This window comes from Aliivibrio sp. S3MY1, assembly GCF_028765575.1.
In the GTDB taxonomy this organism is placed as follows: domain Bacteria; phylum Pseudomonadota; class Gammaproteobacteria; order Enterobacterales; family Vibrionaceae; genus Aliivibrio.
In genome coordinates, this window is sequence record NZ_JARACO010000005.1 from 57,672 (window position 1) to 115,342 (window position 57,671).

At 40.5% G+C, this 57,671-nt stretch carries 47 protein-coding genes, 1 tRNA gene and 1 pseudogene (2 of these 49 cut by a window edge); 26 read left to right on the forward strand and 23 right to left on the reverse strand.

What is annotated here, in order from left to right:
• From hslV to priA, 4 genes are all read right to left on the reverse strand, one after another.
• Positions 1 to 501: the 5' portion of an ATP-dependent protease subunit HslV gene (gene hslV, locus PVK62_RS04980; protein ID WP_122033733.1), read on the reverse strand. The gene continues 24 nt to the left of window position 1, outside the view; the window shows 501 of its 525 coding nt (coding positions 1–501); its start codon is at positions 499 to 501; its stop codon lies beyond the left edge, outside the window.
• 189 nt (positions 502 to 690) lie between these two features.
• Positions 691 to 1,266 (reverse strand): SPOR domain-containing protein, encoded by a 576-nt coding sequence (locus PVK62_RS04985; protein ID WP_274442414.1) that lies wholly within the window; start codon positions 1,264 to 1,266, stop codon positions 691 to 693.
• 174 nt (positions 1,267 to 1,440) lie between these two features.
• A complete protein-coding gene (gene cytR, locus PVK62_RS04990) occupies positions 1,441 to 2,448 on the reverse strand; it encodes a DNA-binding transcriptional regulator CytR (protein WP_274442415.1) in 1,008 nt (335 codons plus the stop codon).
• A gap of 193 nt (positions 2,449 to 2,641) precedes the next feature.
• Positions 2,642 to 4,843 (reverse strand): primosomal protein N', encoded by a 2,202-nt coding sequence (priA, locus tag PVK62_RS04995; protein WP_274442416.1) that lies wholly within the window; start codon positions 4,841 to 4,843, stop codon positions 2,642 to 2,644.
• A 238-nt stretch (positions 4,844 to 5,081) separates the two neighbouring features.
• Here priA and rpmE point away from each other — a divergent pair, with 238 nt between their 5' ends.
• Positions 5,082 to 5,300, forward strand: a complete 219-nt coding sequence (rpmE, locus tag PVK62_RS05000; RefSeq protein WP_122033730.1) for a 50S ribosomal protein L31 — start codon at positions 5,082 to 5,084, stop codon at positions 5,298 to 5,300.
• Positions 5,301 to 5,498: 198 nt separating this feature from the next.
• Positions 5,499 to 6,747: pseudogene (locus PVK62_RS05005) on the forward strand (malic enzyme-like NAD(P)-binding protein).
• A 90-nt stretch (positions 6,748 to 6,837) separates the two neighbouring features.
• Here PVK62_RS05005 and lamB read toward each other — a convergent pair.
• On the reverse strand, positions 6,838 to 8,091 hold the full coding sequence (lamB, locus tag PVK62_RS05010) for a maltoporin LamB (protein ID WP_274442529.1): 1,254 nt from the start codon (positions 8,089 to 8,091) through the stop codon (positions 6,838 to 6,840).
• A 383-nt stretch (positions 8,092 to 8,474) separates the two neighbouring features.
• Complete coding sequence (gene metJ, locus PVK62_RS05015) at positions 8,475 to 8,795, reverse strand: met regulon transcriptional regulator MetJ (protein ID WP_045101132.1); 321 nt, start codon at positions 8,793 to 8,795, stop codon at positions 8,475 to 8,477.
• A gap of 253 nt (positions 8,796 to 9,048) precedes the next feature.
• On the opposite strand from metJ, the gene PVK62_RS05020 reads away from it, so the two are divergent.
• The 6 genes from PVK62_RS05020 to ilvN all read left to right on the forward strand — a co-directional run bounded on the left by PVK62_RS05020 (position 9,049) and on the right by ilvN (position 18,684).
• Positions 9,049 to 10,215 carry an O-succinylhomoserine (thiol)-lyase gene (locus PVK62_RS05020; protein WP_274442421.1) on the forward strand — a complete coding sequence of 389 codons (1,167 nt, stop codon included), beginning with the start codon at positions 9,049 to 9,051 and terminating at the stop codon, positions 10,213 to 10,215.
• Entirely contained in the window at positions 10,215 to 12,632 is a 2,418-nt protein-coding gene (locus PVK62_RS05025; protein WP_274442422.1) for a bifunctional aspartate kinase/homoserine dehydrogenase II, read from the forward strand. The genes PVK62_RS05020 and PVK62_RS05025 overlap by 1 nt, the downstream gene beginning before the upstream one ends.
• A 339-nt stretch (positions 12,633 to 12,971) precedes the next feature.
• Positions 12,972 to 13,952 (forward strand): transcriptional regulator LeuO, encoded by a 981-nt coding sequence (gene leuO / locus PVK62_RS05030; RefSeq protein ID WP_443111760.1) that lies wholly within the window; start codon positions 12,972 to 12,974, stop codon positions 13,950 to 13,952.
• Between the two features lie 240 nt (positions 13,953 to 14,192).
• Positions 14,193 to 16,040, forward strand: coding sequence for an AMP-dependent synthetase/ligase (locus PVK62_RS05035; protein ID WP_274442423.1), 1,848 nt, complete (start codon positions 14,193 to 14,195; stop codon positions 16,038 to 16,040).
• A gap of 428 nt (positions 16,041 to 16,468) precedes the next feature.
• Positions 16,469 to 18,190 carry an acetolactate synthase 3 large subunit gene (locus PVK62_RS05040; RefSeq protein ID WP_274442425.1) on the forward strand — a complete coding sequence of 574 codons (1,722 nt, stop codon included), beginning with the start codon at positions 16,469 to 16,471 and terminating at the stop codon, positions 18,188 to 18,190.
• Complete coding sequence (gene ilvN / locus PVK62_RS05045) at positions 18,190 to 18,684, forward strand: acetolactate synthase small subunit (protein ID WP_274442426.1); 495 nt, start codon at positions 18,190 to 18,192, stop codon at positions 18,682 to 18,684. Before PVK62_RS05040 ends, ilvN begins: the two co-directional genes overlap by 1 nt.
• A 387-nt stretch (positions 18,685 to 19,071) precedes the next feature.
• Here ilvN and pykF read toward each other — a convergent pair whose 3' ends face one another.
• The 3 genes from pykF to PVK62_RS05060 all read right to left on the reverse strand — a co-directional run bounded on the left by pykF (position 19,072) and on the right by PVK62_RS05060 (position 22,909).
• Positions 19,072 to 20,484, reverse strand: a complete 1,413-nt coding sequence (gene pykF / locus PVK62_RS05050) for a pyruvate kinase PykF (protein ID WP_274442427.1) — start codon at positions 20,482 to 20,484, stop codon at positions 19,072 to 19,074.
• Positions 20,485 to 20,870: 386 nt separating this feature from the next.
• A complete protein-coding gene (locus tag PVK62_RS05055; protein WP_274442428.1) occupies positions 20,871 to 21,272 on the reverse strand; it encodes a hypothetical protein in 402 nt (133 codons plus the stop codon).
• 89 nt (positions 21,273 to 21,361) lie between these two features.
• On the reverse strand, positions 21,362 to 22,909 hold the full coding sequence (locus PVK62_RS05060; protein ID WP_274449349.1) for a long-chain-fatty-acid--CoA ligase: 1,548 nt from the start codon (positions 22,907 to 22,909) through the stop codon (positions 21,362 to 21,364).
• Between the two features lie 276 nt (positions 22,910 to 23,185).
• Here PVK62_RS05060 and PVK62_RS05065 point away from each other — a divergent pair, with 276 nt between their 5' ends.
• Complete coding sequence (locus tag PVK62_RS05065; RefSeq protein WP_274442432.1) at positions 23,186 to 23,335, forward strand: hypothetical protein; 150 nt, start codon at positions 23,186 to 23,188, stop codon at positions 23,333 to 23,335.
• Positions 23,336 to 23,382: 47 nt separating this feature from the next.
• Here PVK62_RS05065 and PVK62_RS05070 read toward each other — a convergent pair.
• The 5 genes from PVK62_RS05070 to rpsU form a co-directional block, all read right to left on the reverse strand.
• Positions 23,383 to 23,458 (reverse strand) — tRNA-Ile (locus PVK62_RS05070).
• Between the two features lie 152 nt (positions 23,459 to 23,610).
• Entirely contained in the window at positions 23,611 to 25,452 is a 1,842-nt protein-coding gene (rpoD, locus tag PVK62_RS05075; RefSeq protein ID WP_443111761.1) for an RNA polymerase sigma factor RpoD, read from the reverse strand.
• 98 nt (positions 25,453 to 25,550) lie between these two features.
• On the reverse strand, positions 25,551 to 27,311 hold the full coding sequence (gene dnaG, locus PVK62_RS05080; protein WP_274442434.1) for a DNA primase: 1,761 nt from the start codon (positions 27,309 to 27,311) through the stop codon (positions 25,551 to 25,553).
• A 77-nt stretch (positions 27,312 to 27,388) separates the two neighbouring features.
• The gene (locus PVK62_RS05085; RefSeq protein ID WP_274442436.1) at positions 27,389 to 27,832 is read right to left on the reverse strand and encodes a GatB/YqeY domain-containing protein; all 444 of its coding nucleotides are present in this window, start codon (positions 27,830 to 27,832) and stop codon (positions 27,389 to 27,391) included.
• A gap of 26 nt (positions 27,833 to 27,858) precedes the next feature.
• Complete coding sequence (gene rpsU / locus PVK62_RS05090) at positions 27,859 to 28,074, reverse strand: 30S ribosomal protein S21 (protein ID WP_005421025.1); 216 nt, start codon at positions 28,072 to 28,074, stop codon at positions 27,859 to 27,861.
• Between the two features lie 227 nt (positions 28,075 to 28,301).
• Here rpsU and tsaD point away from each other — a divergent pair, with 227 nt between their 5' ends.
• Entirely contained in the window at positions 28,302 to 29,321 is a 1,020-nt protein-coding gene (gene tsaD / locus PVK62_RS05095; RefSeq protein WP_274442442.1) for a tRNA (adenosine(37)-N6)-threonylcarbamoyltransferase complex transferase subunit TsaD, read from the forward strand.
• Between the two features lie 59 nt (positions 29,322 to 29,380).
• On the opposite strand, the gene plsY is transcribed toward tsaD, so the two are convergent.
• Positions 29,381 to 29,977: a glycerol-3-phosphate 1-O-acyltransferase PlsY gene (gene plsY / locus PVK62_RS05100; RefSeq protein WP_274442443.1), complete on the reverse strand. Its 597-nt coding sequence runs from the start codon at positions 29,975 to 29,977 to the stop codon at positions 29,381 to 29,383.
• Positions 29,978 to 30,122: 145 nt separating this feature from the next.
• Between plsY and folB the strand changes: the two genes are divergently transcribed.
• From folB to PVK62_RS05115, 3 genes are read left to right on the forward strand one after another with little or no spacing between them, the layout of a single operon-like run.
• Positions 30,123 to 30,476 carry a bifunctional dihydroneopterin aldolase/7,8-dihydroneopterin epimerase gene (gene folB, locus PVK62_RS05105; RefSeq protein ID WP_274442444.1) on the forward strand — a complete coding sequence of 118 codons (354 nt, stop codon included), beginning with the start codon at positions 30,123 to 30,125 and terminating at the stop codon, positions 30,474 to 30,476.
• Positions 30,473 to 30,961, forward strand: a complete 489-nt coding sequence (gene folK / locus PVK62_RS05110; protein WP_274442445.1) for a 2-amino-4-hydroxy-6-hydroxymethyldihydropteridine diphosphokinase — start codon at positions 30,473 to 30,475, stop codon at positions 30,959 to 30,961. Before folB ends, folK begins: the two co-directional genes overlap by 4 nt.
• A 9-nt stretch (positions 30,962 to 30,970) precedes the next feature.
• Entirely contained in the window at positions 30,971 to 31,774 is an 804-nt protein-coding gene (locus tag PVK62_RS05115) for an undecaprenyl-diphosphate phosphatase (protein WP_274442447.1), read from the forward strand.
• Between the two features lie 187 nt (positions 31,775 to 31,961).
• Here PVK62_RS05115 and PVK62_RS05120 read toward each other — a convergent pair whose 3' ends face one another.
• Positions 31,962 to 33,185: a multifunctional CCA addition/repair protein gene (locus tag PVK62_RS05120; protein ID WP_274442449.1), complete on the reverse strand. Its 1,224-nt coding sequence runs from the start codon at positions 33,183 to 33,185 to the stop codon at positions 31,962 to 31,964.
• Between the two features lie 139 nt (positions 33,186 to 33,324).
• Here PVK62_RS05120 and PVK62_RS05125 point away from each other — a divergent pair, with 139 nt between their 5' ends.
• Both PVK62_RS05125 and PVK62_RS05130 read left to right on the forward strand, forming a co-directional pair.
• Entirely contained in the window at positions 33,325 to 34,875 is a 1,551-nt protein-coding gene (locus PVK62_RS05125) for an AAA family ATPase (protein WP_274442451.1), read from the forward strand.
• A complete protein-coding gene (locus PVK62_RS05130) occupies positions 34,876 to 35,568 on the forward strand; it encodes a general secretion pathway protein GspB (RefSeq protein ID WP_274442452.1) in 693 nt (230 codons plus the stop codon).
• A gap of 86 nt (positions 35,569 to 35,654) precedes the next feature.
• Here PVK62_RS05130 and PVK62_RS05135 read toward each other — a convergent pair whose 3' ends face one another.
• The 3 genes from PVK62_RS05135 to PVK62_RS05145 form a co-directional block, all read right to left on the reverse strand.
• Positions 35,655 to 36,266: a TIGR04211 family SH3 domain-containing protein gene (locus PVK62_RS05135; RefSeq protein ID WP_274442453.1), complete on the reverse strand. Its 612-nt coding sequence runs from the start codon at positions 36,264 to 36,266 to the stop codon at positions 35,655 to 35,657.
• A gap of 164 nt (positions 36,267 to 36,430) precedes the next feature.
• Positions 36,431 to 37,717 (reverse strand): inorganic phosphate transporter, encoded by a 1,287-nt coding sequence (locus tag PVK62_RS05140; RefSeq protein ID WP_274442454.1) that lies wholly within the window; start codon positions 37,715 to 37,717, stop codon positions 36,431 to 36,433.
• 27 nt (positions 37,718 to 37,744) lie between these two features.
• A complete protein-coding gene (locus PVK62_RS05145) occupies positions 37,745 to 38,425 on the reverse strand; it encodes a TIGR00153 family protein (protein WP_130043936.1) in 681 nt (226 codons plus the stop codon).
• A gap of 186 nt (positions 38,426 to 38,611) precedes the next feature.
• On the opposite strand from PVK62_RS05145, the gene PVK62_RS05150 reads away from it, so the two are divergent.
• Entirely contained in the window at positions 38,612 to 40,129 is a 1,518-nt protein-coding gene (locus tag PVK62_RS05150) for a CYTH and CHAD domain-containing protein (RefSeq protein ID WP_274442455.1), read from the forward strand.
• A gap of 64 nt (positions 40,130 to 40,193) precedes the next feature.
• Here PVK62_RS05150 and PVK62_RS05155 read toward each other — a convergent pair whose 3' ends face one another.
• Positions 40,194 to 40,955 carry a potassium channel family protein gene (locus tag PVK62_RS05155; protein WP_274442456.1) on the reverse strand — a complete coding sequence of 254 codons (762 nt, stop codon included), beginning with the start codon at positions 40,953 to 40,955 and terminating at the stop codon, positions 40,194 to 40,196.
• Positions 40,956 to 41,075: 120 nt separating this feature from the next.
• Here PVK62_RS05155 and PVK62_RS05160 point away from each other — a divergent pair, with 120 nt between their 5' ends.
• The 3 genes from PVK62_RS05160 to hldE all read left to right on the forward strand — a co-directional run bounded on the left by PVK62_RS05160 (position 41,076) and on the right by hldE (position 47,245).
• Positions 41,076 to 42,677, forward strand: coding sequence for a methyl-accepting chemotaxis protein (locus PVK62_RS05160; protein WP_274442458.1), 1,602 nt, complete (start codon positions 41,076 to 41,078; stop codon positions 42,675 to 42,677).
• Between the two features lie 136 nt (positions 42,678 to 42,813).
• Entirely contained in the window at positions 42,814 to 45,675 is a 2,862-nt protein-coding gene (glnE, locus tag PVK62_RS05165; RefSeq protein ID WP_274442459.1) for a bifunctional [glutamate--ammonia ligase]-adenylyl-L-tyrosine phosphorylase/[glutamate--ammonia-ligase] adenylyltransferase, read from the forward strand.
• Between the two features lie 139 nt (positions 45,676 to 45,814).
• Positions 45,815 to 47,245 carry a bifunctional D-glycero-beta-D-manno-heptose-7-phosphate kinase/D-glycero-beta-D-manno-heptose 1-phosphate adenylyltransferase HldE gene (hldE, locus tag PVK62_RS05170; RefSeq protein WP_274442460.1) on the forward strand — a complete coding sequence of 477 codons (1,431 nt, stop codon included), beginning with the start codon at positions 45,815 to 45,817 and terminating at the stop codon, positions 47,243 to 47,245.
• Positions 47,246 to 47,344: 99 nt separating this feature from the next.
• On the opposite strand, the gene tolC is transcribed toward hldE, so the two are convergent.
• Positions 47,345 to 48,670: an outer membrane channel protein TolC gene (tolC, locus tag PVK62_RS05175; protein WP_274442461.1), complete on the reverse strand. Its 1,326-nt coding sequence runs from the start codon at positions 48,668 to 48,670 to the stop codon at positions 47,345 to 47,347.
• 231 nt (positions 48,671 to 48,901) lie between these two features.
• Between tolC and nudF the strand changes: the two genes are divergently transcribed.
• The 6 genes from nudF (at position 48,902) to parC (ending at position 55,705) form a co-directional block, all read left to right on the forward strand.
• Positions 48,902 to 49,540, forward strand: a complete 639-nt coding sequence (gene nudF, locus PVK62_RS05180) for an ADP-ribose diphosphatase (RefSeq protein WP_274442462.1) — start codon at positions 48,902 to 48,904, stop codon at positions 49,538 to 49,540.
• Between the two features lies 1 nt (position 49,541).
• The gene (locus PVK62_RS05185; protein WP_274442464.1) at positions 49,542 to 49,973 is read left to right on the forward strand and encodes a DUF1249 family protein; all 432 of its coding nucleotides are present in this window, start codon (positions 49,542 to 49,544) and stop codon (positions 49,971 to 49,973) included.
• 15 nt (positions 49,974 to 49,988) lie between these two features.
• Positions 49,989 to 50,813 carry a 3',5'-cyclic-AMP phosphodiesterase gene (cpdA, locus tag PVK62_RS05190; RefSeq protein WP_274442465.1) on the forward strand — a complete coding sequence of 275 codons (825 nt, stop codon included), beginning with the start codon at positions 49,989 to 49,991 and terminating at the stop codon, positions 50,811 to 50,813.
• Complete coding sequence (gene yqiA / locus PVK62_RS05195) at positions 50,814 to 51,398, forward strand: esterase YqiA (protein WP_274442467.1); 585 nt, start codon at positions 50,814 to 50,816, stop codon at positions 51,396 to 51,398.
• Positions 51,399 to 51,541: 143 nt separating this feature from the next.
• Positions 51,542 to 53,422: a DNA topoisomerase IV subunit B gene (parE, locus tag PVK62_RS05200; protein WP_274442468.1), complete on the forward strand. Its 1,881-nt coding sequence runs from the start codon at positions 51,542 to 51,544 to the stop codon at positions 53,420 to 53,422.
• A gap of 3 nt (positions 53,423 to 53,425) precedes the next feature.
• Positions 53,426 to 55,705 (forward strand): DNA topoisomerase IV subunit A, encoded by a 2,280-nt coding sequence (gene parC / locus PVK62_RS05205; RefSeq protein WP_274442469.1) that lies wholly within the window; start codon positions 53,426 to 53,428, stop codon positions 55,703 to 55,705.
• Positions 55,706 to 55,805: 100 nt separating this feature from the next.
• Here parC and degS read toward each other — a convergent pair whose 3' ends face one another.
• Positions 55,806 to 56,873: an outer membrane-stress sensor serine endopeptidase DegS gene (gene degS, locus PVK62_RS05210; RefSeq protein ID WP_274442470.1), complete on the reverse strand. Its 1,068-nt coding sequence runs from the start codon at positions 56,871 to 56,873 to the stop codon at positions 55,806 to 55,808.
• A gap of 125 nt (positions 56,874 to 56,998) precedes the next feature.
• Positions 56,999 to 57,454: a Z-ring associated protein ZapG gene (gene zapG / locus PVK62_RS05215; protein ID WP_274442471.1), complete on the reverse strand. Its 456-nt coding sequence runs from the start codon at positions 57,452 to 57,454 to the stop codon at positions 56,999 to 57,001.
• Positions 57,455 to 57,577: 123 nt separating this feature from the next.
• On the opposite strand from zapG, the gene zapE reads away from it, so the two are divergent.
• Positions 57,578 to 57,671 carry the beginning of a cell division protein ZapE gene (gene zapE / locus PVK62_RS05220; protein ID WP_274442472.1) on the forward strand. Its footprint extends 1,013 nt past the window's final position, so only the first 94 of its 1,107 coding nucleotides appear in the window; the start codon lies at positions 57,578 to 57,580; the stop codon falls past the right edge of the window.

Here is a 57,671-nt window from a genome sequence, read left to right on the forward strand (position 1 = left end):
ATGATTATGGTTAGTGTAGACGTCAATATCGCCCGCAATCGTTAGTGCTTTTGTCGCAATTTCACGTGCATCTAAATCAGTATTTTCGAGTAATGCCGTCGCTGCAGAGCGAGCAAAGTAACCACCAGAACCAATGGTTAATAGATCATTATCGGCATTGATTAAATCACCCGTACCGCTGATGATTAAAGAGGTCGTTTTATCAGCAACGATTAACATTGCTTCAAGACGACGTAGAGTGCGGTCACTGCGCCACTCTTTTGCTAACTCAACCGCAGCTTTAGTTAGGTTGCCTTGATGCATTTCTAGTTTTCGTTCACACAGGTCGAACAGAATAAAGGCATCGGCAGTGCTGCCGGCAAAGCCAACAAGTACTGAATCATTGTATAGGCGACGTACTTTTTTAACGTTACCTTTCGCGATCATATCACCTTGAGATGCTTGGCCATCGCCAGCAACCACGACTTTGCCTTCACGGCGTACAGAAACAATTGTAGTCACGAGTAAAACCTCTTATTCGATGATGTCATTAATTAAAGCATGGCATCATCTTCATGATTATTACTATTGTAATGGGGGGAAGGAGAAGGGTTTTCAAGTTGAATAGATAGAAAAAAGGAGCACTCAATGCGCTCCTTTTTAAATGTGTGGTGCTATGGGCGATTTTAATCGCGTTCTTATGCTGCGTGATTACTGATCTTTCCAAATTGCACAAGGCTCAATTTTAGCGCGTTGTAATTTATGGCGATCTTTTTCGGCATCACGTTTAAATTTGTATGGACCAAGAACGACACGATACCAGCTGCTCCCTGATTTTTTTCGTACTGTTGAGCTTAAGCCTTGAAAAGCGATGTTCATTTTACGTTCTTCAGCTTGTGCGTTAGATTTATAGGCTCCACATTGCATAATGTAAGGGACCTCTGATACTTTCAGATCTTTTTGTACGACTTCAATTTCTTTATTTGGCAGCTCATCCATATAGCTCCATTGCTCTTCTGGCATAGGAGGGATATCTTCGCTATTGGTTTTCTTTTCTGTTTTAACTGGGGTGACTTCCGTTACCGTTGTTTTTTTCTCTGGTGTTGGGGCGTCGTTTAAAAAGTAAAGGGCATAGCCAAAAACAGCAACTAAGAGCCCAGCCACAGCCGCAGCTTTCCATGGCGTTGAACCTGTAGATTCAGGTAGCTTAGCGCCTTTTTTCTTGGTTGTTTTTTTTGTCGCTTTCTTAGGAGAGCGTCCACGTTTTACGTAATCTTTATTAGCCACAGTTCTTTACTTTACTAGATTTTAAAGAGAGTCGTTCATGGTAATCAGTTGTATGAATTCATACCAGTACTTGTGTAAAAAAGTACGCAAAAAGTCACTATTTAGACAAATAGATTACTTTAAAGAGCAATTTCTAATGAATTATTCTCATTATTTATCGTTTTAATATTAAGTTTAACGATTTTTTGGTGGTGCGGTACTCTCTCTGATAACTAAAGATGATTCTAATAATCGTGATCCTGAGCGAACATCATTGCCTTTTAATAGCTCTAGTAGCATGAGCATGGATTGACGACCAATTTCATAGCGAGGCTGCGAAATAGTGGTTAATGGTGGGTCGCAGTATTGTGAGAATTCAATATCATCAAAACCCATAATTGAAATATCTTGTGGAACACGAAAACCCATCTGTTTTGCTTTTTGAATTGCGCCAATGGCCATGATGTCATTGTGACAAAAAACAGCTGTTGGTGGTGAAGAGAGAGAGAGGAGTTGAGTTATTGCTGCTGCGCCTGCTTCAAAAGTAAAGTTACCATAATGAATATAGGCATTATTCATTGCGATACCAGCGCGGCGTAAGGCTTGTTGGTAGCCTTGATGTCTAAACTGACATAGTGAAGAACTTTCTGGTCCTGATAATTCAGCCACCCGTTTGTGACCTAATTTGGTTAGGTAGTTTACCGCTTCAAATGCAGCTGTTAGGTTGTCAATATGTACGGTTGGCAGTTCAAGTTCTGGCGCATATTCACATGCCATTACAAGAGGAGGTAAGTTCTTTTGTTCTTGACGACTGGCATTAAAAGGAAGATCTGATCCTAGCAATACCATTCCATCCACTTGTTTAGTGTAAACAAGATTTACAAAAGACTGCTCACGTTTTTGTTGTTGGCTGCTATCACCAACTAAAATGACATAACCATTCTCTACTGCTGCGTCTTCAATACCTCGTAGGATTTCACTGAAGTAAGGGTCACAAATATCAGGGACAATGGTGACAATCGTTTTTGATTCATTACGGCGCAACGTACGTGTTAATGTCGTTGGAGAATAACCTGTTTCTGATATTGCATCATTAACACGCTTACGAGTCGATAGTGAAACCTTCTCTGGAGTCATTAATGCTCGTGATACGGTAGCTGTTGATACTCCTGCCGATAAAGCAACGTCCTTCATTGTCGCCATAATATTCCTCTCCCAACCAAAATCAAATCTAAAGTAAACGATTGCTTAATTATTTTAAGAGATATTTTATGTGCAAAATAAAGATTTAAATACGGGTTATTTAACAAAAATTACATCTATATTGTGACTTGACTCACATGGAGGTCGATTGTTTTCTTTTTGTGCAAAAACAATCGCCATATAAACCCTTACCTTAACTAAGGTCTTGTGGTTCTATATCTAACGTCCAACGAATTTTCTTGGCGAGTGGAAGCAATTCAATCGCTGTTTTTGCACCACGTAACATGGATTGCATCACGGTTCTATTCGGAGCCTGAAAAAGCAGTTGCCAGCGGTATTTTCCTGCGCGTCGTGCTAATGGTGCAGGGATTGGGCCGAGTACCGGAGTTGCATCATGAAATTGTGGGTGACTTTCTAAAATATCACGTACTTGGCGTAGAAACTGCTCAACATTTTCATTGTTATTTGATTCTGCTCTAAACAGAGATAAGTGGCTGTAAGGTGGTAATTGTGCAAATTTACGCTCTTGTAAAGCATACTCAGCAAAGTGCCCATAGCCTTGATGTAATAAGCTCTGTAATAGGGAATGTTCAGGGTGGTGGGTTTGTAAAATCACTTCCCCCGGCTTACTCGCGCGTCCTGCACGTCCTGCCACTTGAATAAATAACTGAGCTAGGCGCTCTGGTGCTCGAAAATCACTACTAAATAGCGAGCTATCGACATCAATTAATCCGACTAAGGTAACATTGGGAAAGTGGTGGCCTTTTGCTAACATTTGAGTACCAATTAGAATTTGATATTCATTATTTTTGATCGCGTCTAAATAATTCTCTAGGCTGCCTTTTCGACGAGTACTGTCCCTATCAATACGTACAGTCTTGTATTCAGGAAATAAGTTCATTAACTGAGTTTCAAGTTGTTCTGTACCTACTCCAACCGAGATCAGCTGAGTTGAGCCACATCCACCACATTGATGCATGATCGGTTGTTGTGAGCCGCAATGGTGACAACGGATCTCGCTACTGTGTTGGTGGAATGTGTAGAAAGCATCGCAACGTTTACATTCCGCCATCCAACCACATTCGTGGCACATTAAGGCTGGAGAGAAGCCTCGACGGTTTAAAAATAACATTACCTGATTGCCTTCAGATAAGTGCTTTCTCATTTGAGCAATTAAAGGTGCAGATAAACCGCTGTTTAAATATAGACCTTTTACATCTAATACCCCATGCCGAGCTGGAATCGCTGTACCTGCACGTTTCGTTAGCGTTAAGTGATGATATTTTCCAACCTTAGCGTTGTGTAGTGTCTCTAGTGCGGGTGTTGCTGAGCCTAAAATAATAGGGATGTTATCTAAATTGGCACGCATCACGGCAAGATCACGAGCGTGATATCTCATGCTGTCTTGCTGTTTATAAGAGACGTCATGCTCTTCATCAACAATGATGATGCCAAGATCATTAAATGGGGTGAAAAGGGCTGAGCGAGTACCTATGATAATACCTGCGTGATTGTCTCGTGCTGCTAACCATGAATTTAAACGTTCGGTGTCATTTAGACCTGAGTGAATAACATCGACAGGAACATTGAAGCGACGCTTAAAGCGATTAATCGTTTGTGGGGTTAAGCCAATTTCAGGAACCAAAACCAGAGCTTGGCGGCCTGCTTTCAGAATGGGCTCTAATAATTGCAAATACACTTCGGTTTTTCCTGAGCCTGTTACGCCATCTAGCAAATAACAGCCGAAGCCAGGACTTGCATTGACGGTTGCAATCGCAATGGCTTGTTCTTCATTGAGTTGTGGTTTCTCTTGAGTTACCTCAACATTGCGTTGCCAATAGCTCGGTTTTGGAGCAAGAGATATCTCTTCTATCCAACCTTTATCTGCGACTGCTTTTAACGTGGCAGGGTTTATATCTTCTTCAAGCATTTGCTCATGGCTGCATTGCTGATGGCGTACTAAATTGAGAGCTTTCGCTTGCTTAGGAGCACGAGTTAATTTATTGAGATCTTGATTTTTTCCTAGTTCAGTCACTTGCCATGCTTTTAATGCAGAAAAACTGGCTTCTCGGCCTTTACGTAGCCACGCAGGCATTGCATTAGCCAAGGTTTCACCTAAAGGATACTGATAATAGGTACTACTCCAATTAAGCAGCTTATAAAGATGAGGAGGCCACAATGAGCTGTTATCAAGTACGGCATCAATGCCTTTTAACTTTTCACGAGAAAATTCAGATTCATTACTGAGGTTTACAACGATGCCAATTAAACGTTGACGACCAAAAGGCACCTTTACACGACCACCAATGACAGGTGTTTGACCCGGTTTGATTAAATAATCAAAGGTGCGGTCAAGAGGAACAGGCAGTGCAATGTGGGCGATTGAATACAGCATGGATAACATCAGTAAGGAATAAGATGAGGAATAGTCTACTCTTAGATAAGAATATCGCAACGGAGTAAAATAATCGGTGAAAAAAGTAACAGATTAGTTGATTGATCGCTCCGGATTCATTATTATACGCGACCTTAAGTAGGTGTAATCTGTTTACGCCTACTATTTTTGTTAAACTACGTGTGGTGTTCGGCTTAGATTCGGATGGCGACACGGCCTAAACTATAAGGTTTTCCCCATGAAAGTAGGTATCCACCCAGAATACAAAGCTGTTCAAGCTACTTGTTCTTGCGGCAACGAATTTGAATTCAAATCTGCGCTAGGCAAAGACACAATCCACCTAGACGTATGTGGCGAATGTCACCCGTTCTACACTGGTAAGCAACGTATCGTAGATACTGGCGGCCGTGTTGATCGTTTCAACAAACGTTTCGGTGCAATTGGTTCTAAGAAATAATTACCAATTTCCGATAAAAGAGGAGTCCTATAGGGCTCCTTTTTTTATGCCTAAAAAACAGATTTTGACCATTTTATCCCTCATTATTGTTGGTACGATGTGTATACCAAGGCTATGAAGTTTGAGATAGATCAACTATTATACAATTCATTGTTTTAAAACAATCCTCTTATAATTATTAGCATTCAGGAAAACACCATGTCTGACGATTTTCGCGAACAAGCTCTCCATTATCACGCTTACCCAACGCCGGGTAAAATTGAAATAGCACTGACTAAGCCTGCAAATACAGCAGAAGACTTAGCGCTAGCCTACAGCCCTGGTGTTGCTGAGCCAGTACGTGAAATCGCAAAGAACCCAGATGATGTTTATAAGTACACATCAAAAGGCAACATGGTTGCAGTTATTTCAAACGGCACCGCTATTCTTGGTTTAGGTAACTTAGGCCCTTTGGCTTCAAAGCCTGTTATGGAAGGTAAATCATTACTTTTCAAACGCTTTGCTGGTTTGGATTCTATTGATATTGAAGTAAAACACCGCACTATCGATGAGTTTGTTGATACGGTTGCGAACATTGCAGATACTTTTGGTGGTATCAACCTAGAAGATATCAAAGCCCCTGACTGTTTTGAGATTGAACGTCGCCTGATTAGAACGTTGTGATGTACCTGTATTCCATGATGATCAACATGGCACTGCGATTGTAACCGCTGCGGGCATGTTGAATGCGATTGAGCTGCAAGGTAAAAAGCTAGAAGATGCAATCATTGTTTGTCTTGGTGCTGGTGCTGCTGCCGTTGCGTGTATGGAGCAACTGATCAAGTGTGGCGCAGTGCGTGAGAAGATCTACATGTTGGATCGTAAAGGTGTAATTCACACTCGTCGTGATGATATTAATGAATACAAACAACGTTTTGCTAATAACACTGATAAGCGCACGCTTGAAGATGTTATTGAAGGTGCAGATTTATTCTTAGGGGTATCAGGTCCAAACCTATTACCACCTGAAGCCTTAAAATTAATGGCTGACAAGCCAGTTGTCTTTGCATGTTCAAACCCTGATCCAGAAATTAAACCTGAACTTGCTCATGAGGTTCGCGATGATTTAATCATGGGCACGGGGCGTTCAGATTATCCAAACCAAGTAAACAATGTGCTGTGTTTCCCATTCATTTTCCGTGGCGCACTAGATGTTCGTGCAAGCGTGATTAACGATGAGATGAAGTTAGCAGCAGTTGAAGCGATTCGTCAGTTAACAAAAGAGCCAGTACCTGCTGAAGTATTAAAAGCCGCAGGGGTTGATGCTCTAGAGTTTGGTAAAGGCTACATCATTCCTAAGCCAATGGATCCTCGTTTGCTTCCTCGTGTTGCTAAAGCGGTAGCACAAGCAGCGGTTGATTCAGGTGTGGCACGTATTGAAATGCCAGAAGGTTACATGGAAGCGTAATTCGTTTTCCTATCTCTTTAACGCATAAAAAGGCTCCCTACATCATTGATGAGGAAGCCTTTTTGTTTAGGGTTTAGTTATAAGGTGTCATTACCACCAAGCTTCAACTTGGATACCAGCAACATATTCACCATCGCCCTTTTCACCAAAGGTTGTACCTTCGTCATCTGTAATGTATGAGCCGTAAACACGGATTTCAGGACGAGCCCAGAAGCTATCTCCCATTGCCCAAGCTTGTGCTACCGTTAATTTACTACCCGCTTTATCTGTATCATCAGTGAGTGTTTCTGTGAAGTAACCGGCTTCAAAAATAGTGCGCATTGTGTCGTTCCATTTGTACATAGGACGAACAACAACAGAGGCTAATGAGTGAGTACCTTGATCATAATCAGAACTTGCATATAGCGCTTGGTGTCCCATTTCCCACGATTGACCAACGTTCATTACACCCCAGTTAATTAAGCGGTAACCTGTGACATGATTATTATCACCAGAACGGTCAAAATATCCACCAGCACCTAGGCTGGCCATTTGAGCGCCGTAAGAGCTGGTACCAAATTGAACAACCGTTTGGTTAAAGCCATTGCTTAACCCTTGTTGTAAGATTGCAGATAGCAAAACGCCATCATCGGCTTTTAGGTTTTGGTTATCACCAGCGGTTGCAAAATTATATGCGGCAGCCACTTCTAAAGAAGCGTCAGCCCAAAGGTTTATATTGGCTAAGCGCATATCAAGAATGTAGGCATTTACGTCTTCTGATTTATATTTTTCTTCATAATCAGCTTGATTTCCAGGGTTACCTCCTGGTTTTAGTACCCATTCTTTATTGGTGTCACTTTTTTGAGAACCATTATCTTGCATTAATGCAATCGAGAATTTTTGATCACCTACAGAGATGTTTTCAACACCGCCACCAGTGCCTGATGTGTTTAAGAAGTAGAAATCGGTGATATGAATATCTTTACGTTGATAGTAAGTTTTACCAGCCCAAAGCGTAGCCTCTTTATCAAATTCTAAAACGCCTTTCGCTTTTATTGCAAACTGAGCAACATTGAAATCGCCATCTTCCCAGCCATTAGAGCCATCAACGCCAGATGCAATCATTGATTCTAAGCGCCACGTTTGCTCACCAGTTTCTAGATCTTGTGCAAAACCAAATTCAGAGTAGTTATCATTTTCATTACCTAAACGACCGACTTTATTTTTTTCAAATGACAGATCACCATCACCATTACCACTGATGCCCGTACCAGCACGCATGTAACCATTAAAATCAACAGCAGAAACGGTTGGAGCAAGTAGGGCAGCAGAGATTGTTGCAGCAAGCAAAGTGTATTTGTTCATTTTCATCTTAAATCCCTCTTCCTTTAACAGGATATTTTTATTTAAGAATGTTTACTTAACCAAGGCAGTGTAGGGCGGTTTAATAAGCATTCAATTCAGTTGACGAGAAATAGATTAAAAATAAATCACAATATTGAACTCATCCTTCTTTTATAAAGAATAGGGCGTAGAGCTAGGGAGGAGAAAATTTGGGTACAGGTCGTCTATTGACGATAATCACATTTAGTAGGAGTGATTGAATAGATTTATGAGATAAGGCTCACGTAGGAAGATATTTTGAAATTGAAATTAATGCAAAAATGGAGAAGATAAAGAAAATAAGGAATAATCAGAAGTGTGAGCTAACCAACAGTAGAGTCTGTTGGTTAGAAAAAAGTCAATATTTACTCGTCATCAAATGCTTCGAACTCAATACCCATTGCAGTCATTAAGGCTTTAGCTTCTGCTGGAATATCATCTGGGCGATCTTTACGTAAGTCTTCATCTGTTGGTAAAGGTTGGCCTGTGTAAGCATGAAGAAATGCTTCACATAATAATTCGCTGTTCGTTGCGTGACGTAGGTTACTTACTTGGCGACGCGTACGTTCATCAGTAAGGATTTGTAGTACCTTTGTTGGAATAGAAACAGTAATTTTTTTTACTTGTTCGCTTTTCTTACCGTGTTCGGCATAAGGACTTAAATAGTCACCATTCCAATCAGCCATTGTTCACCTTCGTTCTGGGTTATTGTTGTTTAAAATACGATAGGCTAATTCTAGCGATATTTACTTCCATAAGCAAAGATATATAGACGTCTGGAAGTATTGACGTCTCATTTTGTAATGGTAAAGTAGAAGAATATAACTTATGGATTAGATTATATCAGTCATCTGAGATAGATGAGTAGAAAATTACCGCTTTATATCTCATTAAGGTGATTGCTATTAGACCACTGCCTAGCAGTTTGGAAGGGAAATTATGAGCGAGAGAAAACCTGCAACTATTGCTGTTCGTACCGGTATTGAGACTGACTCACAACACAATGCGGTTGTACCTCCTATCTACTTATCAACTAACTACAGCTTCCCTGAATTTGGTGATGTACCAAAATACGATTATGCTCGCTCAGGTAACCCAACTCGAACTCAACTCGAAACCACGTTATCTGATTTAGAGTGTGGCGCTGGTGCCGTTGTTACTAACTGCGGAACTTCTGCACTTAACTTAATGGTTTCAGCTCTGCTTGGTCCTGATGATCTTATTATTGCACCTCATGACTGTTATGGCGGTACGTATCGTTTATTTAATACTCGTGCCAATAAAGGTGACTTCCAAACTTTATTTGTCGACCAATCTGATAGCGACGCACTTGATGCTGCGATTGCTAAAAAGCCAAAACTTATTTTATTAGAGACGCCATCTAATCCATTAGTTAGAGTGGTTGATATTGCTGAGATTTGTCAAAAAGCCGCAAAAGTCGGCGCTTTAGTCGCTGTCGACAACACCTTCCTTTCTCCTGTATTACAGCAACCTCTAACATTGGGTGCTGATTTTGTTTTGCACTCTACAACCAAATACATTAACGGTCATTCAGATGTCGTCGGCGGTGTATTAATCTCAAAAACGCAAGAACACGCAAATGAACTAGCATGGTGGGGAAACTGTATTGGTGCGACAGGAACGGCTTTTGATAGCTATTTAACCCTACGTGGAATTCGTACTCTTAGTGCTCGTATGCGAGTGCATGAAGAGAATGCAATGGAGGTGCTTAAGTACCTTCAAGAAGAAGCTTTAGTTGGAACGATTTATCATCCAAGCTTACCTGATCATCCAGGTCATGAGATTGCAAAGCGCCAGCAAGCAGGGTTTGGTGCGATGTTAAGTTTTGAGCTAAATGGCTCACTAGAACAGCTGAAAGTGTTTGTGAAAGAGCTAAAATATTTCTCTTTAGCAGAATCTCTTGGTGGTGTAGAAAGTTTGATTGCTCACCCTGGCACAATGACTCATCGAGCAATGTCAGATCAAGCACAAGCCGAAGCGGGTTTAGTTCCAACGCTGCTACGCATTTCGGTTGGATTAGAAGACAGTCGTGATCTTATCGCGGATCTGAAACAAGCCTTCGTTATCGCAGCAGAGGTGAAGTAATGACAGGATTAGTACCACGTCAGTTACATAAGTTCGGTGGTAGTAGCCTTGCCGATCCAGAATGCTATCGACGTGTCGCGACTATTTTAAAAGAGTATTCAAGTGAGCATGATCTAGTTGTCGTGTCTGCTGCGGGCAACACCACAAACCGAATTTTAGAATGGTTTGATGGTTTATTAAAAGATGGCCGATTAGCACATGAAGTCTTGGAGTCTTTACGCAAGTACCAACAAGAGCTGATTTCAGAATTACTTAGTGCTGAAAATGCGGAACCATTACTTGAGCTACTGCATAAAGAACTGATTGCTATTGGTCAATTGCACGCGCCCTTAACAGAAGTTCAACAGGCTGATGTGCTTGGGCATGGTGAAGTATGGTCATCTCGACTGCTTTCTGCGTATTTAAATCAAATTGACTTACAGGCAGCGCCACTCGACTCTCGAACTTTTTTACGTGCGGAGAGAGCTGCTCAACCTGAAGTAGACCGTTCACTGTCGTGGCCACTATTTAAAGAGCAAATTGCTCAGCATCCTCATGGGCGCATCGTGATCACCGGCTTTATGGCTCGTGATAAAAAAGGAGAAACCGTATTACTGGGTCGTAATGGCTCTGACTATTCAGCGACTATGATCGGAGCATTAGCTGAGGTCTCTCGCGTTACTATTTGGAGTGATGTCGCAGGGGTATTTAGTGCCGATCCTCGAAAAGTGGAAGATGCTTGTTTATTGCCTTTGCTTCGCTTAGATGAAGCGAGTGAGTTGGCTCGATTAGCGGCGCCAGTATTACACAGCCGAACCTTACAACCTGTCGCTCAAAGTGCATTGGATTTAAGTTTACGTTGTAGTTATCAGCCAGAATCTGGCTCGACTCGCATTGAACGTGTATTGGCTTCTGGACGTGGTGCGAAAATTGTCACCTCATTAGAAGATGTGTATTTGATCCAATTAGGCTTTGGCCGAGGACAAGATTTTGAACGTGCGAAACAAGAGGTTCTTTCTCTTCTTACTCGCTCTCAACTTCAACCTTTGGCATTAGAAGCACAGGCTGATCAGTTTACGCTATTACTTGCTTATACTTCAGAAGTCGTCCATGAAGCCTTAGAACGGTTACAGAACTCAGCGGTTCATGCTGAAATTAAGCTTAAAGAGGGTTACTCGATGATTGCGGCGGTTGGTGCTGGCGTGACGAGTAATGCGATTCATAGCCATGGTTTTTATCATCAATTAAAGAACTGTCCATTAGAGTTTGTGTGTGAATCAGAATCTGGTTTAAGCTTAGTTGCAATATTACGTAAAGTGGATACAACGCCAGTAATTAATAGTATTCATACTCACTTATTCCAAGCTCAAAAACGTGTTGCGCTTGTGCTATGTGGGCATGGCAATATTGGCTCTCAATGGTTGTCTCTTTTTACTGAGCAAAAACGTAATCTTGAAAAACGTCATGGTATGCAGTTTTCACTTGTCGGAATCATTGGCCGCCATCGTCATTGGCTAGATTTCGATGGATTAGATCCCACGTCTGTCATTGGAAAGTTTGATGATGAAGCGATCTCATATCAGAATTTTGATTGGATAGAAAAGCTTGGATTAGTTCAAGGCTACGATGATGTTGTCGTACTTGATGTAACTGCAAGTGCCGAGCTGTCACAGCAATATACGAAAATTGCAGAGCAGGGGATTCATCTTATTTCTGCAAACAAGGTAGCGGGTTCGGCTCCGAGTGAAGAATATCAAGCGGTGGTTGATGCGTTTGCAAAGACAGGGCGCCACTGGTTATATAATGCAACCGTTGGCGCTGGTCTCCCTATCAATCACACCGTCAGAGATTTACGAGAAAGTGGTGATGAAATTGTTGCACTATCAGGCATTTTCTCTGGAACCTTATCATGGTTATTCCAACAGTATACTGGTGATGTCCCTTTTACTGAATTAGTCGATCTTGCTTGGCAACAAGGTCTCACCGAACCGGATCCTCGTAATGATTTAGATGGCTCAGATGTCATGAGGAAATTAGTAATTTTAGCGCGCGAAGCAGGGTTGAAGATAGAACCAACGCAAGTCAAAGTTGAGTCTTTAGTTCCTGCTGAGCTAAAAGACATTAGCTTGGATGACTTTCTTGCAAAGGGTGAACTAATTAATCTCGCATTGCTTGAGCGCTTAGAGAAAGCACAAAAAGAGCAAAAAGTGTTACGTTATGTTGCACGGTTAAACAAAGATGGAAGTGCCACTGTGAGTATCGAAGCACTTGCTGAGCACCATGCATTAGCCAATTTACTTCCTTGTGATAATATCTTTGCCATTGAAAGTAAATGGTATAAAGATAACCCATTAGTTATTCGAGGGCCGGGAGCAGGAAGAGAAGTAACCGCAGGGGCAATCCAATCTGACTTGAATCGAATTTCGTCACTTTTCTAACATAATCGATTGATATTTCTTATTATTAAACCATGCCATATTGCATGGTTTTTTTTGGTTTGTAGGAAAAAATGGATTAAATATAGCTTTAGATAAATTTACATTTATTGCTAATTAGTTGATCTATAAGTTTTATTTTATTATTTAATTTGATTAAGCATAAATTAAAATTAAAATTCGGTAGGTGCTATGGATTTTGTGAATCTATTCAGTAATGATGATTAAGAATTGGTTAACATATATGAGGTAAATACCTCGAAATAAGAATAAAAATATGTAGCCATGATTAACTATTAATTTGAATAAAATTACCAATTGACCGATTGAGAGAGTCATTAAATGAGTATGTCAGAATCTAGTCCTATTATGCCTTCACCTATAGCAAGTTCAGAGCAAGTGTTACGTAGTGTTGATTTAAATTTATTAACTGTTTTTGATGCCGTAATGCAGGAGCAAAACATTACTCGTGCAGCGCAAAATTTAGGGATGTCGCAACCTGCGGTAAGCAATGCGGTTTCTCGCTTGAAAGTGATGTTCAATGATGAATTATTTATTCGTCATGGAAGAGGTATTCAGCCAACTCAGAGAGCGCGTCAGTTGTTTGCTCCAATGCGACAAGCTCTGCAGTTAGTGAAGAACGAATTACCAAGCTCTACTTTTTCTCCGGAAACATCAGCAAGGCAATTTAAACTATCAATTTGTAGTCCATCAGATATTCGTTTTGCACCACGCATCATGCGAGATATTCAACAAAAATCGCCATACATTAATCTGAAATTATCAGGTGAGCATGATCCAGAGATTGCTCAAAAATTGCGTTATCAAGAAGTCGATTTCGTTATTGATTATGTACGCTTTGATGAACCTGGCTATATGAGTACTGAGTTATTTACGGATGAGCTTGTTGTCGTAACTTCAGTTAATCACCCTCGTATTCAAGGTTCTATTACTAAAGATCAATTGGCAAATGAAAAACATGCAGTGCCAGCTCGTCTTGAAAATACGAAAGGATTTGCTGATCATATTTATATGGATTCACTGTATGAGCAAGCGTATAAAGGCGCAAGTATTAGTAATATTTTGTATGTTGTTTCTCAATCTGAATTGATTACCGTCGCGCCGAAATGGTTGGTGAATTCAATGCCTAATCGTGATCAACTTGCGATCCTTCCATTACCGATTGAATCAAAAAGCATCAGTGGGTATTTAAGTTGGCATGATTCATACCAAAAAGACAAAGGGCATATTTGGATGAGAGACCAACTAATGCTTATTTGTGGTGAAGAAGTTGTAGCTTCAAGTAAAGGTATGATGTTTTAGAGCCAGAATAAACGTAATAATGCCAAGGCAGCGAATTGACGCTGCCTTTTTTGTGGGTAGTTGTACGATATAAACAAAATGTATATTTTAAATAATCAATTTGTTAATAGAGCAGGCGGAAATGGGTTTTACACAACAATACTTACATTTTATACAGAGAAATAGTTGCCTTTTTTACTGCCACTTGTACACTTTGTGCAGATTATAGCTTACAAGTGTAAGCCTAAAGGTGAATTCGAGATGACTATTCAAAACCTACATATTGTAAAAGAGATCCGCAAACATATCGCAAATAAACCCAATGTAACTGCATTACGTGAACGTAAATGTGGTGCTTGGAGTGACACTCAGTGCGCAGCATGGAGTGACATTACCTGGGGTGAATTTGGAGAGCAGATGGATACGCTATCATTAGCGCTATTAGCTATTGGGTTAAATGTGCAAGAAAAGGTGGGTATATTCTCAAATAACATGCCTCGCTGGACAATCGCCGATTTTGCTACTATGCAATTGCGTTCAGTTCCTGTGCCTATCTATCCAACCAATACGCCAAAGCAAGCTGCTTATATTCTTAATGATGCTGATATTCGTATTTTATTTGTTGGTGAGCAGGCGCAGTACAATGCTGCTGTGGTTATTTTTGATCAATGCCCTCAGCTGACTCATATTGTGGCATTAAGTGATGATATTGACTTAAATGATCACCAAGCGGGTATCTCTTGGAATGATTTCATTGCTAAAGCCGATGACATGCACAAAGGTGAGTTGCAAGCTCGTCTGGATAGTGCAGAAATGGACGACCTACTCACGTTGATTTATACCTCTGGTACAACGGGAGAGCCAAAAGGCGTCATGTTAGATTATCTTAATGTTGGCTCGCAGGTAGAGGGGCACAACACTAATTTAGCATTAACAGAAAAAGACGTGTCATTGTGTTTTTTACCGTTATCGCACGTATTTGAACGCGCATGGACCTTTTATGTCTTGTATAAAGGGGCGACAAACTGCTACCTACCAAATACAAACCTAATTAAAGAAGCGCTAACCGAAGTAAAACCAACGGTGATGTGTGCCGTACCTCGTTTCTATGAAAAGATTTTCTCTACCGTACATGAAAAAGTATCTCGTGCTCCTGCGCATCGTAAAGTGATGTTTACTTGGGCGGTAAACATGGGGGCAAAAATGTCAGCATGTCACCAAGAGCAGCGTGCTCCATCGTGGTTACTTAAACAGTCACACAAAGTGGCAGATAAATTAGTGCTGTCAAAGCTTCGAATGATCCTAGGTGGTAATATTAATTTTATGCCATGTGGTGGTGCCAAACTTGATGTGACTATTGGGCGATTTTTCCATGCCTTAGGTGTTAATGTAAAATTAGGTTATGGCATGACAGAAACCACAGCAACGATCTCATGCTGGGAAGATGGTAAATTCCATCCGGACTCTATTGGCACATTAATGCCAGGTGCTGAAGTTAAGATTGGTGAAAGCAGCGAAATCCTTGTACGTGGTCCAATGGTTATGAAAGGCTACTACAATAAACCAGAAGAAACGGCATTGAGCTTTACAGAAGATGGTTTCTTAAAAACAGGTGATGCGGGTGAGTTTGATGCAGAAGGTAACTTATATATAACCGACCGCATTAAAGAGTTAATGAAAACCTCTGGTGGTAAATACATCGCTCCACAAGTCATTGAAGGCGCTATCGGTAAAGACCATTTTATTGAGCAAATTGCTGTTATTGCAGATACTAGAAAATTCGTATCGGCACTTATCGTACCTTGTTACGATGCACTAGAAGAGTACGCGAAAGAGTTGAACATTGCTTATCATGACCGTATGGAGCTGGTGAAAAACAGCGAAATCGTTGAGATGCTTGAGAAGCGTGTCGCGAATCTACAAAAAGAGCTCGCTCGTTTTGAACAAGTTAAAAAATTCACTTTACTGTCTAAAGAATTTTCGATGGATAAAGGCGAATTAACCCCAACACAAAAATTACGTCGTAAAGTGATCAATGAGCGTTATCAAGACGAGATTGAAGAGATGTATGACGATAAAAAAGAAACAAAAGAGAAAAAAGAGAAATAATCATACGTTTCTATCTTTTTAAATAAGCAGAAAACCAGTCTTTATATAGGCTGGTTTTTTTATGCCTTTAAAGTGAGATCTAAAGCACCTAATTATGTTCTGGGTAACAATTTATTATCTTTTATTATTTGCCTAATATTAGCTGTTAATCCTTTATTTGTGATTCGAAATGAGAGTAAATCACTGCTTCATCTTTTAAAATTGAACGTATTATCGGTTTCAATAAATGACCTCTAGACCAAGGTGCTAATAAAAGGTTAAGGTTGTTTCTTAATGTTGATTTTTGTTACTAATAATAATCAATATCTACATAGGATTTTAATCTGATTAATGTCGGTTTAGGCTAAAAATAAGCCCTAACTATGTAAACCACTAATTTAGCGATAATTCATTTCGTTAATTTAAGGGTTTTATGTCTGGAGATAAATATGGAAATGTTATCTGGCGCAGAGATGATTGTACAATCTCTGATTGATGAAGGTGTTGAACACATATTTGGCTACCCTGGTGGCTCTGTGTTGGATATTTATGATGCACTACACATGAAAGCTGATGATATTCAGCATGTGCTAGTGAGGCATGAACAAGCGGCAACACATATGGCTGATGGATTTGCTCGAGCAACAGGTAAACCCGGTGTGGTTCTTGTTTGTTCAGGCCCTGGAGCTACAAATACAATTACTGGAATAGCAACCGCCTATATGGATTCTATCCCGATGATTGTGCTTTCTGGAAATGTCCCAAACAACATGATAGGCACTGATGCCTTTCAAGAATGTGATATGGTAGGTGTTTCTCGCCCGATAGTTAAACATAGCTTTTTAGTTAGAAAAGCCGAAGACATTCCTGAAATTATAAAAAAAGCATTTTATATCGCTTCTACAGGTCGTCCTGGACCTGTTGTTATTGATATCCCAAAGGATGTCATGAGCCCGGCGTTTAAATTCCCTTATCAATATCCTACGTCAATGTCATTGCGATCGTATAATCCAACGACAACAGGGCATAAAGGTCAGATTAAAAAAGGCCTTAAAACTCTTTTGGCTGCAAAAAAACCAGTGCTTTATATTGGTGGTGGCGCTGTTATCTCATCAGCCGAGCAACACGTTATTAAATTAGCTGAATCACTTAATTTACCGGTAGTCAGTACGCTTATGGGCTTAGGTGCTTTTCCTGGTACTCATAAAAATGCATTAGGTATGTTAGGGATGCATGGTACTTATGAAGCTAATATGGCGATGCATAATGCCGATCTTATTTTTGGTGTTGGGGTGCGTTTTGATGATCGTACCACCAATAATTTAGAAAAATATTGTCCAGATGCGACCATCATGCATATTGATATTGACCCATCATCAATATCTAAAAATGTACGAGTTGATGTACCTATTGTGGGCTCTGCAGAAGTAGTACTAGAATCAATGCTTAAGTTGCTTTCTGATCAAGATGATCGCAATGATGAAGTGGCTTTAGATGCATGGTGGAAAGATATTTCAGTGTGGCAGGATCGTAAGTGTCTATCTTATGATACATCTCCAGATCGAATTAAACCTCAGCAAGTAATTGAAACTCTTCATCGACTAACCAATGGTGATGCTTATGTTGCCTCTGATGTAGGTCAGCACCAAATGTTTGCGGCATTGTATTATCCGTTTAATAAACCGCGACGTTGGATCAACTCTGGTGGTCTTGGCACCATGGGCTTTGGTTTTCCAGCAGCACTTGGGGTGAAGTTTACTCACCCTGATGAGGTTGTTGTTTGTATTACAGGTGATGGCAGTATTCAAATGAATATTCAAGAGCTATCAACCGCTCTACAATATGATATCCCCGTTAAAATTATCAATCTGAATAACCGTTTTTTAGGAATGGTTAAGCAGTGGCAAGATATTATTTATCAAGGTCGCCACTCTAATTCCTATATGACGTCAGTGCCTGATTTTGCGGCGATTGCAGAAGCTTATGGGCATGTAGGTATTCGGATTAATCACCCTGATGAATTAGAGGCTGGATTAGAAAAAGCCCTATCATTAACAGACCGTTTGGTTTTTGTTGATATTAATGTTGATGAAACAGAGCACGTTTACCCTATGCAGATCAAAGGGGAAGCAATGGATAAAATGTGGTTAAGTAAAACGGAGAGAACCTAATGAGACATATTATTTCACTATTACTAGAGAATGAATCAGGGTCATTATCTCGTGTGGTTGGCTTGTTTTCTCAACGTGGTTACAACATTGAATCACTAACGGTATCACCAACAGAAGATCCAACGCTTTCTCGTTTAAATATTACAACGGCGAGTGATGCGATGGAGCTTGAGCAGATCCAGAAGCAGTTACATAAATTAATTGATGTCATTAAAGTTCAAGAAGTGACTGAGACAGAACATGTTGAACGTGAATTGCTATTGATTAAAGTGAAAGCAAGTGGCTTTGCAAGAGCAGAAGTTAAACGTACGGCTGATATTTTTAGAGGTCAGATCGTTGATGTAACAAGCTCATTATATACGATTCAATTAGCAGGTACTTCTGAAAAACTTGACGCGTTTATTACAGCGGTAGCAGAAGTGACTGAAGTCGTTGAGGTAGCAAGAAGCGGTGTCGTAGGCATTGCTCGTGGAGAAAAGGCGTTAAAAGTATAACTTGCTTATTACTTGTAGCTTTTTAATCTTAACTATAAAGCCTTCCTTGTGAGGGTTTTATTTTGTCTGGATAATGGTTATTAGACTAAAGTCTAACCTTGTCTATACTTATGGCTACAGATACATAAGTCTATAGAGAGCATTACTCAGGCAGTAGGGTGATGGGAAAGGACTGAAAATGATGTGAGGTTGATATGTTTACTGATTTTTTAGTAAGGCTCACCGTAGGCAGTTTAGCCATTTTAGGTTTCAAACTAAGCGCAATTTATTTTTTATTAATGGTATTGTTGATAAGTACTCATAATAAAGAGTTTTTTGGATGGTAATCTGCCATAAAAAAAGAGGGCTAAGCCCTCTTTTTATTAATTAGCTATACTCGTTTATGAATTATAGAACGTGTACAGATGCTGTGTTTGTTGTGCCTGATGGAACTAGAGCACCAGAAACCATAACAACGATATCGCCTTTCGCGCCAATACCAGACTCAAGAGCTAGCTCTTTACCGCGTAGGTAGAATGCGTCAGTGCTGTCGATAGCATCAACAACCATTGGAGTAACACCTTTAGAAAGACAAAGCTGTGCAGCAGTCTTAGTATTAGTCGTTACAGCGATGATTTTAGCTGTTGGGAAGTACTTACGAATAGAACGAGCAGATTTACCAGCTTCAGTTGCTACAACGATTACAGGAGCGTTTAGTTTCTCAGCTGTATCAACAGCGCCTTTACATACCGCTTCAGTGATACGTAGACGTGGGCTGTCTAGACGAGAACCTAGCTCTGCTTTAAGAGCTCTATCTGTACGAGCACAGATTTGAGCCATGATAGTTACCGCTTCAACAGGGTATTTACCTTTAGCAGATTCACCAGAAAGCATTACTGCATCAGTACCATCCATGATTGCGTTAGCAACATCACCCGCTTCTGCGCGTGTTGGACGTGGGTTTTTGATCATAGAATCAAGCATTTGAGTTGCAGTGATTACAACTTTACGTGCACGGTTACATTTCTCGATCATCATCTTCTGAGCAAAGATTACTTCTTCAACTGGGATTTCAACACCAAGATCGCCACGAGCAACCATGATACCGTCAGAAGCTTCTAGGATTGAATCGAAGTTATCAACACCTTCTTGGTTTTCAATCTTAGAGATGATTTGAATGTTCTCGCCGCCATTAGCAACAAGTAGTTCACGGATTTCTTTAACATCTTCTTCTTTACGGATGAAAGAAGCAGCAACGAAATCAACGCCTTGCTCACAACCAAATTTAAGGTCAGCTTTATCTTTTTCAGAAAGAGCTGGAAGCTTAACTGAAACGCCAGGAAGGTTAACACCTTTGTTTTCGCCTAGGTCACCGTTATTAAGAACTTTACACTTAACTTCAGTTTCAGTTGTTGCAACAACTTCCATTTCGATTAGACCATCATCAACAAGGATAGTGTTACCTGCTTCAAGATCTTTAGCAAAACCTGGGTAAGTAACAGCAACAATGTCTTTGTTACCAACAACTGAAATATCAGTTGTGAATGTGAAGTCTTGACCAGCAACTAGAGCAACGTCATCGCCGTTTTCTAGTTTGATAGTACGGATTTCAGGACCCTTAGTATCAAGAAGGATAGCAAGTTGCTTATCTGTGTTCTTCATTACTTGACGAAGATTATCGATACGGTTGCCGTGCTCTGCGAAATCGCCGTGTGAGAAGTTAAGGCGCATTACGTTCATGCCAGCATTTGCAAGTTCAGTTAGTTTTTCTACTGACTCAGTTTTTGGGCCAATCGTACAAACGATTTTGGTCTTTTTCATGTGAGAAATCTCTCCAGATGAGTATATTTAAAATGATAAACGCAGTAATGCTCAGCCTAAATGGGATGAAGTGTTGAAATATAACAACAGTTTATCTTCAAAATCTTTATGGCTAAGCATATAAATTTATTAATTACCTGTAGTTTAGACTGAAAAGTGTAATGGATTATTGATTCAGGTAAACAATTTGCACTTTAATTACAATATTAAAAACAAATTTACATTACTCAACATCGTTTCAGTCGGATCTTTTTGTAAGTTTCTATCGCTTTTGGTGGCAAATTCTAACAGTAAAACTAATGAAGATCACTTTCTTGTTGTGATGATATTTATTAAATGTTTATTTTGTTACTCGAAATAAAAAAGGCACTTAAAGTGCCTTTATATTATTGATTTTCAATTGCTTGATATGCTTTAAGTTTTTGCATTCCTTTGGCCAGTTTTATAAACCAGGTACCAATAGCAAGTAATGAAATGACAGCGCCGATAACCGGTATAGCGGAATAGATTTTATCAAGTATAGAGCTGTGGACCCAATACTCTAGGCCTGCAACCATGCCGCTCATCGTTGCGGCGGTAACAGCCAAAACAACGAAAAAAGTAAGAAAGAGAAAGAAACTTTTTATGATCGCATAGTAGTGGCTATCGACTACTTCATCATTTGTGCCTTTATTCATCTGATAACCTGCAAAAATAATGGCTATGATGCCCGATACCATTAAGGTTAAAGGGGTAAGTAGGCTAGCAATATAGGCAAACCAAATGCCTTTATTTGTTTTGTTTGACATAGTAGGTATCCATCAGGGAGTGATACATAAGTATATACCTATTTTTTATATGGGAATATACCTGCAATTATAGAAGGTAGACTCTACCTTTATGCTTTTAGCATTCGCTTTAAAATTTTTCCTGTCGCTGTCATTGGTAATGCTTCTACAATATCTAGATGTTTAGGACATTTATAGTCAGCTAGGTATTGTTTACTCCATTTAATCAGTTCTTTTTCTGAAATAGAGTGACCTTCTTTTAGTATAATAAAGGCTTTTACTTCTTCACCAAAACGCGGATGCTCAACACCAATAACAGCAACTAAGTGCACTGAAGGATGCTTCATATACACTTCTTCTACTTCGCGTGGGTAGACATTATAGCCGCCACTAATAATCAGTTCTTTTAGACGATCAACGACATAGATATAGCCCTCCTCGTCGAAGCGAACAATATCTCCCGTATGAAGCCAACCATCTACAATTGTTTTTGCGGTCTCTTGTGGTTTTTTGTAATAGCCTTTCATTACATTGTGACCACGAATGACAAGCTCACCTTCTTGTCCTATTGGCAGTTCATGTCCATTTTTGTCTACCACTTTCATTGTGACACCTGGTAAAGGCTGCCCAATACTTCCTGGCTTTCTTTCAAATTCTAAATGGTTGAATGCGGCGACAGGGGACGATTCAGATAATCCATAGCCCTCAATAACTGGAACTTGCAGTTTTTCTTCGAATTGTTTTAGCACTTCAACTGGCATTGATGCGCCACCTGAAATCGCGACTTTAAGATTTTTTGCAATCTCTTTTAGGTGCTCTCCTGGGTGTTTTTCAGCATAAGCCAGTAAACCAATGAACATAGTTGGAACACCCGCAAGATGAGACACTTTGTGTTCATAAACTTGCTGAAGAACGGTTTTTGGTACGAAGCGAGAAATAAGAACAAGCGCACTACCAGCAAGAATTGAAGTGTTCATGATCAGAGATTGGCCAAAGGTATGAAATAGTGGAAGTATCGCAATACTTACATCGGTCCCTTTTTGATTCGTCAATGATTGACACGCTTGTGCGTTACACAGCATGTTACTTTGACTTAATTCAGCCCCTTTGGCTGCACCAGTAGTCCCTGAAGTATATAGAATGACACAACTATCTTCTGCTGAACGATAGACTGTTTCAAAAGACGTTCTTCCGCTTTCTAACCATTGAGTAAATGAGTGAGCGACGGCTGCTTCTTGAGAGTTAGGTGTTGTTTCAATTAGGATGAAGTGTTCACAAAAGTCCGCTTTACTGTAGCCCTCATAGCCAAACTGACCGATAGGCATTGCATCCGAACCTTGGTATGAAATCAGGGCTACCGCATCAGAATCTTTTAGGTGATAAGCAACTTCTTCACCTTTTAGCATTATATTCAGAGGAACAACGACCGCTCCAATTTTTTGAATGGCATAATAAGCAATAACAAATTCAGGCGTGTTAGGACAAGATAGAGCAATTTTCTCATCAGGTTTTATATTGAGTTGACTCAAGTGATCAGCAATGGCGTTTACTTTTTGATTTAATTCTTGGTAAGTAATTTTCTGATCTTGAAAGATGAGGGCAATATTATTAGGACGAAAAGTTGCGTTACGCTCAAGATTATTGGCTAAATTATACATAGATAACCTTTATTGTTATTAGTGAATGTTGGATACAAGAGAAGTGTATATCAAGAAAGCGATAAAATCTGAAAGGAAAAAAAGATTTTACTCATTTATTAACAATAAGAGTAGTAGAGTCACTTTTTTATCGTTTTTTACGTAACTAAAATATCAATAATGACTAAGATCATAATGATTAGTGCGTTTGGTTCTTTTATAGAGGAATTGGCTATTTTTCAATTGAAAAGTGATCAGGGATAATTGGTTATCTATTGCATTTTTAGGATGAGAAAGATGAGTAAGCAAGGAGTGCTGGGTGTCGTTATTGTGCTTATCATGGCTGCAATCTTTACCTCTGGTTTGATGAGGGCGATGATTGAGTTATCTCTCTTCTTACTATTGATTGGCTATGTGTTGATCGTGAAAAGAAAGAAGAAAGAGTAGAAAGCAAAAAGGCTGATAAGTAAAATACTTATCAGCCTTTTCTAATTTGGTGGCCCCTCCCAGATTTGAACTGGGGACCGAACGATTATGAGTCGTGCGCTCTAACCACTGAGCTAAGGGGCCGTTGTAGGTGGTGATTATAGGGGAAGATGAAAACAGTGTCTAGCCATAAGGCGTTTGCTTTTTAATCACTTGATTGAAAATATGCATATAGATCGAAAAAAGGTGAGCTTAAGCTCACCTTTTTGATTCTATTAACAAATAATTATGTTTAATTATTCGTCTAAGAAGCTACGTAATACTTCTGAACGACTTGGGTGACGCAGTTTACGAAGTGCTTTTGCTTCGATTTGACGAATACGTTCACGCGTTACGTCAAATTGTTTACCCACTTCTTCAAGAGTATGGTCGGTATTCATATCAATACCAAAACGCATACGAAGTACTTTTGCTTCACGAGGCGTTAGGCCAGCAAGAACGTCGTTAGTTGCAAATTTCAAGCTTGTTGAAGTTGCAGAGTCAACTGGAAGTTCAAGGGTATTATCCTCGATGAAATCACCTAGGTGCGAATCTTCATCATCACCGATAGGAGTTTCCATTGAAATAGGCTCTTTAGCGATTTTCAGAACCTTACGGATCTTGTCTTCTGGCATTTGCATGCGTTCAGCAAGTTCTTCTGGTAATGGTTCACGGCCCATTTCTTGTAGCATTTGACGCGAAATACGATTCAGTTTGTTGATCGTTTCGATCATGTGAACTGGAATACGGATTGTACGTGCTTGGTCGGCAATTGAACGAGTGATCGCTTGACGGATCCACCATGTCGCATAAGTAGAGAATTTGTAACCACGACGGTATTCAAATTTATCTACAGCTTTCATCAGACCGATGTTACCTTCCTGAATAAGATCCAAGAATTGTAGACCACGGTTGGTGTATTTTTTAGCAATAGAGATAACAAGACGTAAGTTTGCTTCAACCATTTCTTTTTTCGCACGACGAGCTTTTGCTTCACCGATAGACATGCGACGGCTGATGTCTTTGATATTTAGAACGGGTAATCCTGTTTCTTTCTCAATGCTGTCAATTTTTTTAATTGAACGGCGGATATCTTCTTCGTAACGCTTTAGACGCTCCACGTATGGTTTGTCAGAGGCGATGATTTCGTTGAACCATTCATCAGAAGATTCATTACCAGAGAAAAGAGAAATGAATGATTTTTTAGGCATTTTTCCGTATTCAACACACATACGCATAATTAAACGTTCTTGTGTACGAACACGATCCATGCTGCCGCGCATTTCACGAACTAGGTAATCAAACTGTTTAGGGATCAGTTTAAATTCACGGAATACATCCGTTAACTCGCCAATCGCTACGCGTGCTTTTGCGTTATCACGACCATGTTCTTCAAAAGCAAGTTGCATGTTGTGGTAAGACGTACGAAGCTCTGTGAATTTCTCCAAAGCAAGCTCTGGGTCAATACCTACATCTTCTTCTTCCTCGTCTTCATCATCTTCAGTATCTTCGTCTTCATCTTCAAGATCAGATTCGCTCAGTTCAGAGCCGATGTGAGTCGCTGTTGGTGCTGCTGAACCATCATCATTAGGATCAACAAAACCAGAAATGATATCAGTAAGTCGGATCTCTTCGGCTTGAACTTTATCAAACTGTTCTAATAGGTATGAAATTGCGCCAGGGAATTCAGCAACAGAACACTGAACTTCATTAATACCTTCTTCAATACGTTTAGCGATGTCAATTTCGCCTTCACGGGTAAGAAGTTCAACAGTACCCATTTCACGCATATACATGCGAACAGGATCCGTTGTACGGCCAATTTCACTTTCTACACTTGATAGTGCGGCTGCAGCTGCTTCTGCTGCATCTTCATCAGTTACGGCATCATCATCATTCAATGACATATCATCAGCATCAGGTGCGGTTTCTACCACTTTGATGCCCATGTCATTGATCATTTGGATAATATCTTCAACCTGCTCAGAATCTACAATTTCTTCTGGTAGGTGATCGTTAACTTCTGCGTAGGTCAGATAGCCTTGTTCCTTGCCTTTGATTACAAGTAATTTTAGCTGTGACTGCGGATTTTGATCCATAGACGGTATCCTACTTCTGGTCTGTGTGAAGGAATTAGTATGCGAAATGCAAACCATTAATAATAACAAATTTATGTGTTGATGACGATGCAGGGATTCTATGCTTTTAATTCTAGCATTAAGGCTAGCAGCTCCCGCTTTTCTTCGACTGATAAGCCAAGCGTTCTTTCTCTCGTCTGTAAACTTTCAATTTGTTGATTGATACACTGAGCCAAAACATTGTCCAGTGAATCCATAAATACATCTTGGGTATTGTCTTGATCTATGGGTAATTCCCATACTGCCAAGCGCGATAATAGTTTTTCACTTTTATCCCCACGCCAATATTCTAATAATTGGCCTGTAGAGATATGGGGATTATGTCTGCAATTTTCAAGTAATTGTAGAAATAAACTTAAGCCAGGCAGTGGAATGTCTTGAACACTGCTTAAATCTGGGACTAATTGCGCCAAATTTGGATTTTGTAACAGTAAGGTGATCACTTCACGCATGGCTGTACGCTTCATCTCTGGTTGAGCTTGGCGTTTTGTTTCTGAAGCACCTTGCTTAGATATTAGTTGTTGTAATTGGCTTTCATCCATAATTCCGAGCGTTTTGCCAAGTTGCTCACGTAAATAAAGACGTAGAGTCCCACCTGGCACTTTATCGATTAGAGGAACGGCAAGTGTTGTTAACTTCGCTTTTCCTTCTCGACTGCTCGTATCTATCTGATCGACCAACGTTCTAAACATAAAATCAATTAATGATTCTGCTTGAGTTACGGCTTGCTCAAAGGCCACTTTACCGTGCTGGCGAATGTAGGTGTCAGGATCTTCACCGTCAGGTAAAAACATGAATTTTAATTGTCGACCATCATTTAGGTATGGCAGTGCTTGTTCCATTGCTCGCCATGCAGCCTCTCGACCTGCTCGGTCACCATCATAACAACACACGACGGTGCTTGTTTGGCGAAAGAGAAGTTGCATATGATCGCCTGTCGTTGCTGTACCTAGAGAGGCAACAGCGTAATCTACGCCAAACTGCGCTAAAGCCACGACATCCATATAGCCTTCAACAACGAGAGCTTGGGGTAAATCTTTATATGCTTGCAGTGCTTCATATAAACCATAAAGCTCTTTGCCTTTATGGAAAATAGGAGTTTCAGGTGAATTTAAATATTTGGGAGTGCCTTCACCAATTACGCGGCCACCAAAGCCGATAACGCGACCTCGACGATCTCTAATAGGGAACATGACTCGACCACGAAAACGGTCATAACGACGGCCATTATCGCTTTCAATTAACATCCCACCGTTGACTAAAGCATCTTGTGATGTTTTGTCTCGGCCAAAGTTATTTTTGACTAATTCCCACTCATCAGCCACATAACCGATACCAAATTTCTGAACTATTTCTCCAGAAAGGCCACGATCTTTAAGGTAGTTGATAGCATGGATATTTGCGGCTGATTTTAATTGGGAGCAATAAAATTGACTAATACCGCCCATTAAATCATATAGGCTTCGTTTCTGTTCTGAATTGGCCGTTGGACCTGAAGGAGCGTTAAAGCCACTACGTTGTTCTCGAGGAACATCAAGACCAAGCATAGAGGCGAGTTCTTCAATGGCTTCGACGAATTCTAAACGGTCAAACTCCATGAGGAAGTCAATGGCATTACCATGAACACCACAGCCAAAGCAGTGATAAAACTGTTTTTCTTGGCTAACAGAAAAAGAAGGGGATTTTTCATTATGGAATGGACAGCAAGCGCCGTAGTTCTTCCCTTGTTTTTTCAGTTTTACTCTTGTGTCAATGATATCGACAATATCGTGTCGATTTAAAAGCTCATCAATAAAACTGCGAGGGATATGTCCAGACATCTTTTTTCTTTTCCTGTAGATACAAACAAGCCGTGCATATCAAAGATAGCACGGCTTGTTTTATAAATAGAGTATTATTAAGCCAGTTTAGATTTAACTAATTGGCTTACTTTACCCATGTCAGCGCGGCCTTGGATTTGAGGTTTTAACACGCCCATCACCTTGCCCATATCTTGCATTCCAGCAGCACCAGATTCAATAATTGCTTCGTCTAATAACTTAGCAACTTCTTCATCAGTTAGTGCTTGCGGCATAAAGTCATCAAGCACTAAAATTTCAGCACTCTCTTTATCAGCAAGATCATCACGACCAGCAGCAGTGAACTGCGATACTGAATCACGACGTTGTTTAACCATCTTTGTTAAAACAGCAATGATATCATCGTCAGACAAAGTAGTATGACCATCGATTTCACGTTGTTTAATTTCAGATAGAGCTAAACGAATTGTGCCAAGGCGTATTTTATCCTTGGCTTTCATCGCTAACTTTTGCTCGTCTTTGAGTTTTTCAATTAGAGCCATAACTTAGTCCTAAATTAGGTAAGTTATTAGTACAGGCGAACGCGACGTGCGTTTTCGCGAGACAACTTCTTAGCGTGACGCTTTTGAGCTGCTGCTTTAGCGCGTTTACGTACTGTAGTAGGTTTTTCGTAATGCTCACGACGGCGAACTTCAGAAAGAATACCTGCTTTTTCGCAAGAGCGCTTGAAACGACGTAGTGCAACGTCGAACGGTTCGTTTTCACGTACTTTAACTACTGGCATATGCCTTTCACCTCAGGTGTTAGTCAATTCGCTGGTAGTTATAATTAACCAGCTATTATTCAAATTGGTGCCGAATTTTAATCCGATAGAGGCGTTTTGTAAAGCATTCTTGATTAAGAATTGAGTAATTTCTTTGTTTATTTTAGCTTCTCTAGTCATCACGTCGCTTGAGGTAGCTTAGTGATGTAGGTAATATGGCGTTAAATTAACAGGTAACTGAGAAAAATATGCGAATTTTAGGCATTGAAACCTCGTGTGATGAAACGGGTGTTGCGATTTATGATGATGAAAAAGGGCTATTAGCTCATCAACTTTATAGCCAAGTAAAACTGCACGCAGATTACGGTGGTGTTGTCCCTGAATTGGCCTCTCGTGACCATGTTAAAAAGACAATTCCATTAATCCAAGCAGCGTTAAATGATGCGGGCATGACTAAAGACGATATCGACGGCATTGCTTATACGGCAGGCCCAGGTTTAGTTGGTGCATTATTAGTAGGTTCAACGATTGGCCGCAGTATTGCGTATGCGTGGGATGTTCCTGCGATTCCTGTTCATCACATGGAAGGCCATTTACTTGCGCCAATGCTTGAAGATGAGCCACCTGCATTTCCGTTTGTAGCGCTACTTGTATCAGGCGGCCACACCATGATGGTTGAAGTAAAAGGCATTGGTGAATATCAAATTCTTGGTGAATCTGTAGATGATGCCGCTGGTGAAGCATTTGATAAAACAGCTAAATTAATGGGGCTTGATTATCCTGGTGGTCCTTTGCTATCAAAATTAGCAGAGAGTGGCACTAAAGGTCGTTTTAAATTCCCTCGTCCAATGACGGATCGTCCTGGTTTAGATTTTAGCTTCTCTGGTCTCAAAACATTTGCCGCAAACACCATTCGTGCTAACGATGATGATTTGCAAACTCGTGCAGATATTGCGTTTGCTTTCCAAGAAGCGGTGGCGGATACCTTAGCAATTAAATGTCGTCGTGCATTAAAGCAAACGGGTATGAAACGTTTAGTGATGGCGGGTGGGGTAAGTGCGAATACTTACCTTCGTCAAGAGCTAGAAACGATGATGAAAAAAATTGGTGGTGAGGTGTTTTATCCTCGAACTGAATTTTGTACCGACAACGGTGCCATGATTGCTTATGCTGGTATGCAACGTTTGAAGAATGGTGAGACAACCGATTTAGCGGTTCAAGCTAAGCCACGTTGGCCTATCGATCAGCTTAAACCGATTGCAAAATAACCGTGATTAACCAAGATCGTCAATGATTTTGGCTTATTTATTAAATAAAAGGGACTAAATTAGTCCCTTTTTCTTTGCCAAATTTTCTTCTCTTTACCTGCAAAAAATCGACGAATATTCTCGTGATGTTTTAGGACGATTAAGCAAGAAAGCATAGCAACAGGAAGGGTGTATTGGGGCTTTACTAACCAAGTGAATAAAGGAGCAAGTAGAGCGGTAATCATTGATGCTAAAGAAGAATACCCAGTCACCAATACTGTGATAACCCAACTACCAAATAACATTCCAGTTAAATCTAACCCTATCGGAGCTAAAGCCCCAAGAGCGGTTGCCACCCCTTTTCCACCTTTAAAGTGAAAAAATAGCGGGTACATGTGACCTAAGCAGGCTGAAATTGCAATGATGCCTAATAGTAGAGGATTAATTTCAAGAAAGTAGCCTCCCCATACTGGTAACATTCCTTTTAAAATATCGCAAAGTAGAACTAACCCTGCCGCTCCTTTACCACCAAGACGAAAGACATTGGTCGCCCCAGGGTTATGGGAGCCTGAATTTCTTGGGTCGGGTAAGCCTTTTAATCGACAAATTAAAACCGCACTAGAGATCGATCCTAGAAGATAGGCGATGATGATCATAATTAGTGCAAGAGGGGTCATGAATGAGCCTTTATTTAGGTGAACAGAAGCGATCAAAAATCATTTTTATAGTATATTGCTCAGCATATTGAGCAAGGTAATATCAATATTACGTTGTTTTTCTTTTAATGGGTATCCGACCTCTTAATAAAAAGTGTGATCAAAGATGGATTTAGTATTTATAAAACAGCTTGAAGTTATTACAACCATTGGCGTTTATGAGTGGGAACAGGGCATTAAACAAAAGCTCGTATTAGATATTGATATGGCTCATGACAATCAACCCGCAGCGGCATCTGATGATGTTCAACATTGTTTAAATTATGCAGACGTGAGTGAGGCGGTGACGGCTCATATTCAAAACGGTCGCTTCTTATTGGTTGAGCGTGTTGCAGAAGAGATCGCAGAGCTTATTATGACTCGTTTTTCAGTGCCTTGGATCCGCATTCATTTATCTAAACCAGGTGCAGTGGTAAATGCACACAGTGTTGGGGTTGTGATTGAGCGAGGAAGCAAATGATCACCACCTATATTGGCGTTGGTTCCAATATTGCCCCTGAAAAACACGTAAAAATAGCAATTGATGAATTAAAATCTTTAGGTGACGTTACCAAGATTTCGACGGTTTATGAAGCGGAGCCTGTTGGATTTTCAAGCCATAATTTTTTTAATTTAGTGGTGGAATTAAACGTTGCTCATTCATTGACTGAATTAGGTTCACTATTGCGTGCAATCGAAATTAAATGGGGCAGAGAGCCTAATGCACAGAAGAATCAAGATCGAACATTAGATCTGGATATTCTTTTGTACGGCGATTTAGTTTCGGGATCAGATCCTCAGTTACCGAGAGAGGATCTTTTTAAGTTCGCGTTTGCTATTTTACCTATGGTGGAATTGAATCCAGATCTTATTATTCCCAGCACACAACGTACCATCAGTGAAATATGGGCAGAGTTCCCTTATTCTCAATCGCTAAAACCTGCTTTATTAAATTTAACATTCTAATGGACTATCATGACGTACTTTGACGCTTTTTTTCTTGCTTTGTTGCAAGGGTTTACTGAGTTTTTACCTATTTCAAGTTCTGCCCACCTTATACTTCCTTCGGCAGTTCTTGGATGGTCTGATCAAGGCTTAGCCTTTGATGTCGCTGTTCATGTTGGAACATTAGCGGCGGTTATTATCTATTTTAGAAAAGAAGTCGTGACGTTATTAACGGCGTGGGTAGGCTCGATTACTAAAAAAGAACACAATAAAGAATCTAAACTGGCTTGGTTGATTATATTAGCAACCATTCCAGCAGCACTTTGTGGCCTGTTGCTTAAAGATTTTATTGAGATCTATTTACGTAGTGCATGGGTTATTGCAACGACAACGATCGTATTTGGCTTATTGCTTTGGTGGGTTGATAAAAACTCAGAACGAGTGAAAGGTGAATATGAGATGACGTGGAAAAAGGCGTTATTTTTAGGTGTAGCTCAAGCAATGGCGATGATCCCAGGCACTTCTCGTTCTGGTATTACGATTACTGCTGCTCTTTATCTAGGTTTTACTCGTGAAGCGGCGGCTCGTTTTTCGTTTCTAATGTCGATCCCCATCATTATTCTTGCAGGTTCTTACCTTGGCCTTAAATTAGCACTGAGTGGTATTGCTATTAACTTAGGTCTATTAAGTACCGGTATTGTGGTTTCTTTTATTAGTGCTTATATCTGTATTCATTTTTTCTTGAAGCTAATTTCAAGTATGGGAATGACGCCGTTTGTTATCTATCGCTTACTATTAGGTACGAGTTTACTTATGTGGTTAAGCTTTGCTTAGAAACTAGAAACTAGAAACTAGAAACGATAAGAGCAGTATGGCTAGAGTGGCAATTTTCTAGGCTTCAGGACGCTACGCTTACAGGTTTCAGGTGTACTCGGTTTTGATCTTCCTGAAACCTGAAACCTGAAACCTTAGCTTTTGCTTTTATAGTTTCTAGAGCGAAGCGTTCTAGTTAGCGTATAGCTTATTTGATATCTAACTTACTCTTCACTGCTTCAACTCGTCTTTTACTCAACTCTTCTCTAATCTCAGCCCCTTTAAATCCAGCAGCAACCACTTCTTTTACTTCCACACTTTTTGCTGCATCAAACGCCATTTTAAAACGTGCTTTTTGTGGGTATGGAATGGACTCTAATCCTAATCGGCCCGCATGATCCGCTTGGCAGCAGAGTAAGATAGGTTCTAAGCGCTCTGGTTTACGCCATACATCCATTTTATCGAGTATTTTAATAAAGGTTTGAGCACGAAGCTCAGGTGCTCGATGGATGTTAGTGTGGTGCTCACAAACCAGTAACGCTAAGTCTCGGTACTCGTTGGGTACTTTAACTCGTGCACAGAGCGTTTTAATGAGTTTAATACCGGTATGACAATGCATTTTATGACTTGGCCACTCTGATTCTGGTGTAATGCCTTTTCCTAGATCGTGTACTTGAGCGGCAAAACGAATAGGCAAATCGTGGCTTAATAATGCGGCCTGTTGAGTAACCATTAGAGTGTGGATCCCGGTATCAATTTCAGGATGCCATTTTTCTGGTTGTGGTACACCGAACAATGCATCCAACTCTGGTAATACAACAGCTAAGGCGCCACACTCTTTTAATATTGAAAGAAAAATCTCAGGATGCTGACTAGATAGAGATTTTTCCCATTCTTGCCATACGCGCTCTGGTGTTAGGTGAGCCAACTCTCCGCTTTCTACTAAGGTTTTCATTAATGTCATTGTTTCAGGTGCAATAGTAAAATCAAGATAATGAAAACGAGCGGCAAATCGAGCGACACGTAGTACGCGTAATGGGTCTTCGACAAAGGCATTAGATACGTGGCGTAGTAGGCGATTATTTACATCATCTTGCCCATTATAAGGGTCAATCAATTCACCATTATTGGATTGGGCAATAGCATTAATGGTAAGGTCACGGCGCAGTAAGTCCTCTTCTAAAGTGACATCTGGCTCGGCATAACAGGTAAATCCTTTATAACCTTGACCACTTTTGCGCTCTGTTCTTGCTAGTGCATATTCTTCTTTAGTTTTTGGGTGTAGAAAGACAGGAAAATCTTGACCAACGGCTTGATAACCAAGTGAGCCCATCTCGTTAGGGGTAGATCCAACGACAACCCAGTCTTTATCTTTTACATCAATATTGAGAAGTGAATCTCGAACTGCACCACCAACTAAATAAATATTCACGTTTTGCCCTACTCGTAGCCAAGATAAAGAGAACTTTCTTTACTTTCTTAGTACCAATGATACCGTGCAATCATAGCTTTTCGACTTTTTATTCCATATTTATTCTTGGAATTCCCCTGATAGGACAAACAGAATTCTTATGTACCAAGATTTTTTTGGCTTTAATGAGCTCCCGTTTTCAATGACACCTAATGCGCGTTTTCTTTATTTGAGCGAACGTCATAAAGAGGCGCTTAATTATTTATTGTCGGGATTAGGAGAAGGCGGTGGGTTTGCATTATTAACCGGAGAGGTAGGTACGGGTAAGACGACCGTATCACGCGCACTATTCTCTCAATTAGAAAGTAATGTGCATCTTGCTTTAATTTTGAATCCTATGTTCAGTGCTCAAGAGTTATTGGAGGCGATCTGTGATGAATTTGAGGTTTCTTATTCTGAAAATGCATCGTTAAAACAGCTAACAGACAATATTGTTCATTTTCTTAAAGCAGAGCGAGAGAAAGGTTTTCAGACTATTGTTGCTATTGATGAAGCGCAACATTTGGGGCCGGATGTTTTAGAGCAATTACGATTACTGACTAACTTTGAAACAGACAGTGATAAGTTATTAAAAGTGTTATTGATTGGCCAACCTGAGTTACAACAAAAGTTACAGCAAACGAATTTACGTCAGCTCGCACAACGTATTACGGCACGATATCATTTATTACCTTTAACGCCTCAAGAGATTGAATCCTATATACAGCACCGTTTGACGATTGCAGGCGGAGAGCTGTCACTGTTCCCGTCTTCTGTGATAAAGAAGATTGCTCTCCATTCTAGCGGTATCCCTCGTGTGATTAATCTACTGTGTGATAAAGCGTTGTGGATTAGCTACCAAAAGGGTAAACCGAGTGTAGGCAATCAAGCTGTCGTTCGAGCTTGTGAATTAGTGCTAGAGTGGCAGGTTGAAACCGACGGGGTAAGAGATAAAAAGCCTGCATTATGGGCTCCAACGATGATTGCGATAGGGCTATCGTTGGTGTTGAGTGTGGGAAGTTATCATGTTTTACCTCGATATTTAGATGCTCACTATCCAATTATAGAGCCGACTATTGAGATGCCATTAGAGGGTTTTTCCTCGCAATCAGAGGCTTTTCAGTCGTTATTATCGGTATGGGGTTATTCGGTAAATGAATTCCAAGCAAATTGTACTAATGCAAAAAGGGCGCAACTATATTGTTTAGATAGTAATGGCAGCTTGAGTGATTTATTAGCGATTAATAGACCTGCGGTGGTTTGGTTACAACAACAAACGGGTGAGGACTTACTAGCACTCGTTTATCGTGTTCACTCTAAAGGAGTGGAGTTACTTTTACCGTCTCAACATGTTGAAGTTTCTCATCAATGGTTTGAGCAGTATTGGAATGGCGCTTATATCCAGTTATGGAAAAAACCAATCATTACTGAACGAGCGATGAAGCGTGGTGATAAAGGAAAAGCGATCCTAGAGTTGAATCGTTTACTGTCTTTTGCATTGGAACAACCGTTTAGTGATTCAGACAAATTTAATCAAGAGACAGAACAACAAGTGAAAGAATTCCAAGAAATATTTGGGTTAGCTACCGATGGCGTTGTCGGATCAAGTACCTTAATGTGGTTAGACAGTGTGGTTAATATTGATGCGCCTTTGCTTCAAGGAGATAAGTAAATGTCGTCTTCTCGCTTACCTTTATGGGTGTTAGGCTCAATCGTAGTACTTCCTCCCTTGGTGGTATCTAGCTATCTTTCATTGCCTTACTACAAGGCGTCTCAACAAGAGTTAGAACCTTATAAGCCGACCTATACGGTATTATCATTACCAACTCTAGATACAAAGAAATTACCGCTACATGCGACAGAGTTGTCTTTAAATCGTTTGAAAGAGCCTGCGGAAAATATGAATTCAATAGAGGAGTTTGGAGGCGTTTCGAATTCAAAAGATAACAATGACATTGAGAAACTTACCGCTGAACAAAACCAAGAGCCTCTAGATATTGATAATTTAGATTTATCAGGTTTATCACCGGAACTGGCTGCGCGATTTACATCTATTTTAAATGAGCCGTCAGAGATTGAAGAACAGTACGAGAATGAGTCCGCTAAGTATGGCGATTCCCCTTATGTTGAGTTAGATAAAAAAGGCACTCAATTTTCAGGACAGTTACCCGCGCTTAATTTTCAAACTCATAATTACACGTCCAAACCAAGTCTCCGCTGGGTAAAAGTGAATGGTAAAGAAGTGAATCTTGGTGGGCATATTTCAAATGGAATTACATTATTAGAAATAAACCCAAGAAATGTAGTGATTGACTTCAAAGGCCAAAAGATAGGGATCCCGGCTCTGTATGAATGGAAAGGGTAATCACTATTTTTAATCGGTATAAAAAAAGCTCAGATAAGTCTGAGCTTTTTTGTATATATGGTTTATTGATTAGCCATCAATAATGATTAAGACCAACCGTTTTGTTTCTTTTTACGGCTTGGGATCATGTGAGGAAGTAGAAGGCCAAATAGTAGACCAATACCAGCAACACCACCGCCGTACATGAAGTACTTCAGCAATAAATCTTCTTTTTGTGTATCTAGTTTAGCGCGTAATTCACGAATTTCAGACTGAGAGCTAACCAATTGATTATTTACATCGCTGTAGCTTTGCTCTAAATCTTGCATTTGTTGGTTACGTTGAGTCAGGCTATTTGCTAACCCTGCTTTCTCATCATTCGCTGCTTTACGAGCATTAGCCAGTTGTGTTTTCACTGAAGTAAGTTCAGCCTCAACTTTTGGTAAACGCTCACCTAGACCAGCTTGGCGAGAAATAAATTTACTTTCAACCCAGCCCTTACGACCTTTAGTATCAACAATTTGTGTGAAACTAGAGTTTTTGCTGCTGCTTAATAAAGTAATGCGCTCACCCGCGTTTACACTGCCAATGATTTTGTATTGATTACTTGGACCTGAGTGCATGTACGTAAACAGGTTATCAGAAATATAACGAGTTTGGGCTTGCGCTGGCGCAGCAATAGCCCAAGCGAGTAAAATTAGGCTAATAAAATGCTTCACAATAATATTCCTTTGAAAAATGGATCCTGAACCGTTACACATTAATTTATGCATTATCATCGATTCAAACGAAAGTATAGATACTAAAAATATTTGGGTCCAGATGCAAGAAAAGAGGAGATTTTACTCTCCTCTTTGTGCAATTGTTTCAAAATTGATTAAGCTTATGCGCTAATGCCAATACCGAAGATTGCTTGCATTGCGTAGTAGAAAACTACGGCTAGCAATGCACCTGCTGGTAGGGTCACAACCCAAGATGCCACGATATTACGTACAACACCTAAGTTTAGCGCACCAATACCACGAGCAAAACCTACACCTAGTACAGCACCAACCAACGTTTGTGTCGTTGAGATTGGAAGACCAGTACCTGATGCTAATACCACAGTAGAAGCGGTTGCTAACTGCGCAGCAAAGCCGCGGCTTGGTGTTAGTTCAGTAATACCTGTACCAACGGTAGCCATTACTTTATGACCTAATGTTGCAAGACCAACAACAATACCAATACCACCTAGAGGAAGGATCCACCAAGCAATGGTACTTTTCGTTGTGATTTCACCCATATGTTCAACCGTTGAAACAACAGCAGACAGTGGACCAATCGCATTAGCAACATCGTTAGAACCATGAGCAAATGCCATAGCACACGCGGTAATAACCATTAATGTACTGAAGATACTTTCTACGCCAGTAAAACCACGGCTGTCTTTCTCATCGTTTACCGTATTTGCAAATTTACGAGAAATATACAGATAGCCACCAATCATTACTAATGCTGATACGCCTGCAGAGGCAACCCATGCTTCGCCATTACTTAAATGTAGACCAACGTGTTTTAGACCTTTCTTGATAGTAACAAGAGCAATAACCATAGTGGTGATGAACATGTATACTGGAACAAAACGCTTAGCATTCATTAGCGGCTTATCAGTATCAAATATCAGTCGTTGAGCACTGATAAAGATCATGTAAGCAAAAATACCAGATATGAGAGGGGTGATTAACCAGCTCCCTACGATACCTTGAACTGAGTTCCAATCAACCGCTTCAGTACCTACTGCAACACACGCAAAACCGATGATTGCACCGATGATAGAGTGAGTTGTTGATACCGGCCAGCCCATGTAAGACGCAAGTAATAACCAAGTACCTGCTGCAAGAAGTGCAGACATCATGCCGTACACTAATACTTCAGGCTGATGGGCGAAAAGAGAGGTATCAATTACCCCTTTACGAATTGTATCTGTAACTTCACCACCTGCAAGGTATGCCCCTGCAAATTCGAAGATCATTGCAATGATGATCGCTTGTTTTACTGTTAGTGCTTTAGACCCAACTGAGGTGCCCATCGCATTGGCAACATCATTTGCACCAATACCAATCGCCATAAGGAAGCCGAAGAAGGCCGCAACTAAAATAAGGGTCGTGCCGTAGTTAGCAAGAATATCCATTGTATTACCTGTTACTGAATCAGAAACTTATGAGCGAGATAGCATGAGTTCTAAACGAGAACCCACACGCTGTGCTTGGTCAGCAATGCCACCAACCCACTCAAGAATTTTATAAAGGAACATAACATCGATCGGATTGTACTTGTGCTCGATGCTCATGAGTTGCTGGCGCAGTTGAATTTGCAATTCGTCAGTATCATCTTCAATGATGTCTAACTTATTGATCATCTCAGCAACCAAAGTGACTTCTCGTCCCTTAAAGCCGGTTTCCAATAGCTCATCCAATTCGCTGATTACTTCTTGCGCTTGATTAGCCGCATCTAAACAGCGTTGAACATAAGCTAAAAATGCATCCTGCATAGAGCTTGGAATTTCAAGTTGACGACCAACAACGCGACCTGCGATGTCTTTAGCCAGGTTTGCGAGTTTATCTTGCTGAGTTAACAGACCGAGCATGTCGGTACGATCAACAGGCATGAACAACCCACGAGGAAGTTTTAAACGAATTTCACGCTTTAGAACGTCCGCTTCTTTCTCTAAATGAGAAATTTGCGCTCGAAGTTCATTCGCTTTTTCCCAGTCACCTTTTGCGCACGTTTCGAAAAACGGAACAAGAAGTGAGCAGCATTCATTGACACAAACAACATGACGCTGCAAAGGTTTCATTGGGGACTTGGCGAATAACCCCATAATAGTATTTACTGGCATGGTTTCTTAACCTAATAAAACAAACACCTAATGATGAATTGTTAGACGATGGCCACAAAGGCGCGAATGTTAACCCAATCCCACTATCAATAAAACTACTTTAGATCATGGTTTGGGCGTTATTTCTAGCTTGATACCGAACAGTTTAAGCCATATCCTTGGAAAGACAACGGTTATGAGGTCATTATGGAAACTGAAATCGAACTAAAATTTTTTGTTTTCCCTGAGTTTGTTGACATAATTATAGACAAAATATCAGGTGCAAAAGTCATTGAGCATAGTTGCTTAAATTTAGGAAACATCTATTTTGACACTCCTGAACAGCATCTTCGAAAGAGTGATACTGGATTGCGCATTCGTCGATGTAATGATGAACGTACACAAACATTAAAAACGGCAGGTCGTGTGGTAGCAGGATTGCACCAGCGTCCAGAATACAATGCAGAACATGACTGTGATGTGCCTAATGTTTATTTACACCCTCAAGACGCTTGGCCTAGTGATATTGCTTTATCGGACCTTCAATCACAACTAGCTCCTTTGTTTTCAACGAATTTTGTTCGTAAGCAATGGCTAATTGAAATGCCTGATGGCAGTGAAATTGAATTGGCATTTGATCAAGGAGAAGTCATTGCAGGCGATCGTACGACGCCGATCTGTGAAGTTGAGTTAGAATTAAAATCAGGCCAAACAGATGCGTTATTTACTCTGGCTAGGGATTTATGTAGCTCTGGTGGGATGCGTTTAGGTAACCAAAGTAAAGCTGCAAAAGGTTACCGTTTAGCAATGAACGCACCTGCAGATAAAGTAAAACCACTCTCATTGGTAAAAACAGAGTCGACAGATAGTGTAGAGACATGTTTTGTTAATTCGTTGGAATATGCGCTTTCTCATTGGCATTATCATGAACAAATTTACATCGATACTCAAAACCAATTAGCGCTACAAGAAATTCGTATCGCGATCGCATTTTTACGTCAAATATTTTTAGTTTTTGGCGAAATGGTACCAAAGCGTGCGAGTGAACGACTACGTCAAGAGCTTAAATGGTTAGAAGAAGAGTTGCATTGGCTTGATGAATCAGACCACTTAGCTTATTTAATTGAAGAAAAAGGGCATGTATTACGAAAGCTAGATGCGCGTAAATTCTTGGTAGCCAGTCTGAAAGAAAGTGAGAAATCACTGCCGAATACAGAAGAGATGATGATGTTATTAGTCTCATCTCGTTACTGTGGACTGCTGCTTGATTTGAGTCGTTGGATTTTAACGCGAGATTGGCAGCCTTTTTTGGATGATAAAAAGCGCCAGCAATTACAAGAACCAATAGACGGTCACTCTGGTGTATTACTGGACCGAACTTGGGAAGCGTTAGATGAGGCCTTCTCTGTATCCAATCAGCTATTACCGACTGATTACTTTAAATTAAAAATGCGTTTACGTCGTAATTTAATGACAGGAACCTGCTTTGCGCTTATTTATGATAACGTTCGAAGAAAAGGTTTCCGCTTACCTTGGCTTGATCTTTTGCAAGGCATTGATGATTTAATGAGTTTAGAGCCTGTACGAACTCGTGTTCAGTTACTCGATGATGCTGAAGAGCGAGAGCAGTTAGAGCGCTGGTTACTAAGGCAAGAACGTTCAATTTTACATGCAATGGAGCAAACTCGCCAAGCGGGATTAGAATACCCCCCTTACTGGCAATAGTTGTTCATACTGCCAGCATTACTTTAGATAATAAAAGAGAAGTGATTGAACTATTTTGGTGTAATTACTTCTCTTTTTTATTCTCAATGGATTCTAATCTTTTTAGGATCTCACTTTGCTGCTGTAAAAGTAAGTTTAATTTCTCATCTCGACGCTGTTTTTCTTTTTGCTTGTTCTTGCGCTCTTCATTTTTTGCTGGCTCGGTAATAATTGAGGTTATCAAGCCTGAGATCATACCGAAAATCCCCACGCCAGATAAAATAATCAACACCGCTAAAACTTTGCCTGCAACAGTGACAGGATAGTGATCGCCATAACCAACGGTTGATATAGTGACAAAGGCCCACCATATTGCATCTCCTGCGGTATGTATGTTGGCATCAGGATTTGAACCTTCAAACATCAGCATAAAAACAGAGCCTAAAGAAATTAAAGTCACCATTAAAACTAAAATAGAGGCAATAGTGGCTTCTTTTCGATTGGATTGGATCTGCTTTAATACAGACTGACTAGAACGAAGTAAGCGAAAAATACGTAAAATATGAAAAATGCGAGCATAACGAATGGGTTCAATGATTGGAATGCTTGCTACGAAATCGATCCAGTGTTCTTTTAAATATTGGGGACGGTGCTTACTACGAAACAGATCAAGGCTGAGCTGAAAGAGAAAGAGAGCACAGATAATGGTGTCGAGTGTGATTAACATGGTACGACTGGCGTGATCTAGCGGTACAAACAATAGGCTTGAGATCACAATTAGTGATAAAAAGGACAGTATCAGCGACATTAAGCTCATGGGGTTAAGGTCAATTTTGTTATGATTCATACTAATTATTTATGGGTATCCGTTGATATAATATTGAAGAGTGTTTAGATAATGATTGCAGCTATTAATCATCAATCATGCACTAAAAAAATCGATTCTGAAAGGTAGTGGGGAAAGACTATGTCAGCAATAACGTTTAGGCCATGGGAAAGGCTAGTCACTGATATTAAATTAGTGCCAAAATTGGTCATTTTAATGGTATTTAGTACAGCACTGTTAGTAACCAAGCAGTTGTGGGATGCAAATACCTTTTACCAATCAGTCATTGCTATTCAGAAAGAAAAAGCTCAAGAGTCCGCCATTGCTAATGCAGAAGTGATTAATGGAATTTTAAATCATAAGCCTAATGGTAAAGAATTGGCTGGTGAAGCCATCAGTGTTCAATCAAAAGCGTGGTCTCAAGGCAATTATATCTATGTGATTGATCGTGATAGTGGCCAAGTATTCGGTCATAAATCAAGTCAGTCCCTATCTTCACTTACGGGATCTCTGGATGGCGGAGCTTCATTAAAACAGCTTATTGGTAGCTTATCTTCTCAGCAAGCGTATTCGATGAATGATAATTCTCGTTATGAATTTGCAGTGAAAGTGCCTAATCATAACTGGGTGGTGGTTGCCTCTCAAAGCTCAGACGGTGCAGAGCAGTATTATCAAGATTACCTATATCAAGTGATTTGGCAGACGATAGTCATGATTGTCGCTTTCATGGTTATTTTATTAGGTGCTTCAAGCATTATGTTGCGTCAAATGAAGTATTTAAACACTTCAATGAAACAGATAGCCGCTCAAAACCTTTCTGAACCTGTTGAAATGAACTGTAAAGATGAATTTGGTGATTTAGCAAGAGAGCTAAATAAAACTCGCCTTCAGCTTAAATCGGTGGTGGAAACTCAATTATCAGCATCTCAAGAGTTAGCTAGTTTAACTGAAGTGATGACGATCAGTATGGAAGGCACAAAAGAAGCGGCTCAAGAAGAGTTTGCTGAAATTGATCAATTAGCAACAGCGATGAGCGAAATGAATTCAACCGTGCAAAATGTAGCGGATAATGCTCGTAATGCATCAACGGGAACTGAACAGGCTCAAGTACAAGCGAAAGTTGGTCAAGAGTTTGTTGAAGGAACTATCGTGAAGATCCAAGCGCTATCAGGTGATATTGCGGCGTCTGCTGAAGTGGTAAATCAAGTTGAAGAAAGAGTCATGTCGATCAGTTCAGTTGTTGAAACGATTCGCGGTATTTCTGAGCAAACAAATTTACTTGCGTTGAATGCGGCGATTGAAGCCGCTCGTGCCGGGGAGGCTGGGCGAGGTTTTGCGGTTGTTGCCGATGAAGTAAGAAACTTAGCACAGAGTACACAAGGGGCAACGGTTGAAATTCAAGAGATGATCACTCAGTTACAAAACAGTGCGAATCAAGCGGTTGAGCTAATGGAAAAAAGTGTTGTTGAGGCGGCAGAAGGCGTAGAGCTTGTCACTAATGCCGGTTCTGAGCTAGACAGCATTGTAAATCAAGTGAATCATATTAATGAAATGAACTTCCAAATCGCAAGCGCTGCTGAACAACAAAGCTCGGTGGCAGAAGAGATGGACCAGAATCTAACCAATGTAAGAGAGTTGGTTGAGGCTTCTGTGGTCGTAATGACCGAATTGACAGAAACCTCAGAAGAGATGCAAAAAAATGCAGAAGAGTTAGAAGCGAAGATGAAAGTCTTCAAAATTTAAATCCTCTCGCTTGATTTTAATTGACGCCTACACTCAGTTGTAGGCGTTTTTGTTTGCGGCGAAAACCAATTTTTGGCACAGTATCAAGAGTTTGATCGTACTTAGCGATCATAAGGAATTTTCGATAAGGAATATCATGTCTTTGCCATCCTCACTAGCGTCATTAGCAGAACGTCGTCAACAAGAGTTAACTCATCTTTCTCATATTGAGCAGTGGCCTAATTCATTGCAGGATCAGCTATCAATAACTTTAAGTTGTAGTGATTTTTTGCACGAGGCATTTCAGCAAGATGAAGTGTTATGCCAAAGCTTCCCATCAATGTTTGAAGTCATTGATCGCAGTGAAGAGTATCGCTCTCGATTACAACATCGCTTATCGCAATGCAATGATGAAAACGCGTTGATGCGAGAGCTTCGCTATTTTCGACGACATGAAATGGCTTATATTGCATGGCGTGATTTTACCTTTGCTCATATCCCTGCAAGTGATTGGTCTTTAGAAATCAGTTTGTCTCATCTTTCTTTATTGGCAGAAGCCTTGATTGTAGAGTCGTATCAATGGCTTTATAAGCAAGCGTGTATTGAATGGGGGACACCGAAGAACGCTCAAGGTGAAGATCAACCTATGCTTATTATTGGTATGGGTAAATTGGGTGGTGGTGAGCTCAACTTCTCGTCTGATATTGATTTGATTTTCACTTATCCAGAAAATGGTGAGACTGAGGGCGCTCGTCGAAGCCTTGCTAATGCGCAATTTTTTACTCGTTTAGGTCAAAAGATCATTAAAGCATTAGATCAAGTGACATTGGATGGTTTCTGTTATCGCGTTGATTTACGTTTGCGTCCATTTGGTGAGAGTGGGCCATTAGTAATGAGCTATGCGGCGTTAGAGGATTATTACCAAGAGCAAGGTCGAGACTGGGAACGTTACGCGATGATCAAAGCACGCGTGATGGGTAAAGAGACTTACAGTCATTATCAAGAACTTCGTCAAATGTTACGCCCATTTGTTTTTCGCCGTTATATTGATTTTGGTGCCATTCAAGCGTTGCGTCGTATGAAGTCGATGATCACCACTGAGGTTCGTCGTCGAGGATTGAACGATAATATTAAACTTGGCTCAGGTGGAATTCGAGAAGTTGAATTTATTGCTCAAGTATTCCAACTTATTCGTGGTGGCCGAGAGCCATCTTTACGTGGGCGTGGATTATTAGAAACACTAATAGCAATTAAAGAATTAGGGCAGTTATCAGCCCAAGAGGTCGATGATTTAACCGCGGGTTATTGCTTCTTACGTCGTTTAGAAAACTTACTGCAAGCGATTGGAGATAAGCAAACTCAGACATTGCCAATGGATGAGCGAGACCAATCACGCCTTGCTTTTGCAATGGGAATGGCTGATTGGAATGAGCTATATGATGCCATTCAAACACAAATGAATAGCATACATGCGGTGTTTGAAGATTTAATTGGCCATGATGAAGAAGAGTCCGAAAACAGCATTGATAAGTCTTATGTAGAGCTATGGGATATGGCGCATAACCCTGAAGTGCTTGAGAATATTTTACAAGAATTGAACGCTGACCAAGCAGAACAACTGACTCGCCATGTTATTGAATTCAAAGGTGATCTTAAGAAGAAAACATTAGGACCAAGAGGGCGTGAAGCGATCACTCACTTAATGCCTAAATTGTTCAGTATTGTGATTAGCCGAGAAGACGCCAGTGATACCTTACCTCGATTAACGAAATTGATTCAGGCGATTGCGACTAGAACCACCTATTTAGAATTGCTTGATGAGCACAATGGGGCGTTGCAACATCTAGTTCGTTTGTGTGCAGCAAGCCCTATGGTGGCAGAACAACTGACTCGTTATCCTATCCTATTGGATGAATTGTTGGATATAAATCAACTCTATAATCCAATCGAGTTGAGCCAATATAAAATTGAATTAAATGAGTTTCTTGCCCGTATTCCAGAAGATGATATGGAACAGCAGATGGAGGCTTTACGTCAATTTAAGCAAGTCTGTTTATTAAGAATAGCCGCCTCAGATATTGCTGGGGGACTCTCTTTAATGAAAGTAAGTGACCACTTAACTTACTTATCAGAAGCGATTGTTGAAGCGGTGGTTAATCAAGCTTGGTTACAAGTGACTGAAAAGTTTGGTGAACCAACCCATCTTGAGGGCCGAGACAGTAAAGGTTTTGCGGTGATTGGCTACGGTAAAGTTGGCGGCTGGGAGCTAGGTTATAACTCCGATCTTGATATCGTATTTATGCACGATTGCGATGTGAATACCTATACCAATGGTAAAAAAGAGATCGATGGGCGTCAGTTCTACTTGCGATTAGCGCAACGCATTATTCATATTTTCTCTGTGCGTACTTCTTCTGGTATTTTGTATGAAGTCGATACACGTTTACGCCCATCAGGGGCATCAGGTCTGTTAGTCAGTACTAGCGAAGCCTTTGATGAGTACCAACGAGAAGATGCATGGACATGGGAACATCAAGCTTTGGTTCGTGCTCGCATGATTTATGGGGATATGACGTTGCAGTCTGCATTTAATGCAACGAGACATGAGATCCTCTGTTTAGTACGAGATGAAAAGAAACTACAGCAAGATGTTGTCGAAATGCGTGAAAAAATGCGAGAGCATTTAGGCGGAAAGAAAATGGGACGCTTTATGTTGAAGCAAGATGTGGGTGGTATTACAGATATTGAGTTTTTAGCCCAATACTTAGTGTTAAATCACGCTCACCAAGCGCCAAAACTAACCCGATGGTCTGACAATGTCCGTATTTTTGAAAGTTTTGCTGAGCAGGGTGTGATGAGTGAGGAGTTATCTTTATCCTTGATCCACGCGTATTGTGTGATGAGAAATGAGATCCATCATCGCAACTTATTAGGTTTCGATGCCGATGTTGTTGATGCCAGTTTTATCGAAGAGCGACAAGCAGTCGTTACCGCTTGGCATCAATGGTTTGGTGAGTAAATATTACTTAACCTTGAGTTTATTATTTCTAAGTTGGCGCAGAACTTGCGTAAATGCTACCATTTATAACAGATGATTTTGATAGATAGCACAAACCAATAATGGTAGATGATTTGCTGTTTATTACCCGGAGAAAAGAATGAAACCAACACTTCCTAATTACGATCAATCCGGTGTATTGATTGTTGGTGATGTAATGCTTGACCGCTATTGGGGCGGACCAACAACTCGTATTTCACCAGAAGCTCCAGTGCCTGTGGTTAAAGTTAATAATATTGAAGAGCGCCCAGGTGGCGCAGCGAACGTAGCGATGAATATTGCAGCGTTAGGCGGTAATGCTCATCTTGTTGGTCTTGTTGGTGATGATGAGCCAGCCAAAGCACTAACAGCGACATTAGCTTCATTAAAAGTACATTGTGATTTTGTGGCGCTTCCTGAGTTTCCAACGATTACAAAATTACGAGTAATGAGCCGTGGTCAACAGCTTATTCGTCTGGATTTTGAAGAAAGTTTCCATGACGTACCTGCTGAGCCATTAATCAGCCGTATGCAAGCAACGCTATCAAAAGTAAAAGCGGTTGTATTGTCTGATTATGCAAAAGGGGCATTAGAGCACGTTCAGTTAATGATCCAAGAAGCACGCAAAGTCAATATACCTGTATTTATCGATCCAAAAGGGGCTGATTTTGAACGCTACCGTGGTGCGACGTTATTAACACCAAACATGCTTGAGTTTGAAACGGTTGTTGGCAAAGTAAAAGACGAAGATGATTTGGTCGCTAAAGGCCAACAAATTATTGAAGAGTTTGATTTTGAAGCGCTATTAGTCACACGCAGTGAACACGGTATGACCTTGCTTCGCCGTGATATGGAACCATTGCATTTACCTACGCAAGCACGTGAAGTGTTTGATGTTACAGGTGCGGGTGATACGGTTATTTCGGTATTAGCCGCTTCGGTATCTACTGGTAAACCACTTGATGAAGCGTGTGCATTAGCCAATGCAGCAGCAGGTGTAGTGGTTGGTAAACTGGGTACATCGACATTATCAACCATTGAACTTGCAGAAGCGATTCACGGTAGCCAAGATTCTGGTTTTGGAATTATCAGTGAAGACCAATTAATCAATGCGGTAAAACAAGCGCGTGAGCGTGGTGAGCGAGTTGTCATGACAAATGGTTGTTTTGATATATTGCATGCCGGTCATGTTTCTTATTTGAACCATGCTGCAGAGTTAGGTGACCGCTTAATTGTTGCCGTTAATACCAATGAATCAGTACAGCGCTTAAAAGGCCCTGGTCGCCCTATTAATCCAACGGATCGTCGTATGGCGGTATTGGCTGGTTTAGGTGCGGTTGATTGGGTTGTTCCTTTCTCTGAAGACACACCGCAACGCTTAATCTCAGCGGTATTACCAACCATGTTGGTGAAAGGTGGCGATTATGCGATTGAAGATATTGCAGGCGGTGCAGAGGTGATTGCCGCAGGTGGCGAAGTAAAAGTATTGAACTTTGAAGATGGCTGCTCAACCACAGGTATTATTGAAGCGATTAAAGGCGGTAGAGGTTAACCTCTACTAGGCCTTAAAAGAAAAGCCACATTAAGTGATTAATGTGGCTTTTTTGTTTCTATTGTCATTTACCTTACTAAGAAGATAGATGACATAAGCTTATTTTGCTTGAGTTGTTTTATTTGTTTTTAAGCCAGCATTGATATCCATGATATCTTGCTCACTTAGTGTACCAACCGCTTGTTTTAGTTGAAGGACACTTAAGATGTAGTCGTAACGAGCGTTTGCTAGATTACGGTTTGCATCATATAAACGACGCGTTGAATCTAATACATCAACAATAGTACGTGTGCCAACATCAAAACCAGCTTCTGTTGCTTCTAATGCTGATTTTGCAGAGATTACCGTTTGCTCGTACGCTTTTAATGCACCAATAGAGGCATTGATGTTGTTGTTGTAAGCGCGAACGTTTTTAGTTACATCACGGTAAGTCGCTTCTAAATCTTGGCTTGCTGCAACGTATTGGAATTCAGCTTGGCTCGTTAATGAATTTGTGTTGCCACCTGAATACAGAGGAATATTCAAGTTAATACCTGCGTTGATATCGCCGTAGCTATCATCTTGTGTACCATTGTAAGTACCACTCTGATCTGTGTAATTGTAACCAGCATCGAAAGTCAGAGATGGCATGTGACCAGAGCTTGCTAGAGAGATATTATCTTTTGCAACATCCGCACTGATACGAGCCGCCAATAGGCTTAAGTTTTTCTGCTGCGCTTCGTCAATTAGGCTGTCTGATGATTGTTCTGATGGGCTTGCAGAGAATCGTTTGGTATCTAATACACTTAGCTTTGTGTGGCCTTGACCTGTAATCACACGCAGATCTTCATAGCTATTAACCAATTGGTTTTCAGTTAATACTTCGTTAGCTAATACGCTGTCGTACTGTGCTTGAGCATCATGAACATCGGTAATTGCAGACAAACCCACATCAAAACGTTGTTTAGTTTGTTCTAGTTGACGACCAACCGCCGCTTTTTCGGCACGTACAAATTCAAGGCTATCGTTAGCGCGTAATACATCAAAGTAGGCTTGAGCAACTCGTAAAATTACACCTTGTTGTTCTGCAGCATAAGCAGAATCGGCTTGACGAGCACTTTTTTCTGCAATGTCTAAACTAACCCAGCTTGATTGTTGGTATAGCTCTTGAGATAAATTAATACCTGCTGTTAGGCGATCATTATCACGGCGATCTTCATCACTACGTAAGATGTTGTAACCCGCAGTTAAATTAATTTGTGGTAATAACGAACTTTGAGATGAATTCACTGCTTCAAAAGCGGCATCTTTAGTCGCAGCAGCTCTTAGTAATTGAGGATCGTTTTCTTTAGCTTGATTGTATACTTGCGCAAGGTCATCGGCAGCAGCTAAAGAGCTGAAACTACCTAACGCCATTCCAATAAAGAGTGGAAGCAGTTTTCTCATAGTGGTTTGTCCCGCAAAATTGTTTTATATAATATAGTCTATAGAGTGTACCTTATCTCTCTAGACTCTGGCTGTAAAGATTACGTTTTTTTACGTTTGTACGATTAGTATCATCTAAATATTGTGGAAAGCCTCTAAAAAAAATGTAAGCATAATTAAAAAAAACGAGTTAAAAAATTGTTGCTCTGTATGATGGGTGATAAAACGGAACAGAAGATTTAGGGAATAAGAATGAAAACATCATCGAATATCGCACTATCAAATCAATTTACCGCTGATGATGTTGATGTTTTGTCGAAAGAATCCTTGTATAACGGTTTTTTTAAAATGACTAATATCGCTTTTCGTCATCGACTGTTTCGTGGTGGCTGGAGCGAAGTGATAGAGCGAGAGCTTTTTGAACGAGGTCATGCTGTGGCTTTATTGCCTTATGACCCTATTACAGACCAAGTGGTTTTGATCGAACAGATTCGCGTTGGTGCCTTAGGCTCTGATTTTCCTTGGCAATATGAAATCGTGGCTGGGATGATAGATAAAGACCAAACGGCCGAGCAAGTTGCTATTCGAGAGGCGAGTGAAGAGGCAGGCATTAGCGTGTCTTGTGTGGAAAAAATCTCGCATTTTTACCCTTCATCTGGCGGGTGTTCAGAACAGTTAGATGTGTTTGTTGGTTGTATTGACGCTTCTAAAGCAACAGGTATTCATGGTTTAGAAGAAGAGGGCGAGGATATTAAAGTACACGTTGTGACAAGAGAGAAAGCCTATGAGCTAGTCACTCGTGGCATAATTGAGAATGCGGCCTCAATTATTGCGCTTCAATGGTTAGAATTGAATGTTTCGCGCTTACGATCACAGTGGAATTCACTATAACATGCGTAAATATCACGTCGATTTATCGAGATTGATGCGTATATATGAAACTAATTACGCGAAATTAGTTTCACTTTTGCCAAGAAATGAAATAATTGGCGAACTTGCAAATTATAAAGTATGTAAGCAGCAGTATCAGATTAAGGTACTTGAGGTGACGGTATATACGACATTAGTTGAAGTTTATCAGATAGATGAACAACCAATATACCCACTACCAAAGTTAACGGTTCGACTTTATCACGATGCCAGAGTAGCGGAAGTGTGTGCAAGCCAGCAGCTAGCATATATTAAAGCGACATATGATTACCCGAATGGGAAGATGCTTCAAAAAGATGAAAAACATCAATTAAACCAGTTTTTAAGTGACTGGCTAACGTTTTGTTTGAAAAATGGGATTAGCCAAGAGCCCATTTTTTTAGAAAAGAATTAAAAGGTTGTAGCTATTTTGCTCTCGGAAACATTATTAAATAACGAAAACGGCCCAGTTCGGTTGTTACAGATAACAGATACGCATTTGTTTGCGCCTGAAAATGGGGCGCTTCTTGGTGTACCTACATTAAAAAGTTTTCAAACTGTTGTTGAACAGGTACTGCAACGTACGCCAAGTTTTGATGCGATTATCGCAACGGGCGACATATCTCAAGATCATACAGTGCCGTCATATCAGCATTTTGTTGATGGAATTAAACCATTGGTTAAACCATGTTATTGGTTACCTGGCAATCATGACTATAAACCTAGTATGGGTGGGGTACTGCCGTCCTCTCAAATCCAAGCTTGTGAACATTTATTTATCGGTCAGCATTGGCAATTAATTATTTTGGACAGCCAAGTGGTAGGCGTGCCTCATGGTGCTTTGTCACAACAGCAATTAGACTTACTTGATAGCGCGTTATCTCAACACCCAGAACGTCACTCATTAGTACTATTGCATCATCATCCACTGCCTGCTGGTAGCGCGTGGCTTGATCAGCATCAGCTAAAAAATAATGGTGAGTTTTGGGCTGTTGTTGGTCAGCATAACAATGTCAATGGCATTGTTTGTGGTCATATTCATCAAGAACTTGATCGTATGATTAATGGTGTCCGATTACTTGCTACGCCTTCAACTTGTGTACAATTTCTTCCAGATTCAGATGATTTTGCTCTAGATTCACAAGCTCCAGGTTGGAGAACGTTGGACTTATTGCCTGATGGGGAAATTGAGACGCAAGTATACCGTTTAGAGAATTGTGATTTTACTGCTGACAGTGATGCTGGAGGCTATTAAGTGAAAAAACCAAGTCTACTCTTATATATTCATGGATTTAACAGTTCGCCGTTATCTCATAAAGCGCAAGTCATGACACGTTATTGTGAAGCGCAACGACCAGACATTAAAGTGATAACACCTCGATTGCCTTCTTATCCAGAAGACGCTGCTCAACATTTAATTCAACTTGTTGAAAAATATAAAATTGACTATCAAATAGGCTTAGTTGGCAGTTCGCTAGGAGGGTATTTATCAACATGGTTAAATCACTATTATGGGTTTAAAGCTGTGTTAGTTAATCCTGCAGTGAAGCCTTATGATTTACTTGCGGACTATTTGGGAACTCAAGTAAATCCGTACACACAAGAAGAGTACTTCCTTGAAGAAAAGCACATGAAAGAGCTCTATTCGTTGCGTGTTGATACGATCGATACCCCGAGTTCTTTATGGTTATTACAGCAAGAAGGCGATGAAGTGCTTGATTATCGACAAGCAGTAGACAAGTATTCAGCCTGTAAACAAACAATAGAAAAAGAGGGTGACCACAGTTTTGTTGATTTTGAGCGTTACCCTGAACAAATTATTCAATTTCTAAATTTATAGTTACGCTTTCTCTACGCTAGAGACACAGTATCTATACAATCTTTAATACAAAGCCACATATTTAGAGTGGAATAGGGCCGTTTACTTGACTTTCCTGCTTCCCTTTCAGACTATGTGACAAATTTTAAGAAGCCTTCCGAGATATGACTGAACAATATAATGCAGGAGCCATAGAGGTTCTAAATGGCCTTGAGCCCGTTCGTCGCCGTCCTGGTATGTATACCGACACCACTCGCCCAAACCATTTAGGGCAAGAAGTTATAGATAACAGTGTCGATGAAGCCTTAGCCGGACACGCGAAAAAAGTTGAAGTGATTTTACACGCTGATCAATCTCTTGAAGTGATTGATGATGGGCGTGGTATGCCTGTAGATATCCATCCAGTAGAGAAAGTATCAGGTGTTGAACTTATCCTTTGTAAGTTACATGCTGGTGGTAAATTCTCAGGTAAAAACTATGAATTCTCAGGTGGTTTGCACGGGGTTGGTATCTCGGTAGTAAATGCCTTATCAAAGCGTGTAGAAGTCACGGTTCGTCGTGATGGTGAGATCTACGAAATTGCGTTTGAGCATGGTGAGAAGGTTTCTGATTTAACGGTTGTAGGCACCTGTGGTCGTCGTAATCGTGGTACTAGCGTACATTTTTGGCCCGATACAAGTTATTTTGATTCAGCAAAATTCTCTGTGACTCGTCTTATTAATAATCTAAAAGCGAAAGCGGTATTATGCCCAGGCTTAGAAATTGTTTTTAAAGACAAAGTAAATGATAAAGAGCATCAATGGTGTTATGAAGATGGTCTTAAAGATTACCTTTTAGAAGGTGTTGCGGGTTATACATTATTACCAGAAGACCCATTTACGGGGGCATTCTTAGGTAAAGGCGAAGCCGCAGATTGGGCCGTTACTTGGTTACCTGAAGGCGGAGAACTTGTTTCTGAAAGCTATGTAAACCTGATCCCTACCGCTCAAGGTGGTACGCACGTCAATGGTATGCGCCAAGGCCTTTTAGATGCAATGCGTGAATTCTGTGAGTTCCGAAACTTACTTCCTCGTGGTGTAAAATTAACTGCGGATGATATTTGGGATCGTTGTGCTTACGTGTTGTCGGTTAAAATGCAAGATCCTCAATTTGCAGGCCAAACTAAAGAGCGTTTATCTTCACGTCAATGTGCCGCATTTGTTTCTGGTGTTGTAAAAGATGCCTTTAGTTTATGGTTGAATGAAAAACCACAAATCGCAGAACTGATTGCTGAAGCCTGTATTGCCAATGCACACCGTCGTATGCGAGCCGCTAAGAAAGTCGTTCGTAAGAAGATTGCATCAGGCCCTACATTACCTGGTAAATTGACCGACTGTTCAATTCAAGATTTAGCACGTACCGAACTTTTCTTAGTGGAAGGGGACTCGGCGGGTGGTTCTGCGAAACAAGCGCGTGATCGTGAATTCCAAGCAGTAATGCCACTGCGCGGTAAAATTCTAAATACGTGGGAAGTATCAGCAGATCAAGTATTAGCCTCTCAAGAAGTTCACAATATTTCTGTGGCGTTAGGCATTGACCCTGACTCAGATGATTTATCAGGCTTACGTTACGGTAAAGTATGTATCCTTGCCGATGCCGATTCAGATGGTCTTCATATCGCAACGTTACTATGCGCTTTATATCTAAAACACTTCTCTTCTTTAGTTCGTGCTGGACACGTCTATGTGGCAATGCCACCGCTGTATCGTATTGACTGTGGTAAAGAGGTCTTTTATGCCCTTGATGAAGCAGAAAAAGAAGGCGTATTAGATCGTCTAAGTAACAAGCGTGCAAAAATTAACGTGCAACGATTTAAAGGATTGGGTGAGATGAACCCACTTCAACTTCGTGAAACAACGATGGATCCAAATACTCGTCGCTTGGTGCAATTAACCATTGATGATGATGAAAAGACCAATGAAATGATGGATATGCTTTTAGGCAAAAAACGTGCAGACGATCGTCGTGCTTGGCTACAATCTAACGGCGATCAGGCAGAGGTATAAGATATGAGTTCAGAAATGTCCTTGGAAGGTGTTGAGCAGCTGCCACTGCGCAAGTTTACAGAAGACGCTTATCTAAATTACTCCATGTACGTAATCATGGATCGCGCATTACCTTATATTGGTGATGGCTTGAAACCCGTTCAACGTCGTATTATTTATGCGATGTCAGAGCTTGGTTTATCTGCGAATGCAAAATACAAAAAGTCGGCACGTACGGTTGGTGATGTATTAGGTAAATACCACCCACACGGTGACTCTGCTTGTTATGAAGCGATGGTACTAATGGCTCAGCCTTTCTCTTACCGATACCCATTGGTAGATGGTCAGGGTAACTGGGGTGCGCCGGATGATCCGAAATCGTTCGCCGCAATGCGTTATACCGAATCAAAATTATCGAAGTTTGCTGATGTCTTACTTGGTGAGATAAGCCAAGGTACGGTTGAATGGCAGCCAAACTTTGATGGTACGATGAAAGAGCCTAAGATTTTACCTGCTCGTCTTCCTCATATATTGCTGAATGGCATCATGGGTATCGCGGTTGGTATGGCGACGGATATTCCTCCTCATAACGTACGTGAAGTTGCGAATGCGACGGTGCATTTATTGGATAATCCAAAAGCAGATTTAGATCAAGTGATGGATTTCATTCAGGGGCCTGATTACCCAACTGAAGCTGAAATTATTTCATCTCGTACCGATATTAAGAAGATCTACCGTACTGGTCGTGGCAGCATTAAAATGCGTGCCGTGTGGCATAAAGAAGGCAGTGATATCGTTATTACTGCATTACCACATCAAGTGTCAGGCAGTAAATTATTAGAACAAATTGCAAGCCAAATGCGAGCGAAGAAACTACCAATGGTAGACGATCTTCGTGATGAGTCAGATCATGAAAATCCGACTCGTATCGTGATTGTTCCGCGCTCAAATCGTATTGATGCTGAACCGTTAATGAATCATTTATTTGCTTCTACGGATCTTGAAAAAAGCTTCCGTGTGAACCTAAATATGATTGGTTTGGATTTACGTCCACAAGTTAAAGGCTTAGTTAGCATTCTTAATGAGTGGATTGAATTTCGTCGCACGACCGTTCGTAAGCGTTTGCAACATCGTCTTGATAAAATCTTAGCGCGCTTGCATATTTTAGATGGTCTATTGGCTGCGTATTTGAATATCGATGAAGTTATCGAAATCATTCGTACCGAAGATGATCCAAAACACGAATTAATGACACGCTTTGATTTAACTGAAATTCAAGCGGAAGCCATCTTAGAGATTAAACTTCGCCAGTTAGCAAAACTGGAAGAGATTAAGATCCGTGGTGAGCAAGATGAGTTAGCGAAAGAGCGTGATCAGCTTGAGAAGCTATTAGGTTCAGAGCGTCGTTTAAGTACATTAATTAAGAAAGAAATCTTAGCGGATGCAGAGAAATTTGGTGATGCTCGTCGCTCTCCTCTGGTTGAGCGTGAAGAAGCTAAAGCATTAACAGAGCGTGATTTAATTCCAAGCGAAACCATTACTGTCGTTCTTTCTGATAAAGGTTGGATCCGTCACGCGAAAGGGCATGACGTTGACCCAACAACGCTAAACTACAAATCGGGTGATAAATATCTAGCTCATGCGCGTGGTAAGAGTAATGCTCCTGCCGTCTTTATGGGCAGCAACGGTCGCAGTTACGCATTAGAATCACATACGTTACCTTCAGCAAGAAGCCAAGGTGAGCCAATTACAGGCCGATTAAATATAACAGCAGGCAGTCAAATTACTCATGTTGTTATGGGTGAAGAAGATCAAGCCTGGTTAATCAGTTCTGATGCGGGCTATGGCTTTGTTTGTAAGGGAAGTGATTTACTATCGAAGAATAAGAATGGTAAGACGTTATTGACGCTTCCTGAAAATTCGCTAGTGATGAATCCTGAGCCTGTTTCTGATTTAGAGAATGATGAAATTTTAGCGATTACAAATGAAGGTAGAATGCTGCTGTTCCCAATTAAAGATTTACCACAATTAGGTAAAGGGAAAGGGAACAAGATCATCAACATTCCAGCAGCACGCTCTAAGTCTCGTGAAGAGTTCTTATCTCACTTACTGCCATTACCACAAGGGGCAACTATTACCTTGTATGCAGGTAAGCGTAAGTTAGGCTTGAAACCAAGTGACTTAGATAACTTCAGAGGTGAACGAGGCCGTCGTGGCTCTTTATTGCCTAGAGGTTTACAGCGAGTGACTCGTATTGATGTTAACGGTGAAAGTACTTCAGTTGAAGTAGAAGAAAAAGAGTAAGGTCAATCTGGGTTGGTCTTAACTCTGAGCTTGATACTGATATAAAAATAGCGCACTCATCATGCGCTATTTTTTTATCTATTAATGATTGAATATAGAATTAACTTTCTGGAGCTTCGTCTATTGTAACTTTAATTGTTTGAGTTATTCCTTTGCGAATAATATCAACATCGACCTCCGTTCCCGGGCGAAGCTCTGTGACAATGTCAGTGACATTCTGGCGGTTAATTACACTCTCACCATTTATACTTGTAATGATATCTTGTGAAACAATCCCACTCTTTTCTGCGGGACTATTTGGTGCAACGCCTAATACTAAGATACCGTTGATGTTATCAGCATTCATAAGGCGAGCCATTGCTGGGTTAATATCTCGGCCATCAACGCCAATGTAACCACGGATAACTTGTCCGTCAGCGATTAAGCGGCGCATGATTTTATCGGCGAGATCGTAAGGAATAGCAAAAGAAATTCCATACGTTTCTAATTCTGTAGCCTGCTGGAAAGAGGCGGTATTGATACCCACTAATTCACCACGAGTATTAACTAAAGCACCACCAGAATTACCACGGTTAATTGCTGCATCAGTTTGAATTAACCCTTGTGTCCCATCAGCACTTAAAGCCGCGCGGCCTGTTGCTGAAATAATGCCAAAAGTGGTGGTTTGTCCCAAATTGTAAGGGTTGCCAATCGCTAATACCACATCACCAATATCTGCTTGATAATTTGGATTTAAAGGGATCACAGGGAGATTAGTATCCTTTATCTGTAGTACAGCAAGATCAGTACGTTTGTCTTTTCCGACCAATTGAGAGTTAAATAACCGCCCATCTTGAAGAGCGACAATGACTTGGTCAGCATCGGCAACGACGTGGTAATTTGTGATGATATATCCTTTGTCACTAACGATAACGCCAGAACCAAGACCTTCGGTATCTAATCGTAGGCGGTCTTTATCATTGTATTTACGGCTATAGATATTCACAACGGCAGGAGCGGCTCGGCGAACCGCATAATTAAATGAGATCTGATTATTGATCTGCTGAGAGCCTTGGATAGTTTGATTTTGTTCTGTAGTAATAGAAGAGCGCAGATTAGGGAATGCAAATAGCAGAACGGCAGCGGTCGCTGTTCCGATAATAGCTGAGCGCAATAAGAATGAAAGCATTGCCTTCCTAACCTTTAAATGAATAAAACAATAGTTAGTTAGGATAACATTGAACGTAAATAAAAAGTAGAGATTGAAAATCAGCACTCATAGGATTAAAGCTTTGATGAGTGCTGATTGTAAGGTTATGCGATTTTTTCTTCTTTATTCGCACTCATATCACTTAGTGGTTCATCCTTTAACAAGCCTGAAGCGCCATTAGCGTAATCTTTTGGCTGGCTATCAATTTCTTCTTTAATGTGAGCTACTTTTTTATTCAGTTCTGGTGAAAGAGTCATTTCATCTAAACGAGCAGAGAAAGGGTTATCTTGCTCAGGTAGATTTGGCAAGAGTTCTTTTGAAGTCGATGCCATATGGTCGTACATTTTATTAAAGTCTTTTGCTAATGCTTCTAGCATGGTAGCACTGGTTGCAAAATGGTCGACCAACTCTTGTCGGTATTGCTCTAGCTCGTATTTTGATTTTTCTAAGTCTTGTTTCAATGTCTTTTGGTGTTTTATACCAGGCACTGTAACGCGAGAAATTAGAAAACCAATTATAATTCCAATAGCTAGGCCAATTAAGGCATAGGTCCAAGCCATGAAGTGCTCCTTATCATTTAAGTAGAGTGAGTCGGCATAAGTGTGAGTCAGCCCACTCATCGGGTATATTGAGATCATGCTACTATGAAGAGAGTCAATCAACAAAAGAAAAGATTAAAACTGATGACACCATTAGAAAAATATCAGCTCGACCTACAACAGAATGGATTTCATCAAGACAGTGCTCAATTAAATGCGGTTGAGCACCTTGATGCAT

Bases quoted from the DNA above. Each gene is read 5' to 3' on its own strand.
- cytR (WP_274442415.1), bottom strand. From the start codon at position 2,448: ATGGCGACAATGAAGGACGTTGCTTTATCGGCAGGAGTATCAACAGCT.
- priA (WP_274442416.1), bottom strand. From the start codon at position 4,843: ATGCTGTATTCAATCGCCCACATTGCACTGCCTGTTCCTCTTGACCGC.
- rpmE (WP_122033730.1), top strand. From the start codon at position 5,082: ATGAAAGTAGGTATCCACCCAGAATACAAAGCTGTTCAAGCTACTTGT.
- lamB (WP_274442529.1), bottom strand. From the start codon at position 8,091: ATGAACAAATACACTTTGCTTGCTGCAACAATCTCTGCTGCCCTACTT.
- metJ (WP_045101132.1), bottom strand. From the start codon at position 8,795: ATGGCTGATTGGAATGGTGACTATTTAAGTCCTTATGCCGAACACGGT.
- PVK62_RS05020 (WP_274442421.1), top strand. From the start codon at position 9,049: ATGAGCGAGAGAAAACCTGCAACTATTGCTGTTCGTACCGGTATTGAG.
- PVK62_RS05025 (WP_274442422.1), top strand. From the start codon at position 10,215: ATGACAGGATTAGTACCACGTCAGTTACATAAGTTCGGTGGTAGTAGC.
- leuO (WP_443111760.1), top strand. From the start codon at position 12,972: ATGAGTATGTCAGAATCTAGTCCTATTATGCCTTCACCTATAGCAAGT.
- PVK62_RS05035 (WP_274442423.1), top strand. From the start codon at position 14,193: ATGACTATTCAAAACCTACATATTGTAAAAGAGATCCGCAAACATATC.
- PVK62_RS05040 (WP_274442425.1), top strand. From the start codon at position 16,469: ATGGAAATGTTATCTGGCGCAGAGATGATTGTACAATCTCTGATTGAT.
- ilvN (WP_274442426.1), top strand. From the start codon at position 18,190: ATGAGACATATTATTTCACTATTACTAGAGAATGAATCAGGGTCATTA.
- pykF (WP_274442427.1), bottom strand. From the start codon at position 20,484: ATGAAAAAGACCAAAATCGTTTGTACGATTGGCCCAAAAACTGAGTCA.
- PVK62_RS05055 (WP_274442428.1), bottom strand. From the start codon at position 21,272: ATGTCAAACAAAACAAATAAAGGCATTTGGTTTGCCTATATTGCTAGC.
- PVK62_RS05060 (WP_274449349.1), bottom strand. From the start codon at position 22,909: ATGTATAATTTAGCCAATAATCTTGAGCGTAACGCAACTTTTCGTCCT.
- PVK62_RS05065 (WP_274442432.1), top strand. From the start codon at position 23,186: ATGAGTAAGCAAGGAGTGCTGGGTGTCGTTATTGTGCTTATCATGGCT.
- rpoD (WP_443111761.1), bottom strand. From the start codon at position 25,452: ATGGATCAAAATCCGCAGTCACAGCTAAAATTACTTGTAATCAAAGGC.
- dnaG (WP_274442434.1), bottom strand. From the start codon at position 27,311: ATGTCTGGACATATCCCTCGCAGTTTTATTGATGAGCTTTTAAATCGA.
- PVK62_RS05085 (WP_274442436.1), bottom strand. From the start codon at position 27,832: ATGGCTCTAATTGAAAAACTCAAAGACGAGCAAAAGTTAGCGATGAAA.
- rpsU (WP_005421025.1), bottom strand. From the start codon at position 28,074: ATGCCAGTAGTTAAAGTACGTGAAAACGAACCGTTCGACGTTGCACTA.
- tsaD (WP_274442442.1), top strand. From the start codon at position 28,302: ATGCGAATTTTAGGCATTGAAACCTCGTGTGATGAAACGGGTGTTGCG.
- plsY (WP_274442443.1), bottom strand. From the start codon at position 29,977: ATGACCCCTCTTGCACTAATTATGATCATCATCGCCTATCTTCTAGGA.
- folB (WP_274442444.1), top strand. From the start codon at position 30,123: ATGGATTTAGTATTTATAAAACAGCTTGAAGTTATTACAACCATTGGC.
- folK (WP_274442445.1), top strand. From the start codon at position 30,473: ATGATCACCACCTATATTGGCGTTGGTTCCAATATTGCCCCTGAAAAA.
- PVK62_RS05115 (WP_274442447.1), top strand. From the start codon at position 30,971: ATGACGTACTTTGACGCTTTTTTTCTTGCTTTGTTGCAAGGGTTTACT.
- PVK62_RS05125 (WP_274442451.1), top strand. From the start codon at position 33,325: ATGTACCAAGATTTTTTTGGCTTTAATGAGCTCCCGTTTTCAATGACA.
- PVK62_RS05130 (WP_274442452.1), top strand. From the start codon at position 34,876: ATGTCGTCTTCTCGCTTACCTTTATGGGTGTTAGGCTCAATCGTAGTA.
- PVK62_RS05140 (WP_274442454.1), bottom strand. From the start codon at position 37,717: ATGGATATTCTTGCTAACTACGGCACGACCCTTATTTTAGTTGCGGCC.
- PVK62_RS05145 (WP_130043936.1), bottom strand. From the start codon at position 38,425: ATGCCAGTAAATACTATTATGGGGTTATTCGCCAAGTCCCCAATGAAA.
- PVK62_RS05150 (WP_274442455.1), top strand. From the start codon at position 38,612: ATGGAAACTGAAATCGAACTAAAATTTTTTGTTTTCCCTGAGTTTGTT.
- PVK62_RS05155 (WP_274442456.1), bottom strand. From the start codon at position 40,955: ATGAATCATAACAAAATTGACCTTAACCCCATGAGCTTAATGTCGCTG.
- PVK62_RS05160 (WP_274442458.1), top strand. From the start codon at position 41,076: ATGTCAGCAATAACGTTTAGGCCATGGGAAAGGCTAGTCACTGATATT.
- glnE (WP_274442459.1), top strand. From the start codon at position 42,814: ATGTCTTTGCCATCCTCACTAGCGTCATTAGCAGAACGTCGTCAACAA.
- hldE (WP_274442460.1), top strand. From the start codon at position 45,815: ATGAAACCAACACTTCCTAATTACGATCAATCCGGTGTATTGATTGTT.
- tolC (WP_274442461.1), bottom strand. From the start codon at position 48,670: ATGAGAAAACTGCTTCCACTCTTTATTGGAATGGCGTTAGGTAGTTTC.
- nudF (WP_274442462.1), top strand. From the start codon at position 48,902: ATGAAAACATCATCGAATATCGCACTATCAAATCAATTTACCGCTGAT.
- PVK62_RS05185 (WP_274442464.1), top strand. From the start codon at position 49,542: ATGCGTAAATATCACGTCGATTTATCGAGATTGATGCGTATATATGAA.
- parE (WP_274442468.1), top strand. From the start codon at position 51,542: ATGACTGAACAATATAATGCAGGAGCCATAGAGGTTCTAAATGGCCTT.
- parC (WP_274442469.1), top strand. From the start codon at position 53,426: ATGAGTTCAGAAATGTCCTTGGAAGGTGTTGAGCAGCTGCCACTGCGC.
- degS (WP_274442470.1), bottom strand. From the start codon at position 56,873: ATGCTTTCATTCTTATTGCGCTCAGCTATTATCGGAACAGCGACCGCT.
- zapG (WP_274442471.1), bottom strand. From the start codon at position 57,454: ATGGCTTGGACCTATGCCTTAATTGGCCTAGCTATTGGAATTATAATT.